General features: G+C 72.9%; 45 protein-coding genes and 1 tRNA gene (1 of these 46 only partly in view). 23 read left to right on the top strand and 23 right to left on the bottom strand.

The window, feature by feature from the left end; translation table 11 throughout:
• Positions 1-49, bottom strand: the start of a protein-coding gene (locus tag B9W62_RS04855; RefSeq protein ID WP_087805503.1) for a cupin domain-containing protein. Its footprint begins 305 nt before the window's first position; only the first 49 of its 354 coding nucleotides appear in the window; the start codon lies at positions 47-49; its stop codon lies beyond the left edge, outside the window.
• Positions 50-207: 158 nt separating this feature from the next.
• Positions 208-1,185, bottom strand: a complete 978-nt coding sequence (locus tag B9W62_RS04850; RefSeq protein WP_087805501.1) for a bile acid:sodium symporter family protein — start codon at positions 1,183-1,185, stop codon at positions 208-210.
• Positions 1,186-1,741: 556 nt separating this feature from the next.
• On the opposite strand from B9W62_RS04850, the gene B9W62_RS04845 reads away from it, so the two are divergent.
• Both B9W62_RS04845 and B9W62_RS04840 read left to right on the top strand, forming a co-directional pair.
• A tRNA-Pro gene (locus B9W62_RS04845) sits at positions 1,742-1,815 on the top strand.
• 265 nt (positions 1,816-2,080) lie between these two features.
• On the top strand, positions 2,081-2,755 hold the full coding sequence (locus B9W62_RS04840; protein WP_087805499.1) for a glutathione S-transferase C-terminal domain-containing protein: 675 nt from the start codon (positions 2,081-2,083) through the stop codon (positions 2,753-2,755).
• A 161-nt stretch (positions 2,756-2,916) separates the two neighbouring features.
• Here B9W62_RS04840 and B9W62_RS04835 read toward each other — a convergent pair whose 3' ends face one another.
• Positions 2,917-3,996, bottom strand: a complete 1,080-nt coding sequence (locus tag B9W62_RS04835; protein WP_087811749.1) for a beta-glucuronidase AbsR1 — start codon at positions 3,994-3,996, stop codon at positions 2,917-2,919.
• A gap of 96 nt (positions 3,997-4,092) precedes the next feature.
• On the opposite strand from B9W62_RS04835, the gene B9W62_RS04830 reads away from it, so the two are divergent.
• The gene (locus tag B9W62_RS04830; protein ID WP_179235351.1) at positions 4,093-5,910 is read left to right on the top strand and encodes a LuxR family transcriptional regulator AbsR2; all 1,818 of its coding nucleotides are present in this window, start codon (positions 4,093-4,095) and stop codon (positions 5,908-5,910) included.
• A 112-nt stretch (positions 5,911-6,022) separates the two neighbouring features.
• Here B9W62_RS04830 and B9W62_RS04825 read toward each other — a convergent pair whose 3' ends face one another.
• Positions 6,023-8,860 (bottom strand): CHAT domain-containing protein, encoded by a 2,838-nt coding sequence (locus tag B9W62_RS04825; protein ID WP_256976749.1) that lies wholly within the window; start codon positions 8,858-8,860, stop codon positions 6,023-6,025.
• 194 nt (positions 8,861-9,054) lie between these two features.
• Between B9W62_RS04825 and B9W62_RS04820 the strand changes: the two genes are divergently transcribed.
• The 3 genes from B9W62_RS04820 to B9W62_RS04810 are packed head-to-tail and all read left to right on the top strand — an operon-like array spanning position 9,055 to position 11,632.
• A complete protein-coding gene (locus B9W62_RS04820; RefSeq protein ID WP_087805493.1) occupies positions 9,055-10,488 on the top strand; it encodes a S8/S53 family peptidase in 1,434 nt (477 codons plus the stop codon).
• Positions 10,489-10,535: 47 nt separating this feature from the next.
• Positions 10,536-11,135, top strand: a complete 600-nt coding sequence (locus tag B9W62_RS04815) for an RNA polymerase sigma factor (protein ID WP_179235350.1) — start codon at positions 10,536-10,538, stop codon at positions 11,133-11,135.
• Positions 11,132-11,632 (top strand): hypothetical protein, encoded by a 501-nt coding sequence (locus B9W62_RS04810; RefSeq protein ID WP_087805491.1) that lies wholly within the window; start codon positions 11,132-11,134, stop codon positions 11,630-11,632. Before B9W62_RS04815 ends, B9W62_RS04810 begins: the two co-directional genes overlap by 4 nt.
• Positions 11,633-11,666: 34 nt before the next feature.
• On the opposite strand, the gene B9W62_RS04805 is transcribed toward B9W62_RS04810, so the two are convergent.
• The gene (locus tag B9W62_RS04805) at positions 11,667-12,890 is read right to left on the bottom strand and encodes a cytochrome P450 (RefSeq protein ID WP_087805489.1); all 1,224 of its coding nucleotides are present in this window, start codon (positions 12,888-12,890) and stop codon (positions 11,667-11,669) included.
• An 81-nt stretch (positions 12,891-12,971) separates the two neighbouring features.
• Entirely contained in the window at positions 12,972-13,769 is a 798-nt protein-coding gene (locus tag B9W62_RS04800; RefSeq protein WP_087805487.1) for an N-formylglutamate amidohydrolase, read from the bottom strand.
• An 80-nt stretch (positions 13,770-13,849) separates the two neighbouring features.
• On the opposite strand from B9W62_RS04800, the gene B9W62_RS04795 reads away from it, so the two are divergent.
• A complete protein-coding gene (locus B9W62_RS04795) occupies positions 13,850-14,191 on the top strand; it encodes a DUF5713 family protein (protein WP_087805485.1) in 342 nt (113 codons plus the stop codon).
• A 67-nt stretch (positions 14,192-14,258) separates the two neighbouring features.
• Here B9W62_RS04795 and B9W62_RS04790 read toward each other — a convergent pair whose 3' ends face one another.
• From B9W62_RS04790 to B9W62_RS04775, 4 genes are all read right to left on the bottom strand, one after another.
• Positions 14,259-16,478: an NADP-dependent isocitrate dehydrogenase gene (locus B9W62_RS04790; protein WP_087805483.1), complete on the bottom strand. Its 2,220-nt coding sequence runs from the start codon at positions 16,476-16,478 to the stop codon at positions 14,259-14,261.
• 102 nt (positions 16,479-16,580) lie between these two features.
• Positions 16,581-17,642, bottom strand: coding sequence for a mechanosensitive ion channel family protein (locus B9W62_RS04785; RefSeq protein WP_087811747.1), 1,062 nt, complete (start codon positions 17,640-17,642; stop codon positions 16,581-16,583).
• 172 nt (positions 17,643-17,814) lie between these two features.
• Entirely contained in the window at positions 17,815-19,329 is a 1,515-nt protein-coding gene (locus tag B9W62_RS04780) for an amino acid permease (protein WP_087805481.1), read from the bottom strand.
• Positions 19,330-19,359: 30 nt separating this feature from the next.
• Positions 19,360-20,370, bottom strand: coding sequence for a hypothetical protein (locus tag B9W62_RS04775; protein WP_087805479.1), 1,011 nt, complete (start codon positions 20,368-20,370; stop codon positions 19,360-19,362).
• A gap of 272 nt (positions 20,371-20,642) precedes the next feature.
• On the opposite strand from B9W62_RS04775, the gene B9W62_RS04770 reads away from it, so the two are divergent.
• The 3 genes from B9W62_RS04770 to B9W62_RS04760 are packed head-to-tail and all read left to right on the top strand — an operon-like array spanning position 20,643 to position 24,720.
• Positions 20,643-22,082 (top strand): FGGY family carbohydrate kinase, encoded by a 1,440-nt coding sequence (locus B9W62_RS04770; protein WP_087805477.1) that lies wholly within the window; start codon positions 20,643-20,645, stop codon positions 22,080-22,082.
• Positions 22,079-23,482 carry an FAD-dependent oxidoreductase gene (locus B9W62_RS04765; RefSeq protein WP_087805475.1) on the top strand — a complete coding sequence of 468 codons (1,404 nt, stop codon included), beginning with the start codon at positions 22,079-22,081 and terminating at the stop codon, positions 23,480-23,482. Before B9W62_RS04770 ends, B9W62_RS04765 begins: the two co-directional genes overlap by 4 nt.
• Positions 23,479-24,720: an NAD(P)/FAD-dependent oxidoreductase gene (locus B9W62_RS04760; RefSeq protein ID WP_087805473.1), complete on the top strand. Its 1,242-nt coding sequence runs from the start codon at positions 23,479-23,481 to the stop codon at positions 24,718-24,720. The genes B9W62_RS04765 and B9W62_RS04760 overlap by 4 nt, the downstream gene beginning before the upstream one ends.
• Positions 24,721-24,741: 21 nt before the next feature.
• On the opposite strand, the gene B9W62_RS04755 is transcribed toward B9W62_RS04760, so the two are convergent.
• Entirely contained in the window at positions 24,742-25,641 is a 900-nt protein-coding gene (locus B9W62_RS04755; protein WP_087805471.1) for a lysylphosphatidylglycerol synthase transmembrane domain-containing protein, read from the bottom strand.
• A gap of 195 nt (positions 25,642-25,836) precedes the next feature.
• On the opposite strand from B9W62_RS04755, the gene B9W62_RS04750 reads away from it, so the two are divergent.
• From B9W62_RS04750 to B9W62_RS04740, 3 genes are all read left to right on the top strand, one after another.
• Positions 25,837-27,711: an ABC transporter ATP-binding protein gene (locus B9W62_RS04750; protein ID WP_087805469.1), complete on the top strand. Its 1,875-nt coding sequence runs from the start codon at positions 25,837-25,839 to the stop codon at positions 27,709-27,711.
• A 1,470-nt stretch (positions 27,712-29,181) separates the two neighbouring features.
• The gene (locus B9W62_RS41180) at positions 29,182-29,385 is read left to right on the top strand and encodes a hypothetical protein (protein ID WP_373433663.1); all 204 of its coding nucleotides are present in this window, start codon (positions 29,182-29,184) and stop codon (positions 29,383-29,385) included.
• A gap of 104 nt (positions 29,386-29,489) precedes the next feature.
• Complete coding sequence (locus B9W62_RS04740) at positions 29,490-29,888, top strand: hypothetical protein (protein WP_087811746.1); 399 nt, start codon at positions 29,490-29,492, stop codon at positions 29,886-29,888.
• A 231-nt stretch (positions 29,889-30,119) separates the two neighbouring features.
• Here B9W62_RS04740 and B9W62_RS04735 read toward each other — a convergent pair whose 3' ends face one another.
• Positions 30,120-30,689, bottom strand: a complete 570-nt coding sequence (locus B9W62_RS04735; protein ID WP_087805468.1) for a hypothetical protein — start codon at positions 30,687-30,689, stop codon at positions 30,120-30,122.
• A 366-nt stretch (positions 30,690-31,055) separates the two neighbouring features.
• On the opposite strand from B9W62_RS04735, the gene B9W62_RS04730 reads away from it, so the two are divergent.
• Entirely contained in the window at positions 31,056-31,607 is a 552-nt protein-coding gene (locus B9W62_RS04730) for a YciI family protein (RefSeq protein WP_087805466.1), read from the top strand.
• A 296-nt stretch (positions 31,608-31,903) separates the two neighbouring features.
• Positions 31,904-33,235, top strand: a complete 1,332-nt coding sequence (locus tag B9W62_RS04725) for a lanthionine synthetase LanC family protein (RefSeq protein ID WP_256976184.1) — start codon at positions 31,904-31,906, stop codon at positions 33,233-33,235.
• 186 nt (positions 33,236-33,421) lie between these two features.
• Here the strand turns inward: B9W62_RS04725 and B9W62_RS04720 are convergent, their stop codons facing one another.
• The 5 genes from B9W62_RS04720 to B9W62_RS04700 form a co-directional block, all read right to left on the bottom strand.
• Positions 33,422-35,203 carry an ATP-binding SpoIIE family protein phosphatase gene (locus tag B9W62_RS04720; RefSeq protein ID WP_087805463.1) on the bottom strand — a complete coding sequence of 594 codons (1,782 nt, stop codon included), beginning with the start codon at positions 35,201-35,203 and terminating at the stop codon, positions 33,422-33,424.
• A gap of 191 nt (positions 35,204-35,394) precedes the next feature.
• Entirely contained in the window at positions 35,395-36,408 is a 1,014-nt protein-coding gene (locus tag B9W62_RS04715) for a LacI family DNA-binding transcriptional regulator (RefSeq protein WP_087805461.1), read from the bottom strand.
• Positions 36,409-36,515: 107 nt separating this feature from the next.
• A complete protein-coding gene (locus B9W62_RS04710; RefSeq protein ID WP_179235348.1) occupies positions 36,516-40,805 on the bottom strand; it encodes a discoidin domain-containing protein in 4,290 nt (1,429 codons plus the stop codon).
• Between the two features lie 258 nt (positions 40,806-41,063).
• Positions 41,064-42,074: a LacI family DNA-binding transcriptional regulator gene (locus B9W62_RS04705; RefSeq protein ID WP_087805458.1), complete on the bottom strand. Its 1,011-nt coding sequence runs from the start codon at positions 42,072-42,074 to the stop codon at positions 41,064-41,066.
• Positions 42,075-42,112: 38 nt separating this feature from the next.
• The gene (locus B9W62_RS04700; protein WP_179235347.1) at positions 42,113-43,057 is read right to left on the bottom strand and encodes an endonuclease/exonuclease/phosphatase family protein; all 945 of its coding nucleotides are present in this window, start codon (positions 43,055-43,057) and stop codon (positions 42,113-42,115) included.
• A gap of 260 nt (positions 43,058-43,317) precedes the next feature.
• Between B9W62_RS04700 and B9W62_RS04695 the strand changes: the two genes are divergently transcribed.
• The 4 genes from B9W62_RS04695 (at position 43,318) to B9W62_RS04685 (ending at position 47,929) form a co-directional block, all read left to right on the top strand.
• Positions 43,318-45,042, top strand: a complete 1,725-nt coding sequence (locus B9W62_RS04695) for a carbohydrate-binding module family 20 domain-containing protein (protein ID WP_087805456.1) — start codon at positions 43,318-43,320, stop codon at positions 45,040-45,042.
• Between the two features lie 181 nt (positions 45,043-45,223).
• On the top strand, positions 45,224-46,339 hold the full coding sequence (locus tag B9W62_RS39480; protein WP_107424189.1) for a C40 family peptidase: 1,116 nt from the start codon (positions 45,224-45,226) through the stop codon (positions 46,337-46,339).
• A gap of 4 nt (positions 46,340-46,343) precedes the next feature.
• Positions 46,344-47,282 (top strand): hypothetical protein, encoded by a 939-nt coding sequence (locus B9W62_RS04690; RefSeq protein WP_107424188.1) that lies wholly within the window; start codon positions 46,344-46,346, stop codon positions 47,280-47,282.
• 53 nt (positions 47,283-47,335) lie between these two features.
• Positions 47,336-47,929: a GNAT family N-acetyltransferase gene (locus B9W62_RS04685; RefSeq protein ID WP_087805455.1), complete on the top strand. Its 594-nt coding sequence runs from the start codon at positions 47,336-47,338 to the stop codon at positions 47,927-47,929.
• Positions 47,930-48,111: 182 nt separating this feature from the next.
• On the opposite strand, the gene B9W62_RS04680 is transcribed toward B9W62_RS04685, so the two are convergent.
• On the bottom strand, positions 48,112-49,287 hold the full coding sequence (locus B9W62_RS04680) for a Cmx/CmrA family chloramphenicol efflux MFS transporter (RefSeq protein WP_087805453.1): 1,176 nt from the start codon (positions 49,285-49,287) through the stop codon (positions 48,112-48,114).
• A gap of 289 nt (positions 49,288-49,576) precedes the next feature.
• Between B9W62_RS04680 and B9W62_RS04675 the strand changes: the two genes are divergently transcribed.
• The gene (locus tag B9W62_RS04675; protein ID WP_179235346.1) at positions 49,577-50,755 is read left to right on the top strand and encodes a winged helix DNA-binding domain-containing protein; all 1,179 of its coding nucleotides are present in this window, start codon (positions 49,577-49,579) and stop codon (positions 50,753-50,755) included.
• A gap of 16 nt (positions 50,756-50,771) precedes the next feature.
• Here the strand turns inward: B9W62_RS04675 and B9W62_RS04670 are convergent, their stop codons facing one another.
• Positions 50,772-51,215: a VOC family protein gene (locus tag B9W62_RS04670; protein WP_087805451.1), complete on the bottom strand. Its 444-nt coding sequence runs from the start codon at positions 51,213-51,215 to the stop codon at positions 50,772-50,774.
• A 69-nt stretch (positions 51,216-51,284) separates the two neighbouring features.
• A complete protein-coding gene (locus tag B9W62_RS04665; protein WP_087805449.1) occupies positions 51,285-52,517 on the bottom strand; it encodes a glycoside hydrolase family protein in 1,233 nt (410 codons plus the stop codon).
• 256 nt (positions 52,518-52,773) lie between these two features.
• Between B9W62_RS04665 and B9W62_RS04660 the strand changes: the two genes are divergently transcribed.
• Both B9W62_RS04660 and B9W62_RS04655 read left to right on the top strand, forming a co-directional pair.
• Entirely contained in the window at positions 52,774-54,459 is a 1,686-nt protein-coding gene (locus tag B9W62_RS04660) for a glycosyl hydrolase family 28-related protein (protein ID WP_087805447.1), read from the top strand.
• Between the two features lie 144 nt (positions 54,460-54,603).
• Positions 54,604-54,876: a DUF4190 domain-containing protein gene (locus B9W62_RS04655; RefSeq protein ID WP_087805445.1), complete on the top strand. Its 273-nt coding sequence runs from the start codon at positions 54,604-54,606 to the stop codon at positions 54,874-54,876.
• Positions 54,877-54,973: 97 nt separating this feature from the next.
• On the opposite strand, the gene B9W62_RS04650 is transcribed toward B9W62_RS04655, so the two are convergent.
• Positions 54,974-55,399 carry a DUF6003 family protein gene (locus B9W62_RS04650; RefSeq protein ID WP_087805443.1) on the bottom strand — a complete coding sequence of 142 codons (426 nt, stop codon included), beginning with the start codon at positions 55,397-55,399 and terminating at the stop codon, positions 54,974-54,976.
• A 267-nt stretch (positions 55,400-55,666) separates the two neighbouring features.
• Here B9W62_RS04650 and B9W62_RS04645 point away from each other — a divergent pair, with 267 nt between their 5' ends.
• Entirely contained in the window at positions 55,667-56,206 is a 540-nt protein-coding gene (locus B9W62_RS04645) for an EF-hand domain-containing protein (protein WP_087805441.1), read from the top strand.
• Between the two features lie 25 nt (positions 56,207-56,231).
• Here the strand turns inward: B9W62_RS04645 and B9W62_RS04640 are convergent, their stop codons facing one another.
• Both B9W62_RS04640 and B9W62_RS04635 read right to left on the bottom strand, forming a co-directional pair.
• On the bottom strand, positions 56,232-56,660 hold the full coding sequence (locus B9W62_RS04640; protein WP_087805439.1) for a VOC family protein: 429 nt from the start codon (positions 56,658-56,660) through the stop codon (positions 56,232-56,234).
• A 100-nt stretch (positions 56,661-56,760) separates the two neighbouring features.
• On the bottom strand, positions 56,761-57,150 hold the full coding sequence (locus B9W62_RS04635; protein WP_179235345.1) for an ATP-binding protein: 390 nt from the start codon (positions 57,148-57,150) through the stop codon (positions 56,761-56,763).
• Positions 57,151-57,671: the final 521 nt, after the last annotated feature.

The raw sequence follows: 57,671 nt of genomic DNA, 5'->3' as shown, positions 1-57,671 counted from the left end.
CGGGTTCGAGCTGGGCGTCGGGGACGTGGACAACGAAGCTGTGGGTCATGGCGCGACGGTAACCGTGTCCTGCGGGCCGTCGGGGAAGACAGAGTGTGGGGCATCCCGCCCGGCGGGCGGACACTTCGTCGCGACCGGCCGTCACGCAGCCGCGGCCGGACAGCGACCCTCGGCGAAACGGCGCTCACCCGCTCGGCCGGCCGCAGGTCACCGTCCCCGGCGCGACAGCCACGCCGCCACCACCGCGCCGGACACGTTGTGCCACACGGAGAAGACCGCCGCGGGCAGTGCCGCCAGGGGGCTGAAGTGGGCGGTGGCCAGCGACGCGGCGAGGCCGGAGTTCTGCATGCCGACCTCGAAGGCCATGGCACGGCTGCCGGGCTCGCCCAGCCGGCCGAGGCGCCCCGCGCCGTAACCGAGGGCCAGACCGAGCCCGTTGTGCAGGACGACGGCGACGAACACCAGCCCCGCCGCCGACTTGATGGCGTCCGCGCTGCCCGCCACGACGACCGCCACGATCACGGAGATCGTCACCGCGGACAGCCAGGGCAGCGCGGGCAGCGCCCGCTGCACGTACCGCCCCGCGAGCAGCCGTACGACGACGCCCGCGAGCACCGGCAGCAGCACCGTCTTGAGGATGTCGGTGACCATGGACCCGGCGTCCACCGGGAGGTACTCGCCGGCCAGCAGCAGCGTCAGCGGCGGGGTGACCAGCGGGGCGACCAGCGTGGAGACCGTCGCGACGGACACGGACAGGGCGACGTCGCCGCGCGCCAGGTAGGTCACCACGTTGGAGGCCGTGCCGCTGGGCGCGCAGCCCACCAGGATGACGCCGGCGGCGAGCTGCGGAGGCAGGTCCAGCAGGTGGGCGATCGCCCAGCCGAGGCCCGGCATGATGACGTAGTGCGCGCCGAGCCCGAGCGCCACCGCCCAGGGGCGCTTCACGACTCCGCGGAAGTCCTCCGGCGTCATCGTGATGCCCATGCAGAACATCACGACGCCCAGCAGGTACGGCACCGCCTCGCTCCACCCGGTGAAACTCCCGGGGAGCAGCAGGCCGAGGGCGCCGGCCAGGAGGACGAGGACCGGGAAGACGGTCACGGCACGCCGCGCGGAGCGGTCGCCGGTGACGTCGTCGCCGAGCTGTTCGTCGCGTTCGTTGTTCGCAGTTCTTTCGGTTCGCACCGTGCGAGGTAACGCCTGGTGGGCGGGGTGACGCAAAGGCGTCTCGCGATGTGATCATCCCATCCGGTCCGCCGTCGCCGGCAGCAACTCCACCGTGCGGCCCGTCTCGGTGAACGTCCGCGTCACAGGGGCTCCGTCACCTCGCCGTCGGCCCACTCCACCGCGTCCCCCTCGAGGACGTCACGTGGTCGTCGCAGTTGTGCGAGTGCAACGGCGTCCCGGAGTCCACGGGGTACCGCTCACGCCGCGGGCGACGACGCGGGTCTCGCCGCCCGCCGGAGACCGTCGGCATCGACCAGGTGCCGCGGCGCCCGCACATCGTCCACCAGATCCCCGTGGAACGCGCCGCCGGCGGGGTACCGGTGGCACCGAAGGTGTGGCGCGACCTCACCGAGCGGGCGGCCGGGAACGGGATCACATCGCCCGGCACCGTGGAGCGCGCCCCCTGCACGTCGCCGGCCGCCCCGGAGGGGAGGGGCCGGCCGGCGACTCCGCCGCGCCTCACCGATGGGGTACGCTTGACCTGCACGATCACGGAATGCGCGGGATCGCGCACCGGGACGTGGCGCAGCTTGGTAGCGCACTTGACTGGGGGTCAAGGGGTCGCAGGTTCAAATCCTGTCGTCCCGACTGGAGACAGTCGCAGATCAGGTCCGGTTTCGGAGATGTCCGGAACCGGACCTTCTTCTTGTCGCATGGTCGTGAGTCTCTCGGCGCGGTCGCCGGTGTTGGCGTGGCGGCCGGGGCCCCGATCGCCTCGACCGGCCGACTGGCCGGCGCGCGCGGCCGCCGCGGCTCTGCCCGGCAGGCGGACACCCTCTTGACGCGTCCTGGGCGCCGTCCGACACTTCCCCAGTAATCCTAGTGATTAGGTAGGGAAACCTCCGGGAGAACCATGACCGTCACACCGCTCGTCCCTGCCCCCGCCTTCCGCGGCCGGATCGGCCGCGACCCGAGCAGTGGTCACTACGCCGTGCCGCGCCGCTACCGCCTCCACCTCTCGCCCGGCCACGACGACTGTCTGGGCATCGCCGTCGTCCACCGCCTCCTCGGTCTGGACGAGATCTGTCCGGTGACCCTCCTCGCCCCGCACCCCGACTGTCCCGACGGCGGATACGCCGCCCTGCGGCCGCTGTACGAGGCGAGCGCCCACCACTACCGGGGGCCGGCCGTCGCGCCGGTGCTCAGCGACGGCTGGTCGGGCCGGATCGTGAGCACACACGCGCGTGACATCATGCGCGACCTCGCCCGGTCCTTCACCCCCGCCGCCGGTCCGGTGCTGTATCCCCGCGGCGCGGAGGCGGAGATCGCCGATGTCGAGGAGTTGTGCGGCCTCGCCGCCGAGCCCGCGGCGCTGCCCGGCGTGCTGGAGCTGCTGGAGCGGCGCCTGACCACCCACTCCCACGTCGTCGGCGACCGGCTCACCGCCGCCGACGTCGAGGTGTGGGCCGCCGTCGTCCGCCACGACACCCGCCGGCTCGCGGACGGCCACCCCGCTCTGTCTGCCCATGTCCGGCGCCTGACCGCCCACCCGGCCTTCGGCCGCCACCTCGCGGGCCGCCCCGCCTGACGGGACGAGTCATGCAGAAGTCGCCGTGCCCGCCGCCCCCCAGCGGCGGACACGGCGTGTGCCGCGGCGCGCGTCGCCCTCCCCCGAAGGCGGCGCGCGCCGCGGCCGGCCCCCGGCGCCGGTCCGTGGCCACGGCGCCCGGGTGCTCGTGAGCCGCGCGGTCACCAGTACATGACCGCCGTCTCGCCCGCACCCCACGAGGAGTACAGGCGCACCCGGACGACATAGCGGCGGCCCTTGACGAAACGGGCCCTGATCGTGGCGTTGCGGGGGTCTCCCCCGTCGTCCTGTCCGGCGAAGTAGCGGGGCACGCCGTCCCGCTCCTCGAAGACGACGACGACGGCGTCGCTGTCACCGAAGGTGCCCACGGTGTACTCGCGGGTCTCCGGCGGGTCCACGCGGAAGTCGGCCTGCTCGCCGGGCCCGAGACCCAGGGGCACCGAGCGGAACGGCACCAGCGGACCCGGCCGGCCGGTGGGCGGGTACCAGCGCAGGGCGAACTCCTTGTCGGCGGCGGAGAGCGTACCGGGCGGGTGCAGGCCGGAGCGGTAGTGCTCGGGTTCCAGTATCAGCCCCGACGGGAAGGGGTACTCCATGATCGACTGCGGGTCCCAGACCGGGCCGTTGGCCTCGTCGTCGTCGAGCTTGCGCAGGATGTTCTGGAAGGTCCGCTCCCGGCTCCAGTGGTTGGGCGGGCCCGCCAGCTCGGCGTAGACGGCCTCGTCGTCCCAGAGGATGCCCGCGAACGGGCTCTGGTGCTCGTGCAGCATGCCGAGCGCGTGCCCGATCTGGTGCAGGGCCGTCGCTCGCTCACCCGGCGCGGTCAGGTCCCAGCCGAAGTTCATCGTACGGTCGTTGAGACCCACCCGCAGCGCGTCCTTGCCCACCGCCGACCAGGACCCGTCGCCGGGCTGGAAGCCGATGCGCAGCTCCGCCTCCGAGCGGTCGCGGACCTCCACGAGGTCGAGGCCCATGCCGAGGTCGCACCACTCCCGGAAGCAGTCGCGGACCACGTCCCGCTGCTCCTCGGTCCCCACCCACGACCCCCGCCGGGGCCGTCCGGTGCCCGGCATCGGGACCACGGAAGCATCGGTGTCGCCCCCGAGGAAGCAGTAGTGCAGCACGGTCCCGTTGACCCACATCCGCTGCCCGCCGACGAGCGCGGCGACGCGCTCGGCGGCCAGCCCCGGTGCGAGCACGGGGGCAGGCTGCTGCGCGAGCGAGCAGTAGCGTGCGGTCATGGTCATCAGGGTGCCGTCCGGCCCGCCCCGGGCGCCTGAGTCAGGGGGTACTCAAGTCACCCTGTATCAGGGGTGAGTACGCCGACTCATGTTGCCGTGACGACTTCTCTGCGGGACGCGACGAGGCCGGCGGCCCCCTGGCCGTTCACCGGCCGGGCGGACGAACTGGAGCTGGTGCGCAGATCCGTGGCGGCCGGACGGAGCGGCCTCGTGGTGACGGGCCCGGCGGGTGCGGGCAAGACCAGGCTGGTGACGGAGGCCGTGCGCGGCACCGACTGCGCCCGCGCCGCCGGGACGCCCGAGACCCGGGACATCCCCTTCGCCGCCTTCGCCCACCTGCTGCCCGAGGGGGTCACCCTGCACCGCGCCGTACACCTCCTGTCCGGCGTACGGCTGCTGCTGGTCGACGACGCGCACCTGCTCGACGGCGCCTCCGCCGCCCTCGTGCACCAGCTCGCCGTGCACGGCCGCACCCGTCTCCTGGTCGTCGTCACCGACGGCGCCCCCGTACCGGGCGCGGTGTCCCGGTTGTGGTCCGGCGAACTGCTGCCGCGCCTGGCCCTGGAACCGCTGCCCCGCGAGGAGACCGCCGAACTGCTCGCGGCCGGCGCCGGCACCGCCCTGGAGCCGCTCACCGTCGACCGGCTGCACCGTCTGGGCCGGGGGGACCTGCGGCTGCTGCGCGAACTGCTGACCGCCGTGCGCGAGGACGGCCGGCTCGTGCCGGTGCCGGACACCGACCAGCGGGCGTGGCGGGGACCGGTGCCGATCACCCCGGCGGTCCGCGAGCACGCCGCCCCCGTTCTCGACCGCACCCGCGCCGAGGAGCGGGAGACGCTCGAACGCCTCGCCTTCGCCGAGCCCCTGCCCCTGCCCCTGTCGCCGGACCTGGACCTGGACCTCCTCGACGTACGCATCCTGGAGAACCTGGAGGCCGAGGGCCTGGTCACCGTCGACGACCACGGCGCCGCCCGTCTCGCGCACCCCCTGCACGGTCCGGTGCTGCGCGCCGCCGCGGGCCGACTGCGGACCCGGCGGCTGGCCGCCCGCACCCCGGTCCGGACCGGTCCCGCCCTGGAGGCGGAGCGGGCCGCGCTCGCCCGGCGCATCGAACAGGCCGACGTACGGGCGCTGGAGACCCCCGTGGGGGAGTGGCTGGTGGCCGAGGGAGCACCGCTGCCGGCGTCGTACGCGGCGCCGCGGGCCCGGTTCGCACGGCTCGGCGGGCGGCTGCGCGAGGCCGCGGCCTGGGCCCGCGAGGGCCTGCGGACCCACCCCGACGACCCGGACTGCCGCACCGAACTCGCGCTGGCCACCGCCCAGTCGGGCGACGGAGCGCGGGGCGGGGCGGAGGCCGCCGCCGTCACCTGGGCCGCCGCCGCCCGCGGCGACCTCGACGAGGCGGTCCGGACGGCGGGCCGGAGCGACCCGTACGACGCCGTCCGGCTCGGCGCGCCCGAGCGGGCCGCGGGCCGCCTGACCGGCGTCTTCGCCGCGCACGCCGACGCCCTCGCGCGCGCGGACGGACCCGCCCTCGACCGGGTCGCCGAGGAGCTGGAGCGGCGCGGATTCCTGCTGTTCGCGGCCGAGGCGAGCGCCCAGGCGGTCCCCGTCCACCGCGACCCGCGGGCCGCCCGCACCGCCCGGACCCGTGCCGCCGCCCTCGCCCGGCGCTGCCAGGGCGCCCGCACCCCCGCGCTGTCCGGTCTGGTGCTCGGCGAACTCACCGCCCGGCAGCGGCAGATCGTCACGCTGGCCGCCGCCGGCCTGAGCAACCGGCAGATCGCGGAACGGCTGACCCTGTCCGTCCGCACCGTCGGCAATCACCTGTACGGCGCCTACACGCGCCTCGGCGCGGGCGACCGCGGGGCGTTGCCCTGGCTCGTGGAGCTGCCCGAACGCCAACCCGCCTGACCCGCGGGCCGAACGGCAACCCGCTGACCCGCGGGCCGAACGGCGACCCGCTGACCCGCGGGCCGAACGGCAACCCACCTGACCCGCGGGGCCGTACGGCCGGGGGCGGGGCTCAGGCCGCCCCGAAGGCGGAGAAGGCCCACCCCGTCGCCTGGTGCACCGCGTCGCCGGGCAGCGCGGCCCGCGCGTCGCGCAGCGCCTCCGCCAGGGACAGGCCCGCGTCCAGCCCCTTGTGCAGCGCGAGCATCAGCGGCACCACGGCGGCGTCGTTGACCGGCGCGGTGCACGCCACCACCCCGGCCGTGCCCAACGGCAGCAGCGCGGTGACCAGGCCCAGCAACTCGTCGGCGCCGACCGACGCGAAGCGCGCGGTCTCGCAGCAGGGCAGGATGATCCGGTACGGGCTGCGGTCGAGCCGCTCGAAGTCGTGCACGATGAGCGGCCCGTCCGCCATCCGCAGCGACGAGAACAAGGGGCTGTCCGCACGGAAGGTCCCGTGCGCCGCGATGTGTGCCAGGGCGGCCCCGTCCAGCTCCCGCAGGACCCGTGGCACCCGCGCGTCGTCGCCCTCCAGCACGACGGTCGCGCCACGCGCGGCGGCGCCGGCCCCCGCCACGTCCACCGGCCCGGGCCGACCGCCGCCGGTCCGCCCCTCACCGTCGCGCTCCCGCCGCGCGGACTCCCCGCCGCCTTCGTCGGCGGCCGGGGGAACCCGCGTCGCGCCGCCGCCCGCCCCGGCCGGACCTTCATGCTCCCCGCGGTCCACTTCGTCGTGCGCCGGCAGGTGACGCGTGCCCGTCGGTGTACCGGGCGGTGGTGTCCCCGGGCCCGCCCCTCCCGGGGTGCGTCGGCCGGTGTACCGGTCGGAAAGCTCGGGGATTTCGGCGCCGCCGCTCGCCAGTCCGGGGCCGCGGACCAGGACCTGGCGGCCGCCCGGCGGGGGAGCGGTGTCCCTGGCGCGCAGCCAGCTGCTCGCCGACGGCGACACACTCAGCACACGGTCCCGCAGGGCGGGCAGCAGGGCCCACGGCACCCGGTGCAGCCGCCCCGGCGGGACCACGACGACCGGACCCGATCCGAGGTGGGCCGCGGCGGGCCCCAGCAGCAACCGCTGGAGCCGCGCGCCCGCCGCCTCCACCAGCGGCAGCCGCGCCTCGGCACCCGGATGGGCCAGCCGCCGCAACCCGGCCTGCACGTGCTCCGCCTCCACCTCCGCCTCGGCCAGCAGCCCGGCCTCGAACCGCCGCACCCGTCCCTGCCCGCACAGCAGCACGTGCACGCGCCCGTCGAGCACCGCCAGCTCCACCAGCCGCACCTCGTCGCCCAGCCGCCGCAGCAGCCGCCCCGCGTCGAACCGGTCGCCGTCGCCGGGCGCCTCGCCCCGCATGTGCAGGGTGCGGGAGCGGATCTCCCGCTCCAGGCGCCGCTGTTCGCGCTCCAGGGCGGGAGCGGGCCGGCCACCGTCCGTACGGGCCTCCTCCGCGCGGGCGGCGAGTTCCCGGAACGCCGTCATGGCGGTCAGCAGCACCGGATCGGCCGGCGGTCGGGTCGGCGGCGCCGACAGCACCGTCGCCCGCCAGCGCTCGCTCCAGCCCAGCAGCCGCCGCGGCCCGCCCGAGACCAGCGACGCCCGCTGCGCCAGCGCCGCCAGCTCCGCACCCTGCGCGGTGGCCCGGGCCCGCAGCTCCGAGGCGCCCAGCGTCATCCGGTGGTCGTCGAGGACGTCGAGACCGCGCCGGCAGGCCTCGAGGACGCCCCGCGCCGACCCCGCCGCCCGCGCCCGCAGCGCCTGCGCCGCCCAGCCCGTCATCCGCGCCAGCGGCGGTCCGCCGTGCCGGCTGCGCGCGGCCACCGCCAGATGCCGTTCCGCGTCCGCCTTCCAGCCCAGGTCCAGCGCGATCCGGCCCGCGAGGAGCGAGGCCTCCGGCGCGGCGGGTGCGCCGAAGGCCGCCAGCCGCTCCGCCACCGCCGCCGCGTCCGCGACCAGCCGGCCCGACCCGTGTCCGGTGGCGACCCGCGCCTCGATCAGCACCAGCCGGGCGTGCGTCTCGTACCAGGTGCGCCGCTGCCCGGCGAACAGCCGCACCGCGACCGCCGCGCGCGCGAGCGAGGTCTGCGGCTCGCCCGCCAGCCGGGCCGCCCGCGCGGCCACCAGCAGCAACTCCGCCTTGCGGGTGGACTGACCGCCGATGCCGTCCAGTGCCGCGACCGCCGCGTCCGCCTCCGTCAGCGCCTCGGTGGCCAGCCCCGCCGCCATCAGCACCTCGCAGCGCCGGATGGTCAGCATGAACGTCGGCGTGCCCAGCTTCGCGTACCGCTCCGCCGCCTCGTCGAGCAGCCGCAGCGCCGCCGGCACGTCACCCGACCGGAACGCCGCGAGGCCCCTGCTCTCCACCGCGTCGGCCTTGTCGTGCTCCTGGCCCGTGGTGTCCCACAGCGCCTCCGCCGCGGTGAAGTCGGCGTCCGCCCGCTCCACCGAGCCCAGCGCCAGGTGCACGGTCGCCCGCAGCGTCAGCGCCCGCGCCGTCCAGATCACGTCGTCCACCTGACGCAGCACCGGGATCGCCCGCCGTACGTCCTCCAGCGCCTCGCCGTGCCGGCCCAGCACCCACCACACGTACGCCCGCCGGTACAGCACCCGCGCGCGCGTGTGACCGCTCCCGCGCGCCACGCCCCGCTCGAACGCGGCCAGCCCCGCGCGGGTACGTCCGGCGTGCACCAGCGCGACCCCGAGCGTGGCCAGGACGTCCGCCTCCCGCTCGGCCGACTCCGCGCGGGCGGCGAGGTCGCGGGCCCGCCGCAGATGGGCCAGGGCCCGCCGGGTGTCCCCGAAGTCCCGCTGCCAGATGCCGATCACCTGATGGGCGACCGAGGCGTGCAGCGGCGAGGGGTCGGCGCCGAGCAACTCCTCCGCCCGCGTCAGCGCTTCACCCGGGGCGGCGAACACCATCGGCAGCAGTTCGAGAACCGAGTCGTTGCGCGCTGTCACCCCACGGATGGTAGTGCTCCGGAACCACGCCACACAGGTTCGAGTCTGTATCAATCGGCCGCCCCGGGACTCTGATTGACGACCGCCGCCATCATCGTGGTCACGACCGCGGCCCCTACCGTCGGCACCGCCCGCCGCCTCAGTGGAGGACAAGCATGGCACCACAGCGATTCCGTGAGCAGTTCGACCAGATCCAGCGCTCGATGCCGGACGTCCCGCTGGTGATGGGCCCGGACGACTCCGCCGAATTCTTCTACGAGAAGGGCGTCGTCCTCGCCCGCGACGGCGAGGAGGCGCGCCTCGTCGAGGACACCGTGCGCGACCACTTCACCACCATGGCGGGACTGACCCCCGACCACGTGCGCCGGGTGAGCCCCGAGACCAACCGCACCGGCATCACCCGTATCCGGGTCGCCGACCCCGGCGAGGGCGACGGCGGCGGCGACCCCACCGTCGCCCACGCCCTGCGCTCCCTCCGGACGACGGAGGGCCGGGCCGGCCGCCGGCTGATCAGCCGCAACCACGTCGTCTCCATCGCCGTCAACGCCTGCCCCGGCGACGAGCCCGTCCCCGTGCCGCTGAGCGAGCCGCCCAACCCGGCCGCCGACGGGACGCCGTACGACGCCGCGACCGCCGTCGGCGTCCTCGTCATCGACACCGGCCTCATGCACGACTACCGGTCCTATCCGCTGCTGGCCCACACCGTGGGTGACGCCCAGATCAAGGAGTGCGGCGACGACGGCGTCCTGTGCCAGTACGTCGGGCACGGCACGTTCATCGCCGGGCTGGTCGCCGCCGTCGCGCCCAACACCGAGGTGACCGTCCGCAACACCCTCAACGACGCGGGCGCGATCCTGGAGTCCGAGCTGGGCGAGAAGCTCTTCGAGGCCGTCGACCGCGACGGCTGGCCCGAGGTCCTCAGCCTCTCCGCCGGCACCTCCAACGGCCGTACCGACGGCCTGCTCGGCGTGCACGCCTTCATGGAGGAACTCCGCGACCAGCGCACCCTGCTGGTGGCCGCCGCGGGCAACAACGCCAGCGCCACGCCCTTCTGGCCCGCCGCCTACGCCACCCTGCCCGGCTGGGAGGACTCGGTGCTGTCGATCGGGGCGCTGCGCGCCGACGGCGAGTTCGGCGCCTGCTTCAGCAACCACGGCGGCTGGGTGCGGGCCTACGCCCCCGGCGAGCGCCTCACCAGCGCCCTCACCGGCTTCAGGACGCCCGTGCCGTACGTGTACCAGCACTCCACCTACGACGCCTGCCGGTTCGGTTTCGGCTACGCCTGCACCTGCCAGTACCCCCCGCACAACGGGGTGCTGAGCGAGCCGGGCGAGGCACCCGCAAAGCCGGACCAGGTGATGTTCGAGGGGCACGCGCAGTGGAGCGGCACCTCCTTCGCCACCCCCGTGGTCGCGGGGATGGTCGCCTCCCACATGACGGCGCACAAGGAGACCGACCCGCGCGTGGCCGGCCGGCAACTGCTCGCGGCCGGCACCGAGTACGCGGAGGTGCGCGGGGCGCACGTGCTCGCGCTGCTGCCGCCCACCTGGCACCCGGTCGCCGTCGACGCGTCGGAAGGCGGGTCGTGAACGTCCTGCCGGCGGTCGGAACCATCCACTCCACGGCGTACGATGGCATGTCGTACACGAGGGGTGGGACCGTGGACCGTGCAGATGTCGGGGCGCTCGTCCAGTCGGCGGCCGACGGGGACGCGGCGGCCTGGAAGTCACTGGTGGACGGACTCGGCCCGCTGGTCTGGTCCGTGGCCAGGTCGCACGGGCTGTCCGACGCCGACGCGCACGAGGTGTACCAGACCGCCTGGTTCCGCTTCGCCCAGCACCTGGGGCGGATCCGGGAACCGGAGAAGACCGGCTCCTGGCTGGCGAGCACGGCACGGCACGAGTGCCTCAAGCTGCTCAAGGCGTCCAAGCGGTGGACGCCGACCGACGATCCGCAGCTGCTCGACCGGCCGAGCGAGGACCGCACGCCGGAGGAGTCGGTGCTCGACTCCGAGGAGGCCGCCGCGCAGACCGAGCGCGTACGGCTGCTGTGGCAGGAGTTCGAGGAACTGGGCGAGCGGTGCCGCCAGTTGCTGCGGGTGCTGATCTCCTCGCCACCGCCCAGTTATCAGGAGGTGTCCGCCGCGCTGGGTATCGCGGTGGGCAGCATCGGGCCGATGCGCCAGCGCTGTCTGCGCCGGCTGCGGGCCCGGCTGGAGGCACGGGGGACGAAATGAGCGATCTGAACGACGACCGCGACGACCGCGACGAACGCGACGAGTACGACGATCCCGACGGGGAGCTCTACGACGGTCTCCTGGAGGAGGAGCTGCGGCAGGCCGCCGCGATCCTGGACCCGGTCCCGGCCGAGCTGCGGCGCGTCGCCGTCGACGCCTTCGCCCTGCGCGACCTGGACGTCCGCGTCGCCGAGCTGACCTTCGACTCGCTGGTGGACGGCATCCCCGTCAGGGGAGAGGCGGACCCGCCGCGGATGCTCACCTTCCAGTCGGACGGCGTGACCGTCGACGTCGAGGTGACCGCCGAGGGTCTGATCGGCCAGCTGCTGCCGCCGGGCCCGGCCGGCATCGAGGTGCTGAGCGGCCCGCGGGAGCACGCCCGGCTGACGGCCGACGACATGGGCCGGTTCACCGGCGAGGCCCCGCCCGCCGGTCCGTTCGCGCTGCGGCTGCGGACCGGCCGGGAGGTGGTCGTGACGGAGTGGCTGCGGGCCTGACGCGTGCCGTCCGCCAGGCGCGGGATGTGCGGGGCTACCAGGCGCAGGGCAGCGTGCGCGGACCCCTGATCATGGTCTTGCGGCGCCAGGCCACCTGGTCGGCGGGGACCGCGAGCCGCAGCCCCGGCAGCCGCTCCAGGAGCGTGTCGACCAGCAGCTCGGTCTGCATCCGGGCGAGCACGGCACCCGTGCAGAAGTGGTGCCCGTTGCCGTACGCCAGGTGCGGGTTGGGGTCGCGGTCCAGGTCGATGCGGTCCGGGTCGGGGAAGACGTCCGGATCGCGGTTGGCGGCCAGGTAGGAGACGTACACCGGCTCACCGGCGGCGATGCGCGTACCGTGCACCTCGACGTCCGCCAGGGCGATGCGGGCGAGGCCCACCGAGGTGCGGTGCGAGATCCAGCGCAGCAGCTCGTCCAGCGCCGTGCCGCGCGCCTCGGGCCGCTCGCGCATCCGCGCCATCAGCTCGGGACGGGTGAGCAGCAGGTACAGCATCTGGCCGACGTTGTGCGTGACGGCCTCGCCGCCGATCTGAAGCGGCCCCGCGAGACCGACGGCCTCCGTCTCGCCGACCTCGCCGCGGCCCACGGCGGCGCCGAGCATCGCGTACACGTCGCCGCCCTCGCTGCCGGCCCTGGCCCGGACGGTCTCGGTGATCCACCCGTACAGGCTCTGCTTGGCCCGCTCGGCGGCCTCGGCGCCGCCGGAGGTGGAGATGATCTGCCGGGTCCAGGAGTGCACGCGCTCCCGGTCGGCGGCCGGCACGCCCATCACCTCGCTGACCACGGCGATCGGGAACGGCTCCAGGACCCGCTCGACCAGGTCGGCCGGCGGCCCCTCGGCGAGGAGCCCGTCCACGAGACCGTCCAGGATCTCCTGCGCCCGGGGCCGCAGCCGCTTGGCCGCGCCCACCGTGAACGCGCCCGCGACCGCGCGCCGCAGCCGGTTGTGGTCGGGCTGGTCGGCGAAGGCGAGCGAGCCGGGCCGCGGCTTGAAGTGCGGCGCGAGACGGGTGATCTGACGCTTCGTCACCTCGGCCCGTCCGAACCGCGGATCGTTGGTGATCGCCTTCACGTCGTCGTACCGCGTCGCCAGCCAGGCCCAGCCCTCGCCGTGCGGGAGCCGGACGCGGGTCAGCGGTCCCTCGCGCATCAGCTCGGCGAGGACCGGGTCGAACTCGGGGCCGTCCAGGTCGAGGGCGGGCCAGTCCCGCACCGGGGGCGGCGACTGGCCGGTGAGCGTGGTGGTCTCCTGCGTCATCCCTCCACCCTCGCCGCGCACCCGCCCGGCTGTCGCGCGGGAGTGCTCCAGCCGGTGGTGGGCGGCCCGGCCGGCCGGCGCTCAGCCCGAGACGGCGTCGACGAGCGCCGCGAGCGACTCCGCGAGGCGCGACAGGCCCGGCCCGGCCGGGCCGCCCGGCTCCGTCATGTACGTGTCCCGGCGGATCTCCACCATCAGCGCGCCGACCTCGGCCCGCGTCCCGTAGAAGTCCAGCGGCACGTACGTCCCGCCGAACGGGCTGTCCAGCCCGGTCCCGCCGCACGGGGCGAACGCCTCCCGGGCGGCGGCGAGCAGCTCGGACGGCGTGTGGAAGGCGTCGGTGCCCAGGCAGACGGGCGGGCGCGGGCCCTCGCCGTGCAGTTCGTAGGGGAGCGGCCGGGTCGGGTAGGAGTGCACGTCGACGATCACGGCCCGTCCGGTGGCCGCGAGCCGGTCGGCCACCGCCTCGGTCATGGCCCGCGCGTACGGCCGGAAGTACCGCTCGATCAGCGGCTCGGGGTCCGTGCCGTCCGGGCGCAGCACCTCGCGGTGCGAGGTCCGCGTGTAGACGGCGCCCATCCCGACGGCCGTCATCTCCTCCCGTTCGTCCGGGAACCGCTCCGGGTCGACCACCAGCCGCGACGCCCGGTTCACGAACCGCCAGGGGGTGAGACCGGCCAGCTCGGCGGCCCGCCCGGCGATCTCCGCGGTGTGCGAGTCGGTCATATGGTCCAGCTCGCGCTCCAGCTCGGCGTCGGACAGGACGATGCCGCTCCGCACGTCGGCCGGGATCTCCCGGGAGGAGTGCGGGACGTGCAGGAGCACGGGGGAGTGCGGGGCACCCGGCAGCAGCTCGAAGGCGGGCGGGGCGTCGGTCATGGGGCGGCTCCGGGGGCGATGTCAGTGGCGTGCGACAGGATCACGGGGACGGTACCGGGCAGCGAGGACAGGGGGGCATCATGCCGATCACCAACCAGCGGGTGGCCGCACACCGGTTTCTGGCGGGACTGTACGGGGACGACTACTTCCCGGACCGGGTGGTGGACCGGGGCCGCGAGATCCTGCTCCGGCTGTGCGCCCGCGTGGAGGCGGAGCGGCCGGGGGACCTGACGGCGCTCTACGCGCTGACCCACGCGGCCACCGAGGAGTTCAACGAGCTGGAGGCGGCCTTCGAGGAGGCGGGCAGCGAGATCGAGACCACAGCCCGGGAGGAGATCGGCGAGGCGTTCTGGTTCGTATCCCAGGCCTACGGCTTCGCGGACGCGGACCCGGAGGAGCTGATCGCGCCGCGGGAGTGGTGAAGCGGCGGCACCCCGCCTCCGAGGGGACGGAGACGGGGTGCCGGGGTGCCTGCGGGCCCGGGGAGGATCAGGCGAAGGACGCCAGGGCCTCGTTCCAGGTGGCCGACGGGCGCATGACCTCGGCGGCCTTGGCCGGGTCGGGCTGGTAGTAGCCGCCGATCTCGGCGGGCTTGCCCTGGACGGCGTTCAGCTCCTCGACGATCTTCTGCTCGCTCGCGGTGAGCGACTCGGCGAGCGGGGCGAAGGCCTTGGCCAGGTCCGCGTCGTCGGTCTGCTTCGCCAGCTCCTGCGCCCAGTACAGGGACAGGTAGAAGTGGCTGCCGCGGTTGTCGATGCCGCCGACGCGGCGTGTCGGGGACTTGTCCTCGTTGAGGAAGGTCGCCGTCGCGCGGTCGAGGGTGTCGGCGAGGACCTTGGCCTTGGTGTTGCCGGTGGCCTCGGCGTACTGCTCCAGGGACGGCACCAGGGCGAAGAACTCGCCCAGCGAGTCCCAGCGCAGGTAGTCCTCCTTGACCAGCTGCTGCACGTGCTTCGGGGCCGAGCCGCCGGCACCGGTCTCGAAGAGGCCGCCGCCCGCCATCAGCGGGACGACCGACAGCATCTTGGCGCTGGTGCCCAGCTCCAGGATCGGGAACAGGTCGGTCAGGTAGTCGCGCAGCACGTTGCCGGTGACCGAGATGGTGTTCTCGCCGCGGCGGATGCGCTCCACCGACAGCTTGGTCGCCTCGACCGGGTTGAGGATCCGGATGTCCAGGCCCTCGGTGTCGTGCTCCGGCAGGTACGCCTTCACCTTGGCGATCAGGTTGGCGTCGTGCGCGCGGCCCTCGTCCAGCCAGAAGACGGCCGGGTCGCCGGTGGCGCGGGCGCGGGTGACGGCCAGCTTCACCCAGTCGCGGATCGGCGCGTCCTTGGTCTGGCAGGCGCGGAAGATGTCACCGGCGGAGACCGTCTGCTCCAGCACCGCGTTGCCCGTGGCGTCGACCAGGCGGACGGTGCCCGTGGTGGGGATCTCGAAGGTCTTGTCGTGGCTGCCGTACTCCTCGGCCTTCTGCGCCATGAGGCCGACGTTCGGGACCGAACCCATGGTGGAGGGGTCGTAGGCGCCGTTGGCGCGGCAGTCCTCGATGACGGCCTGGTACACCCCGGCGTAGGAGGAGTCCGGGATCACGGCGAGGGCGTCGTGCTCGCCGCCGTCCGCGCCCCACATGTGGCCGGAGGTGCGGATCATCGCCGGCATGGAGGCGTCGATGATGACGTCCGAGGGCACGTGCAGGTTGGTGATGCCCTTGTCGGAGTCGACCATGGCCAGCTCCGGGCCCTCGGCCAGCTCCGCGTCGAAGGACGCCTTGATCTCGGCGCCCTCGGGCAGGGACTCCAGCCCCTTGTAGATGCCGCCCAGGCCGTCGTTCGGGGTGAGACCGGCCTTGGCGAGCGTCTCGCCGTACTGGGCGAAGGTCTTCGGGAAGAAGGCGCGCACCACGTGGCCGAAGATGATCGGGTCGGAGACCTTCATCATCGTGGCCTTCAGGTGCACCGAGTACAGGATGCCCTCGGCCTTGGCGCGGGCGACCTGCGCGGTGAGGAACTCGCGCAGCGCGGCGACGCGCAGCACGGAGGCGTCGACGACCTCGTCCTTCTTCACCGGCACCGACTCGCGCAGCACCGTGGTGGTGCCGTCGTCGCCGACCAGCTCGATCCGCAGGGTGCCGTCCTCGGCGATCACCGTGGACTTCTCGGTGGAACGGAAGTCGTTCTCGCCCATGGTCGCCACGTTGGTCTTGGACTCGCCGGTCCAGGCGCCCATGCGGTGCGGGTGGGTCTTGGCGTAGTTCTTCACCGACGCCGGGGCACGGCGGTCGGAGTTGCCCTCGCGCAGCACCGGGTTGACCGCGGAGCCCTTGACCTTGTCGTAGCGGGCGCGGACGTCGCGCTCCTCGTCGGTCTTCGGGTCGTCCGGGTAGGCCGGCAGCGCGTAGCCCTGGCCCTGAAGCTCGGCAATGGCGGCCTTGAGCTGCGGGATGGACGCCGAGATGTTCGGCAGCTTGATGATGTTGGCGGCGGGCGTCTTCGCCAGCTCGCCCAGCTCCGCGAGGGCGTCCGGGATGCGCTGGTCCTCGGTCAGGTACTCCGGGAACAGGGCGATGATGCGGCCGGCCAGCGAGATGTCGCGGGTCTCGACCGCGACACCCGCCTGCGAGGCGTACGCCCGGACCACCGGCAGGAACGAATACGTCGCCAGGGCCGGGGCCTCGTCAGTGTGTGTATAGATGATGGTCGAGTCAGTCACCGGGTGCTCCGCTCCACGTCTGCAACATTGCTCGACATCAAGATATCTCGTGACCGTCCCCGGCTCGACAGGGGTCGCACCCGGATTCCGGCCACGTCGCGCTCAGGGGAGCGGGACGGTGTCCTCGCCCAGCCGCTGCTGCGGGAGGACCACGGCCCCCTGCTGGAGCGCGACCGTCCGGGCGGGCGACGGGATCCGGATGCCCTCCGCGCGGTAGCGCCGGTGCAGCCGCTTGATGAACTCGTGCTTGATCCGGTACTGGTCGCTGAACTCGCCCACGCCCAGGATCACCGTGAAACCGATCCGCGAGTCGCCGAAGGTGTGGAAGCGGATGGCCGGCTCGTGGTCCGGCACCGCGCCGCTGACCTCCCGCATCACCTCGGCGATCACCTCGGTCGTCACCCGCTCCACGTGGTCCAGGTCACTGTCGTAGGACACCCCGACCTGGACCAGGACCGTGAGCTGCTGCTCGGGCCGCATGAAGTTGGTCATGTTCGACTTCGCGAGCTGTCCGTTCGGGATCACCACCAGGTTGTTGGACAGCTCGCGCACGGTGGTCTGGCGCCAGTTGATGTCCTCGACATAGCCCTCCTCGCCGCTGCTGAGCTGGATGTAGTCGCCCGGCTGCACGGTCTTGGAGGCGAGGATGTGGATGCCCGCGAAGAGGTTGGCCAGCGTGTCCTGGAGGGCCAGCGCCACCGCGAGGCCGCCCACGCCCAGGGCGGTCAGCATCGGTGCGATGGAGACGCCCAGCGTTTGCAGCATCACCAGGAAGCCGATGGCCAGCACCAGGATCCGGGTGATGTTGACGAAGATCGTGGCCGACCCGGCGACGCCGGAGCGCGAGGTCGTCACCGTCCGCACCAGACCGGCGACCACCCGGGCCGCCGTCACCGTCGCCACGAAGATCAGCAGCACCGTCAGCACCTGGTTGACACCGTGCTGCACCGCCCGGGTCAGCGGCAGCGCCGCCGCCGCCCCGGCCACCCCGGCCGCGACCGCCGCCCACGGCGCCATCGTGCGCAGCGCGGCCACGATCACGTCGTCGCCGCCCCAGCGGGTGCGCCCGGCATGGCCCGCCAGCCAGCGCAGCAGCATGCGCAGCAGGAACGCGCCCAGCAGACCCGCGCCCAGCGCGATGCCGGCGGGCAGCAGATGGTCCATGGTCAGGTCCTCGGTCACCGGCCGCCTCCAACGGAACGCCTACGGGATGTCTATGGGATGTCGGGGATGCGCGACCCGGCCGAACCGCAAGGCAGTTCGACCGGCGCGAGGGCTCATCCTGCCGTATCCCGGGCGGTGTTCCGTACCGCGCCGGAGCGCGGAACGGGGCGTTTCAGACGATGCCCTCGGCGAGTTCCGCCTGCTCACGGTCGTCGCCGTAGGCCGCGGTCGTCGGTGTGCCGTACGAACGGCGGGCGACGAACCACCACACCGTGGCCAATACCAGTACGACGACCAGGGCGACGACGGCGTAGTTCATCGTGTCGGCCGTCACCGGCGACGACTGGGGGAGGCAGAACAGCACGGTGACCAACGCCACCCACACCACCGCGACCCACCCGACCGGCCTGCTCCACCGGCCCAGGTTCCAGGGACCCGGCGTGAACCGGTCGCCGGCCCGCAGCCGCAGCAGCACCGGGATGGCGTACGCCGGAGTGATGCCGATGACGTTGATGGCGGTCACCGCGCCGTACGCCGTCGCCGAGTACAGGGACGGCAGCGCCAGCAGACAGGCCACCGCCACCGACAGCCACACCGCGGCGACCGGGGTCTGGGTGCGGGCGGAGACCTTGCGCCACAGCGACGAGCCGGGCAGGGCGCCGTCCCGGCTGAACGCGAACACCATCCGGCTGGCGGCGGCCACCTCGGCGTTGCCGCAGAACAACTGCGCCACGATCACCACGAGCAGCAGCGCGCTCGCGCCGTCCGTGCCCAGGCCGTCCAGGAGGATCTGCGCGGGCGGCACCCCGGTCGCGGTGTCGCGCGTCGCGTCGTAGTCCTGGATGGCGAAGGTCAGTCCGGCCAGCAGCACGAAGCCCGCCAGCCACGACACCCAGATGGCCCGCACGATGCCGCGCGCCGCCGACACCGACGCGTTCGAGGTCTCCTCGGACAGGTGGGCCGAGGCGTCGTAGCCGGAGAAGGTGTACTGCGCGAGCAGCAGGCCGATCGCGGCCACGTACAGCGGGTTCTCCCAGCCGGTGTCGTTGACGAACTCGGTGAAGACGAAGGACGGCGACTGGTGGTGGTCGGGCACGATCACCAGCGCGCCGACGATCAGCGCGACACCGGCCAGGTGCCACCACACGCTGATGGAGTTGAGCACGCTGACCAGCCGGACGCCGAACAGGTTGAGCGTGGCGTGCAGCAGCAGGATCACGACGAAGATCAGCATCGTCTTCTCCGGTGTCGGCTCGAAGCCCCACTGGAGGTTGAGGAACGCGCCCGTGAACAGCGCCGCCCCGTAGTCGATCCCGGCGATCGCGCCGAGCAGCCCCAGCAGGTTCAGCCAGCCCGTGTACCAGCCCCAGCGGCGGCCGCCGAGCCGGTCGGCCATGTAGTACAGCGCGCCGGACGTCGGGTAGGCGCTGGTGACCTCGGCCAGCGCCATCCCGACGCACAGCACGAACAGGCCGACGCCCGCCCAGCCCCAGAGCATCACGGCGGGGCCGCCGGTGCCCAGGCCGAAGCCGTACAGGGTCATGCAGCCGGAGAGGATCGAGATCACCGAGAAGCTGATGGCGAAGTTGCCGAAGCCGCCCATGCGGCGGGCCAGCACCGGCCGGTAGCCGAGTTCGCGCAGGCGCTGTTCCTCGTCGGTGGCGGACGGTTCCAAGGAGCGGGACATGGCGGACCTCCGGGACGGAAGGGTGGGGGGTCAGGGGCGCCGTCGGCCGCGGCCACGGCCGCGGGCGGCCGAACGGCTGCGCGCGCGGGCCTGGAGGAACACCTCCACGGCCCGTACGGCCGAACCGTCGCCCGGGGCCCGGCAGGCCCAGGGCAGCGGCGTCCAGTAGGGGCCGAGCGCGTCGAACACCTGGTTCGCCTCCCGGAACCGGAGGGCGCCCCACAGCGCGTGGGCCAGGTGGTTCAGGTCGGGCAGGGACCGCTCGTCCCGCGGGCAGAGCGTGAACCAGGAGTCGAACGCCTGCCCCGCCTCGCGGGCGGCGTCCTCCGCCACCCAGTGCAGATCAAGCGCCGCCTCCCGCGCCCCCGAACGGCGGTAGCGCTCCACCCGGACGTACAGCGGCAGCACGTGCAGCGCCGAACCGGGCGGCGCCGAACCGGCCGCCCAGTGCGCGAACCCGGCCGCCCGGGCCAGGCGTTCGGAACCGCCGTGCGGATACAGGCACTGGAGCATGCGGTGGTGGGCCTCCCGGTTGTACGGGTCGCGCTTGCCGGCCTCGGCGAGCAGCCCCCACGGCCCCGGCGGCAGCATCGGCTCCGGCGGCGCCATCCGGTGCTCCTCCCAGCGCTGCCCCTCGTCCAGCCGGGCCAGCGCCAGCAGACACACCCACGGCACCGGGTCGTGGGGCGCCGCCCGCGTCGCCGCGTCGCAGGCGTGCCAGGCCTGCGGCCACAGCTCGCGGGTGCGGGGATGGTCCTCGCGGTACGCCCGAAGCGCCCGCTCCACGACCACCCGGGCGTGCATTACCGCGGCCGCCACACTGTGCGGCTCCTCCGCGAGCCAGGCCCGCACCACGTCCGTACCGGCCGCCGATGCGGCCAGTACCTGGGTGCGGCGCGTCCACTGCGACCAGGAGCCGGTCTGCTCCAGCAGGATGCGCATCGACATCCAGCGCCCGGCCCGTACCTCCTGGAGGGCGGAGCGCAGCGCGGTGTCGTGGCCGGCGGGGTCGTAGGCGGGCTGTTGCCCGTCCCTGGCCATCACACGCCCGCTGCGAGGAGCGGAACGGACCGTAGGGCGGCATGGCGTGACAAACAGCCCTCCCCGGGGGCGGCGGTGCGGTGGTCGAGCGGTCGGCGCACACTATAGAGGCGGAGGTTCCGCCTCTGTCCGCTTTCGCGGCACCGGCGCAAAACCATTGCCACCAGGGTGAACTGACGGTTCGTCAGTCACTCTTGACGCGGTGTGTCCGCGGGGGCAGGCTGGCGCGCAGTGATCGCCGAGACCGTCGGCGCGGGAGCCGGGAGGTGTGGATGCCGGACGCGGTACTCGCCGTCGACCAGGGCACGTCCGGCACCAAGGCGCTGGTGATCTGCCCCGAACGCGGCGTGCTCGGTACCGGCTTCGCCGAGGTCCGGCCCCGGTACCTGCCCGGCGGCCGGGTGGAGGTGGACCCGCAGGAGCTGTACGGCTCGGTGGTCGACGCCGGACACCGGGCGCTCGCCGACGCGGACGAGCCGGTCACCGCGCTCGGCCTGGCCAACCAGGGCGAGACGGTGCTCGCCTGGGACCCGGACACCGGCCGTCCGCTCACCGACGCACTCGTCTGGCAGGACCGCCGGGCGGAACCCCTCTGCGGCGAACTGGACCCGCATGGCGACGAGTTGCGTCACCTGACCGGTCTGCCCCTCGACCCGTACTTCGCCGCGCCGAAAATGGCCTGGATACGACGGCACCTCACCCGCGCCGGCCACGTCACCACCTCCGACAGCTGGCTGGTCCACCGCCTCACCGGCGCCCACGTCACGGACGCGGCGACCGCCTCCCGCACCCAGCTCCTCGACCTCGACCGCGCCGAGTGGTCGCCCCGCGCCCTGGAGTTGTACGGCCTCGGCGGCGAACGGCTCCCGGAGATCGTGGACAACGCCGCCCACGTCGGCACGACCAAGGCCTTCGGCCCCGAACTGCCGCTCACCGGCCTCGCCGTCGACCAGCAGGCCGCGCTGCTCGCCCAGCGCGTCACCGAGCCGGGCACCGCCAAGTGCACCTACGGCACCGGCGCGTTCCTCCTCGCCCACACCGGCGGCACCCCGCGCCGGGGCACCTCCGGTCTCGCCGCCTGCGTCGCCTGGCGGCTCGGCGGACGCACCGACCACTGCCTGGACGGCCAGGTGTACACGGCCGCCTCCGCCGTCCGCTGGCTCACCGACCTCGGCGTCATCACCGGAGCCGCCGACCTCGACCCGGTGGGCGCCGCGGTCCCGGACGCCGGCGGCGTCACCTTCGTCCCGGCGCTGGCCGGTCTCGCCGCCCCCTGGTGGCGCGGCGACCTGCGCGGCTCGCTCACCGGCCTCGGCCTGGACACCGGCCCCGGACACCTGGTGCGCGCCCTGTGCGAGGGCCTCGCCGCCCAGGTCGCCGAACTCGCCGACGCCGCGGCGGCCGACCTCGGCGACCCGCTGACCGTACTGCGCGTCGACGGCGGCCTCACCCGCTCCGCGCTCCTCATGCAGACCCAGGCCGACCTGCTGCAACACCCGGTCGAGGTGTCCCCCCTGCCGGACGCCACCGCCCTCGGCGTCGGCACCCTGGCCCGGCTCGGCGCCGACCCGTCCCTCGCCCTGGCCGACGCGCTCCCCGATGCGGGGCCCACCACGGTGTACGAGCCCCGCATCACCGCCGGCGAGGCCGCCGAGCGCCGCACCCGCTTCCGCACGGCGGTCGCCGCGCTGCTCGCCGGAGGTCCGGCGTGACCGTCACCGTGCGAGGGACCCTGCCCGTCGAGCCGTACGACGTGGCGATCGTCGGGGCCGGGGTCGTCGGGTGTGCGATCGCCCGGCGGCTCGCGCACCACCCGGAGCTGCGCGTCGCCCTCGTCGAGGCGCAGGACGACGTCGGACAGGGCACGTCGAAGGCGAACACCGCCATCCTGCACACCGGTTTCGACGCCGTGCCCGGCTCCCTGGAGGCCCGGCTCGTACGGGAGGGCGCCCGCGCACTCGCCGCCTACGCCGTCGAGTCGGGCATCCCCCTCGAACGCGTCGGCGCCCTGCTCGTCGCCTGGGACGAGGAGCAGCTCACGGCGCTGCCCCGCCTCGCCGAGAAGGCCGCGCGCAACGAGTGCCACGACACCCGCCTCCTCGGCCCCGCCGAGCTGTACGCCCGCGAACCCCACCTCGGACCCGGTGCGCTCGGCGCCCTGCACGTACCCGGCGAGAGCATCATCTGCCCGTGGACGACCACCCTCGCCTACGCCACCCAGGCGGTCGCCGGCGGCGTCGACCTGCACCTCGACTCGCCCGTCGTGCACGCCGGTCACGCGGACGGCGTCCACCGGCTCAGCACCCCGCGCGGCACGCTGCGCGCCCGACGGCTCGTCAACGCCGCCGGACTGCACGCCGACACCCTCGACCGCAGCCTCGGCCACGACGACTTCACGGTCACCCCGCGCCGGGGCCAGCTCCTGGTCCACGACACGTTCGCCCGCGCCCTCGTCCGCCACATCCTCCTGCCCGTCCCCACCGCCCTCGGCAAGGGCGTCCTGGTCGCCCCCACCGTCTACGGCAACGTGCTGCTCGGCCCCACCGCCGAGGACCTGGACGACAAGCGCGACACCGGCTCCACCGCCGAGGGACTGCGCCGCCTGCGCGAACAGGGCCGCCGCATCCTGCCCGCACTGCTGGAGGAGGAGGTCACCGCCGTCTACGCGGGCCTGCGCGCCGCCACCGAGCACGACGACTACCGGATCGCCGCCCACCCCGACCAGGGTTACGTCACCGTCGGCGGCATCCGCTCCACCGGCCTCACCGCCTCCCTCGCCCTCGCCGAGCACGTCACCGGCCTGCTCGTCGGCACCGGCCTCGACCCGGGCCCCCGGCGCCCGCTCGAACCGGTCCGCATGCCCCAGCTCGGCGAGGGTGCCCCCCGCCCCCACCAGCGGCCCGACCTCGTCGCCGCCGACCCGGAGTACGGCACCCTGGTCTGCCACTGCGAACGCGTCTCCCGCGGCGAGATCCGCGACGCCCTCGCCGGACCGGTCCCGCCCCGGTCCCTGGACGGGCTGCGCCGCCGCACCCGGGCCCGGGCGGGCCGCTGCCAGGGCTTCTACTGCGGGGCGGCGGTACGCGCGTTGTTCGAGGAGGCACAGCGGTGACCGGCCGACACGTCGACGTCCTGGTGGTGGGCGCCGGTCCCGCCGGACTCGCCGCCGCCTCGCTGCTCGCGACGGCGGGCGCCCGCGTCGAGGTCCTGGAGCGCGAGCAGACGCCCGGCGGAGTGCCCAGGCACTGCGCCCACCGGGGCTTCGGCAACCGGCCGCACGCGCTGACCGGCCCCGCCTACGCCCGCCTCCTCGCCGGCGCGGCCGTCCACGCCGGAGCCGACCTGCGCACCGGCGTCACCGCCCTCGACTGGGCGGGCCCGCGCGCCCTGACCACCGTCGGACCCCAGGGCACCGGGACACTCGAGGCCCGCGCGGTCGTCCTGGCCACCGGCGCCCGCGAACGCCCCCGCGCCGCCCGCCTCGTCCCCGGCACCCGGCCGGCCGGCGTCTACACCACCGGCGAACTCCAGCAGGCGGTCCACCTGTACGGGCAGCACATCGGCAGCCGTGCGGTGATCGTCGGCGCCGAGGACGTCTCGCACGCTGCCGCCGACACCGTACGGGCGGCCGGAGCCGAGGTCGTCGCGCTGGTCACCGAGCTGCCCCGGGCCCCCGCCGCCCCCGCGCGGACACTGCACGCGCGCCTGCGGCACCGTACCCCGGTCCTCACCGGCACCACGGTCACCGAACTCCTCGGCCGCGGGCGCCTGTCGGGCGTGCGGGTACGCCACCGCGACGGCCGTACCGCCACGCTGCCCTGCGACACCGTCGTGTTCACCGGCGACTTCGTCCCCGAGCACGAACTCGCCCGGCGCGGCGGACTCGCCCTGGACCCCTCGACCCGCGGTCCCGCCGTGGACGGCGCCCTGCGCACCTCACGGCCCGGCGTCTTCGCGATCGGCAGCGTCCTGCACGCCGTCGAGAGCGCGGCCACGGCGGCCCGCGAGGGCGCGCACGCCGCGATCGCCGTACGCGACTGGCTCACCCACGGCACGGGAGCGGGCCCGACGGACCCGGACTGGCCCGGCGGCGTCCCCCTGGTCGCCGAGCCGCCCCTGCTGCGCATCGCCCCGAACCGGGTCACCCCGGACGGCCGACTCCCGTACCTGCTGCGGACCGCGGTCCCGCTGCCCCGCCCCGTCCTGCACGTCACCCAGGACGGCCGCCCGCTGCACCGCGAGCGCTGCCGCGCCGGCACCGCCGTGCCGCACCGCCCGCTGAACCTGTCGGCACGCTGGACGCACCTGGTCGATCCCGACGGCGGACCGGTGCACGTCACCGTCGCCTGACGGTCCGGTCCGCGAGCCCCCTCAGATCACCCGCGCCCGCACCAGCGCCGCCAGCGTCAGCGCCCCGGGCAGCAGCGGCAGCCACACCGTCAGCAGCCGGAACGCCAGCACCACGGCCGTGGCCACCGCCGCCGGCCCGCCCGCCGCCACCAGCGCCACGACCAGCGCCGCCTCCACCGAGCCGATGCCGCCCGGCGTGGGCACCAGCGCCACCGCCACCGTCGCCGCCAGGTACGCCACCGCCATGTGCCCGACCGGCAGCGTCAGTCCCAGCGACCGGCCCACCAGCACCAGCGCCGAGGTCTGCAACGCGGGGAAGGCCAGCGCACCGCCCCACAGCGCCAGCGCCCGAGCCGGCCGGGCGTGCACCGACCGGGCCTCGCCCAGTGCCGTCCGCAGGAACGAGACCAGCGCGCCGCGCAGCCGGGGCAGCAGCGCCAGCAGCCCCGCCGCCACCACCGGGACCGCGCCCGCGACCACCAGCAGCGGCCCCACCGCCCCCTCGGGCAGCAGCGGGCCGAGCCGCAGCGCGCCCGGGAACGCGACCAGCAGGGCGCCCAGCAGGGCGAGTCGGCCCACGCTCTCCGCCAGCAGGTACAGCGCCAGCGCGGCCGAGGAACGGGCCAGCGGCAGCCCGCACACCGTCATGAACCGCAGGTTCACCGCGCTCGCGCCCAGCCCCGTCGGCAGCAGGTGGTTGGCCGCGCCGGCCGCGAACTGGGTGGCCAGCAGCCGCCGGCTCGGCAGCCGCTCCACCACCGCGCCCTGCCGGGTGCAGGCAGCGGCGACCCAGGTCAGACAGGTCGCGCCGGCCGCGGCCAGCAGCCAGGGCCAGCGCGCCGTGGCGAGATGGCCGAAGCCGTCCGCCAGCACGGACCGGTGCCGGACCGCGACCACTCCCACCAGGAGCAGCGGAAGCACACACAGGGCCCGGCGGACCGGTACGCGGTGCAGGAGTTGCTTCTCGGGGACTCGAAGCGCTGTCGTCACAGCACAAGACATTCCCCCAGACGCGCCAACTACGAGTGGCCGACGCGCGGACACGGTCTTACGGACCGCGGGCCGTGCCGCCTTGACCTCAAGGTTGGTCGAGGTTCTACCGTCACCCGCATGAGTATGGAGACCACGGCGTGGACGCAGCTGTACAGCGTCATGCACGCCAAAGACGAACGCCGCCCCTTCGCCCGTGCCACGCTGCGCCGCATCGGCGCGTTCGCCCGCCCGCACCGCCGCCGCATCGTCCGCTTCCTGCTGCTCGGGGTGGCGACCGCCCTGCTCGCCGTCGCCACCCCCGTCCTGGCCGGAAAGGTCGTCGACGCGATCGTGTCGAACGGCGACGAGGGCACGGTCGTGCGCCTCGCCCTGCTCATCGCGCTCATCGCGGTCGCCGAGGCGGTGCTCGGCATCCTCTCCCGCAGGCTCTCGGCGACGCTCGGGGAGGGACTCATCCTCGATCTGCGGACGGCCGTGTTCGATCATGTGCAGCGCATGCCGGTCGCGTTCTTCACACGTACTCGTACGGGAGCGCTCGTCTCCCGTCTCAACAACGACGTCATCGGCGCCCAGCGCGCCTTCAGCAACACCCTGTCCGGCGTCGTCAGCAACGTGGTCACCCTGCTGCTCACCCTGGCCGTCATGCTGACCCTGTCCTGGCAGATCACCCTGCTCGCCCTGGCGCTGCTCCCGGTGTTCGTCCTCCCGGCGCGGCGGATGGGCCGCCGCATGGCCCGGATGCAGCGCGAGGCCGCCGCCCTCAACGCGTCCATGGGCACCCGCATGACCGAGCGCTTCTCGGCGCCGGGCGCCACCCTGATCAAGCTGTTCGGCCGCCCGGAGGAGGAGTCCGAGGAGTTCGCCGAGCGGGCCCGCCGCGTCGCCGACATCGGCGTGCGCACCGCCACCGCCCAGGCCGCCTTCATCACCGCGCTCACGTTGGTCTCCGCGCTCGCCCTCGCCCTCGTCTACGGCCTCGGCGGCTTCTTCGCCCTGCGCGGCACCCTGGACCCGGGCGCCGTCGTCGCGCTGGCCCTGCTGCTGACCCGCCTGTACGCGCCGCTCACCGCGCTCGCCGGGGCCCGCGTCGAGGTCATGAGCGCCCTCGTCAGCTTCGAGCGGGTCTTCGAGGTCCTCGACCTGGCCCCGCTCATCGACGAGAAGCCCGACGCCCGCCCGGCCCCCGCCGGCCCGGTCTCCGTCGAGTTCGACGACGTCCGCTTCGGCTACCCGTCCGCCGACAAGGTCTCCCTCGCCTCCCTCGAAGAGGTCGCCACGCTGGACACCCGCGGCGGCGAAGAGGTCCTGCACGGCCTCTCCTTCCGCGCGGAACCGGGCCAGACCATCGCGCTGGTCGGCTCGTCCGGCGCCGGCAAGTCCACCATCGCCCAACTGCTGCCGCGCCTGTACGACACCGACGGCGGCACGGTCCGCGTCGGCGGCGTCGACGTGCGCGACCTGAGCGCGCGGTCGCTGCGCGACACCGTCGGCATGGTCACCCAGGACGGCCACCTCTTCCACGACACCGTCCGGGCCAACCTGCTCCTCGCCCGGCCGGACGCCACCGAGGACGACCTCTGGGAGGCGCTGCGCCGCGCCCGCCTGGCCGACCTCGTACGGTCCCTGCCGGACGGGCTCGACACCGTGGTCGGTGAGCGCGGCTACCGGCTCTCCGGCGGCGAACGCCAGCGCATGACCATCGCCCGGCTGCTGCTGGCCCGCCAGCGCGTCGTCATCCTCGACGAGGCCACCGCCCACCTCGACAACACCTCCGAGGCAGCCGTCCAAGAGGCCCTCACCGAAGCCCTCCAGGGCAGGACGGCCGTGGTCATCGCGCACCGGCTGTCCACGATCCGGGCGGCCGACCGCATCCTGGTGGTCGAGGCCGGCCGCATCGTGGAAAGCGGCACCCACGAGCAACTCCTCGCCGCCGACGGCCGCTACGCCGAACTGCACCGCACCCAGTTCGAGCGCCCGGCCCTGGACAAGGCCGCCTGAAGGGTGTTGCACAGGGCTGCGTCTGGGCGGTGGGTGGCATGGTCCGCCACTTACCGGCCGGCAGGGGCCGGCGTGGGCGTTCGCGGTGCGAGCGCCGCCGCGGTCGTAGCCGGGCGGCCCGGTTGAGGAAGCGAGGTGACAGGATGACGCGATGTCCGACTCCGTGCACGAACGTTGGCTGCGCGGCATCGCCTTCAATCCGGCAGCGCCCTCCGACGTGCTGGTACGCCTGGTGGATCCAGCGGCCGGTGACGCCGGTCCGCTGATGTGCGAGGGCCGTGACCTGCCCGACGCCGTCGTCGACGCTGCCCTGCGCCATCCGTCCGGAGTCATCCGCCGCGCGCTCGCCCGCAACCGGTACGTCGACCCGGCGCGGCTCGCCCCCTTGGCGTCGGACCCGTCGGGGATCGTCCGCGCGTGGCTCGCCTCCGGCCCCCGTCACCACCCCCAACGGGTCCGACCGCTGCCGGACGACATCCTCGTGACCCTCCTGATGGCCCAGGACGGGGGCGAGGACGGCAGGGTCACCGCGAAGGAGATCATCGGGGAGCTTGATTCGTCCCGGCAGATCCCGCTGTCCTTCTTCCGCTCCATCACCGGCCACGAGCACCCCGAACTCCGGACAGTGGCCACGTGGAGGTGGCAGTCGCTCACGCCGGCGCAGCGGGCGGCGCTGCTCGACGATCCGGACCCCGGGGTCCGGGAAGCGGCGCAGGACAGGAACTGGGCGCTGGACCCGGAACGGGTGGAGGCCAGACTGCCGTCCTTCGGCTCGCGCAACGGATTCGTGTTCGGCACGTGTGCTCTGTCCCCCGCGCTCGTCGAGCAGTGTTTCGCGGACGGCACGGTGCTCCTCATGGCCCGGAACCCGCACACCCCGGCCTACGCCCTCGCCCGGCTCGCCCGCCACCCCGACGCGGAGGTCCGCGCGTCGGTTGCCGCCCGGCCCGACGTGGGACCGGACCTGGTGGCCGAGTTGAGGTCGGACCCGGTCGAGTACGTGCGGACGTGCGCGCGCCTGCACCCCTTCTCCCGTACCTGGGCGGAGTACAGGGCGATCGACCAGGTCATGGGGCACGGTCCTGACTGCACCTGTCCGATCGGCGAGCCGTTCACCGAGTCGAATGCCGACCCGGCCCTCGGGCCGTCACCCGACTGGTTCGCATCCTGTGCGGTGTCCGAGGAAGCGGTGCTCCGCCGGGTTGCGGCAAGTTGGCCGGGACTGCCGGCGGAACTCGCCGAGACGCTCGCGCGGGACGACGACGAGGAGGTGAGGATCCGGCTGGCCTGCCACCACCCACTGGCTCCGCCGCACCTCCTCCTGGATGTCTTCGTCACCCGCCCGGCCCACCGTCCGGCCCTGCTGGACCTGCCCGCTTTCCCCCGTACCGGCCGGGCTCACCTCATCGACCACCCGGATTCCGAGGTACGGGCCCTGGCCGCAGCCGATCCTGCCTTGCCCGACCCCCGGTGGCGGACCCCGACGCGTCGGTGCGCCAGGCGGCGGCCACTAACCCGAGCCTGTCGCCGGAAGCCCTGGAGCCCCTCCTCGCCGACCCCCGTACCGCCGAGGGCGCCGCGTCCAACCCGGCACTGCCCGTTCCGCGCATGCACGCACTCCTCGACCACTGCCTGAACGGCACCGCCACCGTGCCAACGGCCGTCCGACGCTGAGAGACGACCCCCACGCAGCGATCACAGGCATGGCAAAAGCACGGACCGGCCCGCGAGTTCCGGTGTCGGTCGATCGTCACCCTGCGTCGGTGCTCTCCGGCATGATGACCGCCATGGACACCGAGACACTGGTAGACATTTGGCAGCGGCTTCTCGCCGATCCTGACAAGTCATGGGTGCTCTTCGAGCACGGCACTTGCGTCGTGCTGACCGCTCCGGATGGAGATCTGGCTGACCAGGCCACCGAGATCCTGAGGAAGTTCGGCCCGGCGCGTGCCGGATCTTCGGCAGGAGACTTCGGGGTGATCAACCTTGAGGACGTCGAAGGATGGGCCGTCACCGGTCATCACAACGACGTCCTTACCTATGTCGGCCCTGACGAGCCTCGGGACCAGTCGGAGATCGCTGTCGGGCTGTTCGGGCGATCGAAGCGTCACCGGGACGGCACCGAACTGCACGTCGTCCACGTTGAGGACAAGCGAGCTTCAGCGAACCTGGGGTAAGTACCTGCGCGTCAGCGGCGGTGACCGCCAGGGGCGTATCGGCTCCACTTCCTCCGGCTCCGGTGACCAGTCGGGTGGCCGGCTTCTCGGTGTGCCAGGCGTCGAGGTCGGCCTGCCGGCAGTGTTCGACAGTGCGGCCTCGGTCGGCAAGCCAGGGGGGAGCCAGATCAGGAGTTGCCCCTGGATGTCAGTGGTTCTGCCATGCGGTGTGTCAGTAGGGGTGGTCGCTTCTCACGTGCGGGCCATTTCTTCCCGTAGCTCTTCCATGCGGTCCATCAGGACACCGAGCAGCCGCCGCCGGGCGTTCTCCGCCTCCTCGTAGTGACCGTCTGCCCGCTGCTCGAGTGTCTGCCGCCGGGCGCCGTTCGCCTGGAGGGCGTGGCCGATCCATGAAACCGTCGCTCCCACGAATCTGACGAGGTCCCGCAGCGCTTCCGTCTCGGGAGACGGCTCCCGCCCACCGGCCACCTCCGCGCTGCTTCGGGAGTGCTCGAACCGCAGTCCGTACACCTCGCATCGGTCTGCGACCTCCCGCATGGTCTTCACTGCCTCAACCACGGGCCCGTTGATGTCGACGGGCTCGCCGCGATGCATCGCTTGCCGGCCGTCGTCGAGGATCAGCAGGACGTCGCGGGTGGCGCGGCGCAGGTCCATCATCCGTTCGAACTCGACTTCGCTGCGGGCGCGTTGCTCTTGGCGCCGGACGTGCCGGCCGGTGAGTGCCGGTGCGATGAGGGTGGCTGCCGCGCCGAGGAAGGCTCCGCCCAGAGCGCCGATGAGACCATAGATCGCTTCTGACACGGAGGTATCATCGCGCGTTGCCGGACGACGTGTCCGGCGTTCCTCGGTCAAACGCCCGCCCGCGACCGACACTTCTCGTCGACCGGCTCAGGGCCGACAGCCCGCCCCCTCCGGGGGACGGGTTTTCGGTCCGAGACGGTCCAATAGGCTGCGCCGGCCCATCGGACTCACCCGAGCACCTGCCGGGCGGTGACACACTCGTCTCTGACTCACGCCCTGGCCGCGGCGTTGGCCGATGACCTGTGGTTCGTCGAGGGCGGGGAAGACGAGCACGACTCTGCACGGGCCCTGCTGGAGCAGGCCGCCGAACAGCCCCCGCGGTGAAACCCGCTGGACCGGGTCACCGACTTGAAGAGATCGTTGGGCATGGAGTTCCTCTGCTACCACCGTGACCGGCCCGCCTCCCTGTCGCAACGCTACGAGCTGCTGGAAGAGCATTGGTCCTCCATGGACCAGTACGCGAAGGAGATGATCGCCCGGGGCCCGACTCTCGCCGACGACGGCGACACACCCACCGGAAGCGTGCACATCGTCGACCTGCCCGACCCCGCCGCTGCACGCACATTCGCCTTCGACGAGCCGAACTACCAGGCCGGCGTCTACCGGGACGTGCTGCTACGACGGTGGCGCAACACGCTGGGGCGCACCATGTGGGACTTCCCCGGCGGCCGGACCGGCGGCAACCGGTACCTGGTGATCGGCCTCGGCACGGGACAGGCCGCCGACCTCGCGGTGCCGTCCGACCGGAACGAGTTGATCGCCTACGGGCCGCTGCTGTCCGACAACGGCGCCACCTGGCTGGGCACTGCGGCGCTGGTCCGAGCGCCGGACCCGGACACGGCACGCGCCATCCTGACCCCGGACCGGTACGCGGACATCGAGGTGCACAACTGGCAGTTCGGAGGGCGCCCGTCATAGGCGAGGATGTCCGCCGACATCACCGCCGACGCCGGCAGATCGCTCAGCATCCTCGTGTTCCACCCGAACTCACCGATGCATCAGCCTGACGCACACGGTGGGACCCGTGGGCCGAGGTGCGCGGAAAGACCGTCGAGCGGGCGGTGATCGGCACCCGTCGCGCGACGGCTTCGGACCAGGGCGGCTGCGTGACCTGAAGGCGTCCGCGGAGGCCGGTACCCGCGACCGCCGGAACCGACAGAACGGCGACACCCCGCCGAACGGGCTGCTCAACCGGGGGGTTGTAGCGTGAGCGGATGAGGAGCGACGTATATCGGGACGTGGGCGAGGCCGCCTGGTCGTGGGTGCTGGACCACGTGCGCGAGGCCGAGGGCCCTTGGCTCGTGCAGACGGTGGGGGAGGGCGGTCCGGAAACCGTGGCGCCGCCACAGGACCGCGATTCGCTGTACGCGGGGATCGCCGGCTTGGCCCCCGTGCTGGCCGAGATCGCGCAGTACCGGGAGCTGAGCGCGCGGGAAGCGGCACTGGCGGCCGGCATCGTGACCAGGCTGTCGGCACAGGCCGGGCAGCGAACCGAACCCTCGCTGTACGACGGCCTCGCAGGCGATGCGACGGCGCTCAGACTGCTCGCCCCGGGCGAGGAAGCGGTGGCACTGCGGCGGCTGGCCGCCCTGGCGACCGGCGACGGATGGAAGACCACCCTCGATGTCGAACCGGGCTCCGACGCGCCCCTCACCGACGTCATCATGGGGACCGCGGGCGTCGTGATGACGGCGGTCTGGGCGAAGAGCGAGTTCGCGGAGGCGATCGCGACGACGGGAGGCGAGGCGCTGCTGCGGGCGGCGGACCGTACGGAAGCGGGCCTCGACTGGGGCATGACGCCGGGGAGACCGTCGAGGGCACCGAACTACTCGCACGGAACCGCCGGCATCGCGGCCGCGCTGGCGGTCGCGGGCAGCGCCCTGGACCGTCGGGACTTCATCGAGGCAGCGGTGCAAGGCGCCCGGCACGTCCTCTCGGTGGGGTCCTTGGAGGACGCCGGTTTCGTCGTCCCGCACACGATCCCGCCGTCGAAACGGGAGGTGGAACCGGTGACGTACACGTGGTGCCACGGCCCGGCGGGCACCTCGCATCTGTTCACCGCACTGGCGCACGCAGGGGTCGCCGAGGTGGCGGGCCATGACGTCGACGAACTGCGGCACCGCTGTATGACCTCGATCCTTACCTCGGGCCTGCCGCAACGCCTCCGTCCCGGCTTCTGGGACAACGACGGCCGCTGCTGCGGAACGGCGGGCGTCGGAGACGTCCTGCTGGACGCCGCCCAGGACTGCCGGGTGCCGCAGCGGAGGCAGACCCTGCTGCGGGCCGCGCACCGGATGGGCGATGCGCTGGTCGACCGGGTCATCAGGGATGACGCGGGCGCCCGTTGGCGCTTTCTGGAACACCGCGAGGATCCGCCGCTGCTGCCGCCCCGGACGACGTGGATGCAGGGCGCGGCAGGCATCGCGGCCTACCTCCTGCGCCTCGCCCGGTACGACGAGAGCGGCCCCGACGCCCCGGTCGTGGACCGCCCGGACCAGTGGTGGGCCGTGCCGGCCCACCTGCGGAGTACTCGCACGGACTCATGAGCGAGCGGTGGCCCCGTTCGAGACTCCTCGGTGCCGTCCGGCTCGCGTGACATGCCCCGGACCGGCGGCTGGGATCCGGACCCCATCGAGCCGAGCCGGGGGTCTGGTCGGCCAGTCGGCCACAGGGCACCGCAGGCCGCGGCCGGCCCGATCCGGACGACACCCCCAGCGCGGGCGGCGCGGCCGTTACGGCGGGCCGGGTGCCCCGGTCCGCAGGGGGAGGTCCTGCTCGGCCCAGACGACCTTCCCGCCGGGCGTGCGGCACGAGCCCCAGCGCCGGCACATCATGTTGATCAGCTGGAGACCGCGCCCGCTCTCGTCGCTCACGTCCGCGTGCTGGATCTGCGGCAGGTCGGGACCGGAGTCGGAGACCTCCACGGACAGCCGCTCGTGGCGCAGCAACCGCAGCTCGCCGGGGGCGTTCCCGTACCGCAGGGCGTTGCCGACCAGCTCGCTGACCACCAGCTCCGTGGTGTCGACCAGCTCCTGGAGCCCCCACCGCTCCAACTGCTCCCGCACCGCGGTGCGGGCCTGTCCCGCGGCCTTGCCGTCCGGCGGCAGCGCCCGTACGTACACGTCGCAGTCCGGGCCGAGCGGCCGGGCGAAGGCGGCCAGCACGATCGCGTCGTCCGACCGGTCGTCGCCGACCCGCTCGGCGACCGTCCGGCAGGCGGCGGCGTCCACGGGCAGGCCGTCGCCGAGCGCCTCGCGCAGCCGCTCCAGCTGGGTGCCCAGGTCCGCCGTGCGCGACCGGATCAGCCCGTCCGTGTACAGCGTCAGCCGGCTCCGCTCGGGCACCGGCCGCTCCACCGGGTCGTACGGGATCACCCCCGTCCCCAGCGGCGCTCCCGCGGGCACCTCCAGGAACGAGACGGTGCCGTCCGGGCCGGTCAGCAGCGGTGGCGGGTGCCCGGCGCTGGCGATGCGGAAGGTGCCGCCGTACGGGTCGTAGACCGCGCACAGACAGGTGGCGACCTGGTCCTCCTCCAGATCTCGGGCGGCCAGGTCGAGCCGGGCCAGCAGCCGCTCGGGCGCGATGTCCAGCGCCATCAGGGTGCGGGCCACCGTGCGCAGCCGCCCCATGGTCGCGGCGGCGGCCAGACCGCGCCCCATCACGTCGCCCACCATCAGCGCGGTACGGCCGCTGGGCAGCGCGACCACGTCGAACCAGTCGCCGCCCACGGCGGCCGGATCGGCGGCCGGGTCGTAGCACGAGGACACGTCCAGGCCCGGGGTGCTCGGGCTGGAGCGGGGGAGCAGTGCCCGTTGCAGGGTGACCACGTGGTCGCGTTCGCGGCCGTAGAGCCGGGCGTTGTCGATGTACACGGCGGCCTTGGACGCCAGCTCCATGGCCAGCGCCACGTCGGTCCGGTTGAACGGCGCGCGATGGCCGGCCCGGACGAAGTCGGCCAGCCCCAGCAGCACCCCGCGGGCGATCAGCGGCACCGCCAGATAGGAGTGGACACCCGCCCGGCGCATGATGTCCGACGACTCGCGCGAGGGGGCGATCACCGCGAAGTCCGCGCGCGTCATCCGGGACACCAGCACCGGCCGGCGGGTGGTGAGACACCGCTGCCCCAGCCGGTCGGCGGTGTGCACGGACAACTCGCCCACGGGATCCGGCGCGAGGTTCAGCCCCTCGACCTCGGAGACCGCCATGGCCCGCAGTCGCGGCGCCTCCCCGCCCGTGGCCCGGTCGCCGTCCTGGAACCGCAGCACGGAGTCGAGCAGGTCCACGGCGGCGCCGTCGGCCAGCTCGGGCACGGTGAAGCCGGCCAGCTCCTCCGCCGTCCGCCGCACGTCGAGCGTGGTGCCGATGCTCAGGTCCGCCGCGTTCAGCCAGGACAGCCGTCGTCGCGCGCCCAGCGCCTCCGACATCGACCGCAGCGCGCCCCGCGCCGCCCGGTGTCCGCTCACGAGGGGATTCGGGGGGCGGCGCAGCCCGCCCAGCCACGACCGTTCCCGCACGTGTCGCCTCCTCCCAAGGGCTCCTGTCCTGATTCTGCCCTGCCGGGGAACGACCGGCGACGGCGGGTGGAAGGCGCCCCATCGCCGATGTGTTGCGGGGTGCCCGTCACCCAGCCACCGCGAACAGGAGAACGCAGTATCCGGCGCCCATTTCGCAATTACTTGACAGCTGAGCGCAGATACGCGGTCTTCTACCGGACGGAAACCTGTGCGGTGGAGCCGCGCACGACGAGTTCCGGTTCGAAGAGCAGCTCCCTGTGGGGGACTTCGGTGCCCTGGATCTGTGCGCAGAGGAGGTCGACGGCGGCGCGTCCCATGGCCTCGATGGGTTGGCGGACGGTGGTGAGGGGTGGTTCGGTGCAGGTCATGAAGGCGGAGTCGTCGTAGCCGACGACGGAGACGTCGTGGGGTACCCGGTGTCCGCGGCGGCGGGCGGCGCGGACGGCGCCGAGGGCGAGGGGGTCGCTGGCGCAGATGATGCCGGTGACGCCGCGTTCCAGGAGGCGGTTGGCGGCTGCCTGGCCGCCCTCCAGGGAGAACATGGCCCGTTCCACGTGGGCGTCGGGCAGGGCGCCGTTCGCCGCCTCGGCGGCCTGCTGCGCGGCGGCCAGCTTCCGGCGGGAGGGGATGTGGTCGGACGGGCCGAGGACCAGGCCGATGCGCTCGTGGCCCAGCGACGCCAGGTGCCGCCAGGACTGCCCCACCGCGACGGCGTCGTCGCAGGCGACACAGGGGAAGCCGAGATCGGGGATGGAGGCGTTGACGAGTACCACGGGGATGTTGCGTTCGGCGAGGAGCCGGTAGTGGTCGTGCGGGGCGTCCGCCTGCGCGAACAGACCGCCGCCGGCGAAGACGACCCCCGAGACCTGCTGCTGAAGCAGCAGCTCGACGTAGTCGGCCTCCGAGACGCCGCCCTTGGTCTGGGTGCACAGCACCGGCGTCAGGCCCTGCTGGGCGAGTGCGCCGCCGATGACCTCGGCGAACGCGGGGAAGATCGGATTCTGGAGCTCGGGCAGGACCAGGCCGACCAGCCGGGCGCGCTCGCCCCGCAGCTGGGTGGGCCGCTCGTAGCCCAGGACGTCCAGCGCGCTCAGCACGGACTGCCGGGTCGTCTCCGAGACCCCCGGTTTGCCGTTGAGCACCCGGCTGACCGTGGCCTCGCTGACCCCAACCTTCTTCGCCACCTGAGCAAGTCGTCGTGTCACAAACGCAAGACTAGCGCAAGTCTCGCAAGAGACTTGCGCCAGTCAGTGGCCTGTCCGACAGAGCTGTCCGACAAAAGCTGCTGTCGGCCCCCGTTGCGGGCCGGGTCCTACGGGTTGCGGACGATCTTGAAGGTGGACGTCGTGTTGCGGATGTCCACGGCGTTGTCGCTGAGCCTCAGTCCGTTGAAGGTGACCTCGCCGACCGCCGGCCCCTGCCCCGCCTCGGGCATCTCGTTGGCCCACAGGCCGAAGCCGGACTTGGCGTCGAACGCGTCACCGCTCTTGTGCGCGCCCGTGACGGAGACGTCGGTGAAGACCGTGTCCTTGATCGGGTACTGCGGCTGGCCTCCCACGTAGTTCGTCTGGAACATGATGCCGCTGTAGGTCGGATCGACGATGTCGACGTTGTTGACCCGGATCCCCTGGAACACCTTGGACGCCGAGAACACCCAGATGCCGGGGAAGGTCTGCCCGCCCCAGAAGTGCCCGCCGGCCCGGACGATCGACACGTTCTCGAAGGTCGTCGGATCGGTGCCGAAGCCGTTCATCGGGTAGCCGAAGTCCAGCGAGCTGATCGTGATGCCCGAGTAGACCAGGGTGTCCGCGATGTGGATGTTCCGGAAGGTGTTGTTGTAGCCGCCGTAGACGGCGAGACCCGCGGCACGCCAGGTCAGCGTCGTCGTGAGGTTCTCGTACAGGTTGTTCTTCATGTCCGCGCCGCCCGCGTCGATCGCCGAGAAGAGCGCGAAGCTGTCGTCACCGGTCGCCCGGGCGTCGTTGTTGGACACCAGGTTGTCGGTCGAGCCGTTGGTCATGTTGATGCCGTCGGCGAACATGTTGCGGATCCGGGAGTTCTTGATCGTCATCCGGTCGGTGTTGGCGCCCCAGTACAGGCACACCATGTGCTCGTTCCAGATGTTGTCGATCACGATGTCCGAGGTATTGGAGAAGTCGAACACCTTGCCCGGCCCGTCGATACGGGACGTGTAGTTGCCGAAGTAGGCGAAGTTCGCGAACGTCGAGCCCTTCGCGCTCGCCTCGGCACGGAACCCGATGTCGGTGTTGTCCTGCGTCGTCGGCGCGTGGAACTGGGTGAACCAGGGACCGGCGCCGACCACCCGCACCGCCTTGCCGTACACCTGGAACTTGCTCGACGTCTGGTAGTCGCCGGGCGGCAGGTACACCCCGACCAGCTTGCCCGAGGTGTCCATGCGGACCTTGTCGAGCGCGTTCTGCACGTCCTGGTGCGTGAACCCGGCCGGCACGGCGTACGCCGCCGGGTCGGGGTTGGGCACCGCGGCGACCTGCTCCAGGTTGACGAAGTCGATCGCGTAGTCGGTGGTGTTGGCCGCGTCCTTCTGCAACCGGATCCGGCTGCCGGCCGGGACGGTCTCGCCCAGCACGAGGTGCGCCTCGTCGTAGATGTGCCGCGGGGCACCCGCACCGGGGGAGTTGCCCGGCGAGGCCTCGGCACCGTACAGCCAGGCGTACTTCGACGTCAGCGGCAGCGCCTTCTTCATGACACCGTCCACGTACACGTTGAGCGTGGCGTCGATGCCGCCGCCGCCCGGCGCGTCCGGGATCGAGAAGCGGGTCACCAGGGTGTTGGTGTCCGCCTTCGTGGTGAACTCGACGTACTCGCCGGTCTTGTCCAGGTGGACGGCCCTGCGGCCGGATGCCTCGCCCGCGATGTCGCCGATGGTCCGGTTGGGCCCGACCACGGTGGCACCGCCGCCGACCGAACCGTCCTCCGCCTCGTACATGTCGTACGGCATGTTCGCGCCGCGTCCGACGAACAGCGGCTGCGTGGAGGTGTTGTTCTCCCGCTTGACCGGCAGTTCGTTCGCGTCGTCGGCGACCGTGACCTTCAGGGAGTACGAGCCGTTGGCCGCCTGCCAGGTGCCGAGGCTCACGGCCGGGGCCGTCGAGCCGGCGGCGATGACACCGGAGTGCGCGCCGGTGAGGGTCTTGACCGTGCTGCCCTTGGCGTCGACCAGCGCGAGCGTCACCGCGTGGCTGCCGCCCGCCGAGTCCTGGGTGCCCTGGTTCTTCAGCGCGACCTTGAAGGTCACGTCGTCACCGGCGGCCGGACTGGACGGCGAGGTGGTGACAGCGGCGGCGACCAGGTCGGAGCTCTGCACCGGCTTGACGACCAGCGGATCGGGCCGCGTGTAGGTGTTGTTGGTCTCGTTCTGCTCGATGATCTCGTTCGCCTCGTCGGCGACCGCGCTCAGCTCGTACGAACCGGCCTCGCGTGCCCCGACGGACGCGCCGACCGTGCTCTGCTCACCCGCCTTCAGGGCGGGGACGTCGGCGGTGGCGACCTTGGTGTCACCCAGCCGGAGGGCGACCTTGCCGGCCGGTGCGTCCGCGGCGCCGCTGTTGCGGACGGTGGCGGACACGGTGATCTCGTCCGACTCGACGGGGGAGTCGGGCGACGTGGTCAGGCCGGTCACCTCGAGGTCCGGGTTGGGCGCCGGAACGCCGACCACCTGGAACTCGGCGACCTGCCCGGCCGTCGCCCCGGTGTTGGAGGTGAACTTCAGCTGGACGTCCGCGGCGCGTTCGCCGACGGGAATCGTCACGCTGTTGCCGCCGCTCGCGGGGTCGAAGACGTAGTCCTTCGCGTCCACCAGGGAGGTCAGGCCGGACCCGTCCTGGGCGCGGCCGAGCACCTGGATGTTCTGGGTGCGCTTGGACCAGCCCGCGTCCGGGTTGAGCTTGAGGACGACGCTGTCGACGTCCGCGTTCGCGCCCAGCTTCAGGGTCAGCGTGTTCGGGTAGCTGCCCGCAGCCCCCTCCCAGTAGGTCGAGGTGCTGTTGTCGTTGGCGTTCTCGGCGACGTAGGTGTGGATGTGGGACGAGGCACTGATCGGCTTGCCGACGGCCAGGTTCGAGCCGTCCTTGGTGCCGTTGCGGATCACGGAGTTGCTGTCGCCCGACACGTTGCCGGCCGCGTCCTTGGCCCGCACGAAATAGGTCACGTTCGCCGACGCCGGCTGCGTGTCGGTGTAGGTGGTGACGTCACCGGCGACGCTCTTGCGGAGCTTGTCGTTGGCGTAGACGTCGTACCCGGTGACGCCCTTGTCGTCGGTGGAGGCGGTCCACGTCAGCCTGACCTGCCCGGCGGCCGGTTCGGTGAGGGCGAGGTTCGAGGGCGCGGTGGGCGCCTGGGTGTCGCCCGTGCCGGCGCGGCGGGTGACCGCGTTGCTGTTGCCCGACTGGTTGCCGGCCGCGTCCTTGGCGCGCACGTAGTAGGTGACCGTCGTGTCGGCGGGCCTGGTGTCGGTGTACGTGGTGACGTCACCGGCGACCGAGGTGAGCAGCTCGCCGTCGGCGTAGATGTCGTACCCGGTGACGGCCGTGTCGTCCGAGGACTCGTTCCAGGTCAGCCTGATCTGCCCGGTGGCCGGTTCGGTGAACGCGAGGTTCGCGGGGGCGGTCGGGGCCTGGGTGTCACCCGTCTGAGGTCCGTAGACCTCGAGTTCGGAGACCTGGGCGGCGGGCTGACCGGTGTTGGCCGTCACCAGGACCCGCACGTAGCGTGTGGTGGCCGCGTCGAAGGTGATCGTGGCCGACTGACCGCCGGCCGCGTCGAAGGTGTACGCCTTGGCTGCGGTCAGGTCGGTGAAGTCCGAGCCGTTCTCACTGGCCTGGACCTTCAGCGTCTGGCTGCGGTTCGGCCAGCCGTCGGGCAGCCGCAGCACGACGCGGTTCACCCGGCGCGAGGAGCCGAGGTCGGCCTGGAGCCACTGCGGCAGGGCGTTGTTGGCGCTCTCCCAGTAGGTGGCCTTGTTGCCGTCGTTGCCGTTGCCGGGGGTGTACGCGCCCGTGGAACTGCTCGCCGTCAGCCGCCGGCCGGCGGCCAGGTTCACGGACGACTCCCCGGCCGCGTGCACCTCGAGCTCGGAGAGCTGGGCCGCCTGCCACCCGGTGTTCGCCGTGATGTTCACCCGCACGAACCGGGTCTGGGTGGCAGGGAAGGACACGGTGACCGTGTTGCCCGAACCGGGATCGAAGGCGTAGGCGGCGGACGTCTTGAGCGTGCTGAAGCTCGTGCCGTCGGCGCTGCCCTGGACGGAGAGCGTCTGCTCGCGGCTCTCCCAGCCGGCGGGCAGCCTCAGGACGACCTCGTCGATCCGCTCGGTGGCACCGAGGTCGGTCTGCACCCACTGGGGCAGGCTGCCGCCGCCGCTCTGCCAGTAGGTGCCCTGGTTGCCGTCGGTGATGTTGGCGGCGCCGTACTCGCCGTGCGAGCTGCTCGCCGCCGCGGCGTCCCCCACGGCGATGTTGGGTCCACCGGCTGCCGTGGCCGACAGCAGCGGTCCTCCCAACGCCAGGAGACTGGTCGCGACCACGGTGCACAAGGCACGTGATCTCCAGTTCCGGTTTCTCATCTGTCCCCACATCAGGTAGACACTCAAAGTTCGCTGACATTTACGTAGAGCGCTCGCAGAGTTGCAGAGAAATGTTGAGTCGTCTACAGGGTGAGCAGCGGAAAGTCGGCGCACGGCAGCGCCGGGTGAGGTCGATGAGAATCCGGCAGTCGCCGGGGCATGCCTCGGATCAGCGACTTTCACCGGCTACGTCGCGTAGCCGCAAGTCGCTGTCATTTCCCGCAAGGAACTTGCGGCCGAGGAAGGGTGAGAGTGCCGCTAGCCGGCGGCCGGCTGTGCGGTGGAGCCGCGGACGACGAGTTCCGGTTCGAAGAGCAGCTCGCCGTGGGGGACTTCGGTGCCCTGGATCTGTGCGCAGAGGAGGTCGACGGCGGCGCGTCCCATGGCCTCGATGGGTTGGCGGACGGTGGTGAGGGGTGGTTCGGTGCAGGTCATGAAGGCGGAGTCGTCGTAACCGACGACGGAGACGTCGTGGGGTACTCGGCGTCCGCGGCGGCGGGCGGCGCGGACGGCGCCGAGGGCGAGAGGGTCGCTGGCGCAGATGATGCCGGTGACGCCGCGTTCCAGGAGGCGGTTGGCGGCTGCCTGGCCGCCCTCCAGGGAGAACATGGCCCGCTCGACGAACTCCTCGGGCAGTTCCGCGCCGGCGGCCCGGGCCGCCTCGCGGGCGGCGGCCAGCTTCCGGCGGGAGGGGATGTGGTCGGACGGGCCGAGGACCAGGCCGATCCGCTCGTGGCCCAGCGACGCCAGGTGCCGCCAGGACTGCTCGACGGCGACGGCGTCGTCGCAGGCGATGCACGGGAAGTCCAGGTTCTCGATCGACGCGTTGATCAGCACCACGGGGATGTTGCGTTCGGCGAGGAGCCGGTAGTGGTCGTGCGGGGCGTCCGCCTGCGCGAACAGACCGCCCGCGAACACCACGCCGGAGACCTGCTGCTGAAGCAGCAGTTCGACGTAGTCGGCCTCCGAGACGCCGCCCTTGGTCTGGGTGCACAGCACCGGCGTCAGTCCCTGCTGGGCGAGTGCGCCGCCGATGACCTCGGCGAACGCGGGGAAGATCGGATTCTGAAGCTCGGGCAGGACCAGCCCGACCAGCCGGGCGCGCTCGCCCCGCAGCTGGGTGGGCCGCTCGTAGCCCAGGACGTCCAGCGCGCTCAGCACGGACTGCCGGGTCGCCTCCGAGACCCCGGGCTTGCCGTTGAGCACCCGGCTGACCGTGGCCTCGCTGACCCCAACCTTCTTCGCCACCTGAGCAAGTCGTCGTGTCACGCACGAAAGGCTAACGCAAACACCGCAAGCCGTTTGCTTCAATGCCAGATGACCCGGGCGACGACGGGAAGGTGGTCGCTGCCGGTGGCGGGCAGGGTCCGGATGGCGCCGACGGTCCCGGCGCGGGCCATCACCTGGTCGATCCGGGCGAGCGGGAATCCGGCCGGGAAGCTGAAGGCGACGCCCCGCTCGGCCACGTTCAGCGAGTCGGTCAGGGGGGCCAGTGCCCGGTCGTCGACCGTGCCGTTCAGGTCGCCCAGCAGGACCACCCTGCGCTGCTCCTCCTCGGCGAGGGCGTCCCCCAGCAGACCGGCGCTCTCGTCCCGCCGGGACGCCGTGAGGCCGCCCGCCCCCACCCGGATCGACGGCAGGTGCGCGACATGCACGGCGACGGGACCGCGCGGCGTGTGCGCCACGGCCCGCAGTCCGCGCTCCCACACCTCGTCGATGTCCCGCGGCTTGATGTCGAGGGGACGGGAGCCGCTGAGCGGATACCTCGACCAGAGCCCGACGGTGCCCACGACCGTGCGGTACGGATAGTCCGGGGCGAGAGTCTTCGCGTAGACGTCCAGCGCCGGCGGCACCAGCTCCTCCAGCGCGACCAGATCGGGCTCGGCACGGGCCAGGGCGCGCGCCGTGCCCTCGGGATCGGTGTTCTCGTCGCTGACGTTGTGCTGCACCACGACCAGGTCCCCGGAGCCGGGCTCCGGCGCGGGCAGGAGCAGCCCGCCGAAGAGGTGGGTCCAGGCGGCCACCGGCAGCACCAGGGCCAGCAGCGCGAGCGCCGAGCGGCGCACCAGGGCCAGGGCGAACAGCACCACGACGACCACACCGAGCCACGGCAGGAAGGACTCCAGCAGACTCCCCAGCCCGCCTACGCGGTTGGGTACGCCTGCGTGGAACGACAGCAGGAGCGCGGTGACCACCGCCACCCCGGCAAGCACCCGTCCACGCCCCCGCGTCCAGGCGGCCCAGTCGGTCATCGCGCACCATCTCCTCGTCCTCGACGGAAAATTGCAGAAATCTCATACAGCGACGCGGAGTTGCCCGTGGGCGGCGGTGTCGTGAAGGGATTCGACGGGACGTGTCCAGAGGGTTGACCGTGGTTGAACCCCGCCCTTACGGTCACGACCGCAACCTCTTGCAGTCGTCTTGCTGCAACGCGTTGCAAGCGTGTGCCGACTCCCCGGACACCCCCCGGCACCGCACTCCGGGACACCCGCATCCTCACACGGGAGGCTCCATGCACGGGAAAACCAGCACAGCGCGAAGAGTCACCGCCACGGCGCTCGCCCTCACCGCCGGAGTGGCCGGCAGCCTCCTCGCCGGCGCGGCACCGGCCCAGGCGTCTCCACCCGGAGACAAGGACGTCACCGCGGTGATGTTCGAGTGGAAGTTCACCTCCGTCGCCCGGGCCTGCACCGACACCCTCGGACCGGCCGGCTACGGCTTCGTCCAGGTCTCGCCGCCCCAGGAGCACATCCAGGGCGGGCAGTGGTGGACCTCGTACCAGCCGGTCAGCTACAAGATCGCGGGCCGGCTCGGTGACCGCGCCCAGTTCAAGAGCATGGTCGACACCTGCCACGCGGCCGGTGTGAAGGTCGTCGCCGACTCGGTCGTCAACCACATGTCGGCCGGCAGCGGCACGGGCACCGGTGGCTCCTCGTACACCAAGTACGACTATCCCGGCCTCTACTCGTCCAGCGACCTCGACAACTGCACCTCGCAGATCAACAACTACGGCGACCGCTTCAACGTCCAGGAGTGCGAGCTGGTCGGCCTCGCGGACCTGGACACCGGCGAGGACTACGTACGGGGCAGGATCGCCGGTTACCTCAACGACCTGCTCTCCCTCGGCGTCGACGGCTTCCGCATCGACGCCGCCAAGCACATGGCCGCCGCCGACCTCGCCGACATCAAGTCCCGGCTGAGCAACCCCGACGTGTACTGGAAGCACGAGGCGATCTACGGCGCGGGCGAGGCCGTGTCCCCGACGGAGTACCTCGGCAGCGGCGACGTGCAGGAGTTCCGCTACGCCCGCGACCTCAAGCGGGTCTTCACCAACGAGAACCTCGCGTACCTGAAGAACTTCGGCGAGGCCTGGGGCCACCTGCCCTCGGACAAGGCCGCCGTGTTCGTCACCAACCACGACACCGAGCGCAACGGCGAGACCCTCACCTACAAGGACGGCGCCACCTACACCCTCGCGCACGTCTTCATGCTGGCCTGGCCGTACGGCAGCCCCGACGTCCACTCCGGCTACGAGTTCACCGACCACGACGCGGGCCCGCCGAACGGCGGTCAGGTGAACGCCTGCTACAGCGACGGCTGGAAGTGCCAGCACGCCTGGCGCGAGATCTCCTCCATGGTCGCGTTCCGCAACAGCGCCCGCGGCCAGGCCGTGACCGACTGGTGGGACGACGGCGGCGACCGGATTGCCTTCGGCCGCGGCTCGAAGGCGTACGTCGCCATCAACCACGAGGGCACCGCGCTGACCCGTACGTTCCAGACGTCGCTGCCCGCGGGGGACTACTGCGACGTCCAGTCGGGCAAGGGTGTGACGGTCGACGGGGCAGGCCGGTTCACCGCGACCCTGGGGGCCGGCACGGCCGTTGCCCTGCACGTGGGCGCCCGTTCCTGTGACGGCGGAGGCGATCCCGGCGGCCCCGACCCGGTGTCCTCGGGGGCCTCCTTCGCGGTCAACGCGACTACCAGCTGGGGCCAGAACATCTACGTGACCGGCGACCGGCCCGAACTGGGCAACTGGAACCCGGCCGGCGCCCTCGCACTGGACCCGGCCGCCTACCCGGTGTGGAAGCGCGACGTCGAACTCCCCGAGGGCACGACCTTCGCGTACAAGTACCTCCGCAAGGACGCCGCGGGCACCGTGACCTGGGAGAGCGGCGCCAATCGCACCGCGACGGTGAACACCGCGAAAATCACGCTCGACGACACCTGGCGCAACTGAGCACCGCACGATGAACAGTTGCGTGTGAGCAAGCTGACACGGGCGGGGAGACCGAGGTGGGCCGTTCGGGGGAAGGTAGTGTGTTCAAGGCTCGAACGGCCCACCGCGTGACCCGCGGTGACGACCGCGGCGGCGGCCGTCCGTCTGAGCCGCCCGCACGCGACCTCTGAAAGTGGAGCTCATGAACGTGTCGACCGGCGGCAGACGGTTACTGAGCCGGAGCGCCACAGCAGCCCTCGTCTGCGCGATCCTCCTGTCGCCGGGCCCCGGTTGGGCGGCCCCGGGCGACCCCGGCCCCCAGGACGACAGGTCGATCGAGGACATCCGCGCCGAACTGGACGGCCTCTACCGCGAGGCGGAGGTGGCCACCGAGGCGTACAACGCCGCCAACGAGAAGGCGGCCAAACAGGAGAAGCGCCTGACGACCCTGCGCAAGGACCTGACCCGTGCCGAGAAGCGGGTGAAGGACCTGCGCGACCTCGCCGGTGCGGCCGCCCGCACCCAGTACCGCGGGGGCGATCTCGCCGCCACCGGCATTCAGTTGCTGCTCGGCGACCACCCGGAGCAGGCACTCGACGAGGCGTCCCAGGCCCGCCAGGCCATGCGCGGACTGGTCAACGTCTCCGAGACCCAGAAGACCGCCCGCGAGGAGCTGAGCGAGCAGACCGAGGCCGCCACGAAGGAGCTGCGCGAGCTGAAGAGCAGCCGTGCGGACAAGGCCGCGGCGAAGCAGAAGATCGAGAAGAAGATCGCCACGGCCGAGGGGATCGAGGCGGGCCTCGAAGAGGAACAGACCCGCAGGCTGGCCGCGTTGGAGCGGCAGCGGGCCCGCGAGGCCGAGGCCAGGTGGACGGACTCCGGCGGCTCGTCCGGCGGCTCGTCCGGTGGCCCGGCGGGGAAGGGGAAGGGCGGCGGGGGAGCGCCGGGCGGCGGGACGCAGGCCGGCGGTGCGGCCGGGAAGGCCGTCGGCTTCGCCATGGCGCAGATCGGCAAACCGTACGTGTGGGGCGCCGTGGGCCCGTCCTCGTACGACTGCTCCGGGCTCACCTCCGCGGCCTGGGCGGCGGCCGGGCGCCCCATTCCCCGCACCTCGCAGGCGCAGTGGGGCGGCCTGACCCGCGTCAGCCTGTCCTCGGCCCGTCCCGGGGACCTGATCATCTACTACAGCGACGCCACCCACGTGGGCATGTACATCGGAGGCGGACAGATCGTCCACGCACCCCGGCCCGGCCGCAACATCACGACCGCGCCGGCCGCCTCCATGCCCGTCCTCGGCGTCGTACGTCCCGGAGCCTGAGCGGATGAACCACTCGCTGACCCCCCGCGACAAGGGGAACCTGCCCGTCCTCGGCGCCCCGCCGCTGATCCGCCTCGACGCCTACGTGGCCGAGGACGGGTCGACGGTGGTCAACGGCCACCTGCTGGACATGGGCGGCACCCGGCCGCCCAACGAGGCCATCCTCGACGCCGTCGCCATGTTCGCCCGCACCCTGGGGGCACCGGTCGCGGCCACCGTCATCGACCGCACCGCGCAGCAGGTGGCGCGGCTGCGGGTGCTCCCCGACGGCTCCAGCCGGACCATCGGCGAGGAGGAGGACCTGCCGCCCGGGCGCGAGCGCACCGCCGCCGAGGAGGAGGCGTTCCCGCCGCTCGCCCGCGTCGAGCGGATCATCCAGCACGCGCAGCGCGAGGAACTGCACGCCGCGTTCGTCCTCGCCAGCGCGCTGCGGGAACACCTGACGCTGCGCCGGGGCGCCGAGGACGAACTGTCCCTGGAGGCACGGGCGATCGAGGCGTACCTCGCGTACCTGCGCGGCGACTACATGCTCTCCACCGTCCTCGCGCTGACCGTCGCCCGCATCCGCTGCCGCACCGACCTGAACCGGGCCGCCCCCGACGTCGCCCGCGCCACCGCGGCCTGGCAGCGGCTGTGGGACGAGGGCCAGGTGGCCACCCGCGGACAGGAACTGCTGCGCATGTGGGAGCGGTTGTCCGCGGCGGGCCTGCTCCAGGAGGCGTCCCACCACGCCATGGCCCAGGCCGTGCGGAGCAGGCTCGCCCAAGGCGGCCGTTCCGTACCGCGGGGCTCCGCGCCCGCGGCGGCGGCCCTGACCGCCGGTCCCGGCCCCGGCCAGGTCCCGGCACCCGTCGCCCCCGAGGACAAGCCCCTCAAGCCCACCCGGCGCGGTCTGCGGCGCTTCACCCGCCGGGCCGGCCGGCCCCCGGGGCAGTCCTCCTGAGGGCCCGCCGCGGCCCTCTTCAAGTGGCCGTTCGGGTGGGCCAGGATGCAGGCATGACAGAGGGATCTCTTTCCAGGCTTCCGCGAGAGAACATCGAACTGCCGGACGGTGCCGTGCTGCGACGGCGCTCCCTGGTCTCCGACGACGCGTTCATCCACGCGGTCTCCGCCGACGTCGAGCACCTGGGGGAGTGGCTTCGCTGGGCGCAGCGTCCGCCGACCCGGGAGGAGACCGCGGGTTTCCGCGCCGAACAGGACGCGGACTGGGACGCCGGCCGGTCGTTCGTCTACGTACTGACCCCGGCGGACCGTTTCGACATGGTGCTCGGCGGGGGCGCGATGTTCCCCAACGGTGAGGACGGCGTCCTGGAGATCGGCTACTGGATCTGCTCCCCGGCCACCGGCCGCGGTCTCGCCACCCGGGCCGCGGCGGCGCTGACCGAGGAAGGACTCGCGCTCCCCGGCGTCAAGGCCATGGAGATCCACTGCGATCAGGCCAATGTCCGAAGCGCCGGGATCCCGCCCCGGCTCGGATACCGGCTGCTCCGCGTGGAACCGGACGAGCCGCAGACCGCGGCGGAGGCCGGACGGAGCATGGTCTGGCGCCACGACGGCGCCGGACCACGCCCCCTGCTTCAGGCGCCCTGACTGTTGCTGTCGCCGGTGGTCTCCTTCTTGTCCAGCGGACGGATCTCGATCTTCTGCGCCATGCCGCGTCCTTCCGTTGCAACCGGTGTCACGGTGAGGGTGGTGCGTGGTGCGTGGTGCGTGTCGCGAGGTACGTGATGCTGGATGTGCTCATGCCAGAATTCGGCAGGGTGCCGCACTTGTCAACGGCCCGAATCCGCAGGGAGGTTGCTCACCGCGCGGCGGAAGGGGAGCGCGACGAGCAGCGCGACGGCGACCAGGAACCCGCTCGCCCAGAGCGGGCCGAGGTCGCCGGTCGTGGTGCCGAGGGTGCTCGCGGCGACCAGTGGCCCGACGACGGCGCCCACGTTCAGGGCGGCGGTCGCATACGAGCCGGCCATGGTGGGCGCCCCCGCCGCCTCGTAGAGGACCCGGGCGATCAGCGTGCTGCCCAGCGCGAACGACAGCGCGCCCTGCACGAACACCACGGTCAGAAGTGCGGCCGGCCGGTCGGCCAGCACCGCCAGGGCGGGCCAGCCGGCGAGCAGCAGCGGGCCCCCGACCGCGAGGACGGCGGCGGGGCGCCGGTCGGACAGCCGTCCGGCGACGGTGACGCCCACGAAGGAACCGGCGCCGAAGAGCACCAGGGCGACGGAGACCCACAGTTCGCCCAGCCCGGCGGTGCCGGTCACCACGGGGGCGAGGAAGGTGAAGCCGGCGAACGTCGCCGCGTTCACCAGCGCGCCGAGCAGCATGACGAGGAGCAACCGCGGAGTTCTGAGCTGTGCGAGCTCGACGGACAGGGAGGGCCCGCCAGCCGCCGTCGCCCGCGCCCGGCCCGCCGGGATTCCCGCCAGTACGCCGAGCGCAGCGGGCAGGCAGAGCAGGGCGACGGCCCAGAACGTGGCGCGCCAGCCGAGCAGGGTGCCGAGCAGCGCCCCGCCGGGGACACCGGCGACCGTGGCCACCGTCGTACCGGACAGCAGCACGGCCAGCGCACGTCCTTTGCGGTCGGCCGGGACCAGGGCGGCCGCGGCCGTCAGGGCGACCGCGAGGAACCCGGCGTTCGCCAGCGCGGCCACGACCCGGGTGGCCACCAGGACCGGGAAGCTCGTGGTGAGGGCTCCCACGGCGTGCGCCGCCGCGAAGGCGAGGACGAACGCGAGGAGGCTGGAGCGCCTGGGCCACGTGCGGGCGAGTGCGGCCACGAGGGGGGCGCCGACGACCATGCCGGTCGCGAACGCCGAGGTGAGCGTGCCCGCGGTCCCGACGCCGACGTCGAGGTCCGAGGCGATGTCCGGCAGGAGTCCGGCGAGCATGAATTCCGAGGTGCCCATGGCGCAGACGGCCACGGCAAGCAGGTACAGCGGAAGAGGCATCGAGTGGCTCCGAGGCGAGGAGAGACACGAGAGAGGTCATCTCGTCACCACGGCCGGCCCTCCGGCGCGCACCCGTGCGACCGCGGAACGCGGAACGGCGCGGGGCTGGGAACTCAGGGATGCAGGGGGCCGACGGGGTGACCGAAAGCCCCCACCCTGTCCGACTCGGGACTCGACATGCGTCGTACGGTACCCGACCGCACTGATCCACCACGACCCGCTCCGCCCGTACGCTTTCCCTCTGGCCGGCCCGCGGGTACGGACCCCATGACACGGAGGAGCGACGGGCATGCGGCGTATCGATGCGGCGGAACGACGGGCGCGGCTCGGCGTGCGGCACCGGCTGGCGGTCGCCGCCCGCGCGAAGAACCCGGTCGAGGTGGCCGGTGACCTCGTCGTGCTGCACAGCACCGACCCGTCCTCCGTCTACGTCGCCACCTGGGCACGGACGAACGACGGCTCGGTGCGGGACGTGGAACACGCCCTGTACGAGGACCGCACCCTCATCCGGCTGCTCGGCATGCGCCGCACCGTCTTCGTGACCACCCTCGACACGGCCCCGGTGATGCAGGCCGCCTGCTCGCAGGCCGTGGCCGCGCGCGAACGCCGCAAGCTCCTCGGCTTCCTGGCCGAGTCCGGGGTCGCGGACGACCAGGAGGGGGTGCGCGCCTGGCTGGCCGAGACCGAGGACATCGCCGTGCGCGCGCTCGCCGCACGCGGTGAGGCGACCGCCGCCGAACTCGCCGGTGACGACCCGCGCCTGAGCACGACGGTCACCCTCTCGGCCGGCAAGAGCTACGAGGGCACCCAGAAGGTCGCCAGCAGGCTGCTGCTCCTGCTCGCCGCCGAGGGACGCGTGGTACGCGGCCGGCCGCGCGGCTCCTGGACCTCGCACCAGTACCGCTGGGCACCCCTGACCGACTGGTCCCCCGGCGGCCTCGCCGAATGGGACACCCACGAGGCGGAGGAGGAACTGGCCCGGCGCTGGCTGCGTGCCTACGGCCCGGCCACGGCGGACGACCTGCGCTGGTGGACGGGGTGGACGAAGACCCAGGTCAAGCGGGTACTGACGGCACTGGAGCCGGTCGAGGTCGATCTCGGCGGCACGACGGGCCTGCTCCTGGCGGAGACGGAGAAGCCGGAGCCGTGGGCCGCGCTGCTCCCCGCGCTCGACTCCACCCCCATGGGCTGGCACGAGCGCGACTGGTTCCTCGGCGACCACGGTCCGCGCCTCTTCGACCGGGCCGGGAACATCGGCCCCTCGCTGTGGTGGGACGGCCGCATCGTCGGCGGCTGGGCCCAGGACGGCGGTGGCGAGATCGTGTGCCGCTTCCTGGAGGACGTCGGCTCGGACGCCGAGGCGGCGGTCCGCGCGGAGGCGGAGCGCCTCGCCGTGCCCCTCGGCGACGTGCGGCTGACCGCCCGCACGCGCGGCCGCACATGGCTGGAGGACGAACTGGCGGGCTGAGGCCCGGTTTCGGGCCTCAGCCGAGCTCTTCGGCGAGTCCGACGACGATGTTCTCGGGACCCCGCACGTAGCAGAGCCGGTAGACGTCCTCGTACCGCACGATCTCGCCGACGAGTCCGGCGAGGCCGCGGTCCCGCAGCCGGGCGACGACGTCGTCGACGTCGTCGACGGCGAACATGATGCGGCGCAGGCCCAGGGTGTTCGCCGGCGCGTCGTACGGCTCCGGGACGATGGCCCTCGGGCGGTGGAACCTCGCCAGCTCCACGCGGCCCCGACCGCCCGGAACCCGCAGCATCGCCACGTCCTGCCGGACGTCGTCCAGACCGATGACACGCTCCGCCCCGCGCCAGTCCAGGGGCCCCTTGCCCTCCAGTTCCAGACCGAGTTCGACGAAGAACGCGATGACGGACTCGAGGTCCTCGACGACGAGGAGGACGTTGTCCAACCGCTGGATCGCCATGCCGGGCCTCCTTCAGGGGCACGGTCACCGTAGCCCAGGGGTGCGGCCACCGCAGCCGGCGTGGCGCCCTCACACCGTCGACAGGTCGATCGCGCGGTCGACCTCGCGCGGCCGCAGGACCCGCAGGATGCCCTCCAGCAGGTAGTAGTCCGCGTAGGGGAGGGAGATCTCGACCCCGTCCTCGGCGGGCCGGTTGCGGGTGCAGCGGGCGACCACTGCCTGGGCCCGGTCGGAGTCCGTCGTGAGGCAGGTCCGCGCCAGGGCGGTGAGGATGCGCAGTGCCGTGTCGCGATACCCCTGCCGCCCCGTGACGGCGGCGAGGTCGAGCAGGCCGCAGGCCATGATCGCCCCGGCCGAGGCGTCCTTGACGTCGTACGGCTGCTGCGGCGCACGGTAGTCCCACACCGGCACGTGGTCCTCGGTCAGCGCGGCGGTCGCGAAGTCGGCGAGCCTGCGCGCGGTGTGGAGGAAGGCCGGGTCGCCGGTACGGCGGTGGATCGTCGTGAACCCGTACACCCCCCACGCCTGGCCGCGCGACCAGCACGAGGCGGGGCTGTAGCCCTGTACGGTGCCTGGGCCCACCGGGGCTCCGCTGTCAGGGTCGAAGTCGTAGACGTGGGGCGTCGATCCGTCGCCGCGGGGGAAGTACCGCTGGGTGGTCCTGGCGTGCTCCGTCGCCGCGGAGAGGTACTTCTCGTCGCCGGTCTCCCGGCTCGCGAAGGCCAGCAGATCGAGGTTCATCATCGTGTCGATGATCACCCGCCCCGCGTTGTCGGGGCTGGAGAGCCGCCCCCACGCCCGGATGAAGCGGCCGCGCGGGTTGTACCGCTGGAGGAGGGAGTCCGCGGCGCGCAGCGCTCCGTCCCGCCATTCGGCCTCGCCCGTCAGGCGCCACGCGGTGACCCACGAGGGGGAGAAGAGGAACCCGAGGTCGTGGGTGGAGGTGTCGTACTGGCGGGGAGCGAGGCCGCGCGCCGAAGCCAGCGCCAGGGTCCGGAAGGTCTCGTCCTCGCTGTGGAGGTGGGCCATCCAGAGTGTCCCGGGCCAGAACCCGCCCACCCAGTCGCCGTTCTGCGAGTAGGTCCATCGCTCGAACCTCGTTCCGACGGGGTAGCCGGCCACCTCCGGGGCGACGGCACGGACCTTCGCCACGGCGTAGTCGGCCGCGCTCCGCAGGGTGCGGACGACGGCCGACGGCGCGGGCTCCGGGGTGCCGGCGGCCGCCGCGGACCGCGGTGACAGCGCCTGCGCGGCCGCGGCGCCGGTGGCCGTGGCCAGCACTGCTCGACGGGAAACACTCATGAGCGCTCGTCCTCCAACCAGGTGGGTGGACCAGGGAGTTGTCCGAGCGTGACACACGGTCCGGGGCGTGTACACCCGTGAGTGTCGTTCCTGTATGTGAACACGTGGGGGCTTCGGCGGTTGTCCCTTCGGTCTTCCCTGCATGCGATGACCGTGGCATGCTCTCGTCATCCTGCGGGGCACCCTGAGATCTGTTCACGTGTGTGAACAACCGAGGGCAAGTAAGCCGGAGAGAAGTGATCGGAGAGGGGCGGGTATGACTCACCCGACGAGACGGGGACTGCTCGGAGGCGCCGCGCTCGCGGCGGTCGGTGCCATGGCGGGAGCCCCCGCGGCCTCCGCCGCGCCGCGGGCGTCCCTCGGGGTCGTGCCGCCCGGTTGGCGGGAGTTCACCCGGACCCCGTACACCCACCCGCAGATCCCGTTCGTCGGCCGGGCCGGCTGCCGCGGCGGCGCCGCGCGCCTCCCCCGGCGCCCCGTGGTGGCCGATGTGCGCCGGTTCGGTGCGGTCGCGGACGGCACGACGGACTGCGCCCCCGCGATCAACCGGGCCGTCGCCGCGGCCGGACGGGCCGGCGGTGGCACGGTGATCCTTCCCCCCGGCGTCCTGAGGATCGACGGCCTGATCCGGGTCGGCCACTCGAACGTCGTCCTGCGCGGTGCCGGAAGCGGCCGGACGACGCTGCGTGCCACGCGGAGCCTCACCGACCTCATCGGCCCCTACGGATCCCGCTACGGTGGCGACAAGTCCTCCTGGTCCTGGGCGGGAGGCCTGATCTGGCTGGCGCCCGAGGCCCGCTGGGACTCCCTCGTCGGCGCCATCAGGGCGAAGGAGTGGCCGTTCGAGGGCTGGACGGGAAACCGGCGTGAGGAGTGGCGCACGCTCACGACGCTCGCCCCCGCCCGCCGCGGCTCCTGGTCGGTGCGTGCGGCCGACCCCTCCCGGCTCCGGGCCGGCGACCTGGTACTGCTGCGCCTCGGCGACGACGCGGACCACACGCTCCTGGAGCACATGGCCGGGGACGGCGCGGGCGCGAAGTCCTACACCTGGGACGACAAGACGAAACTGACGTCGTACGTGCCCTACGAGTGGCCGGTCCGCGTCACCGGCGTGCGGGGCACCCAGGTGTCCCTGGAGCGCCCCTTGCCGCTCGACCTGCGCCCCGAGTGGGACCCGCGACTCACCACGCACGTGCCCGAGTTGACCGGAGCCGGGGTCGAGGGGCTGACCCTGGAGGCGCCGGAGCTGCCCCAGCGTCCGCACCTGCTGGACCTCGGCTACAACGGCGTCGTCCTCCAGTGCGCCTACGACTGCCACGTCGCCGACGTGACGGTGCGCCACGTGGACAACGGCTTCGGCCTGGTCGCCGCCTCGGCCTGCACCCTGCGCGGCACCAGGGTGACCGGGCGCGGCGCCCACCACCCGTACTTCTGCCGCGAGGGCTCCCACGACAACCTGATCGAGGACTTCACCGTCGAGGAGCGCACCGTGCCCGCCCCGGCCGGCACCCAGCTGCACGGCATCAACGTGGAGGGTCTCTCCTCGTACAACGTCTGGTCGCGCGGCACGATGCGGGCGGGGACCTTCGACAGCCATCGGGGCATGCCGTTCGCGAACGTGCGCACCGACATCACGGTGAACAACACCGGCCGGCACGGCGGCGACGCCGGCGCGGGTCCGCTCTTCGGGGCGCGCTTCACGCACTGGAACATCCGGGTGACGAACGGCCGCGCCGGACTGATGAAGATCGACGGCCTCGCCCCCTGGTCCGCGACCGTCGGCATCAACGAGGTGCGCGAGTTCGACCAGGTCGACACCCCCGACTTCACGGGCGACCTGCACTCCCGTCTGGAGCTGTACGGCACGACCGACGTGGTGCGCCCCCGCAACCTCTACGAGGCCCAGCGCGCGGCGGCCCCCGGGAGGTTTCCCAACGGGTGACCCGTGGGCCGCCCGGACGAGGACGACGGGCAGCCGGAAGCGGGCAGCGGATCCGACGGGCCGTAGGTGTGAATCCGGTCCCAGGGGCAACTCGGAGGTCAGTGAAGGAGAAAGCCACTGATCCACGACAACTCGGGAGAAAGCATGGCGACTTACAGCAGAACGGGAGCCCGTAAGGGCGGCAGGACCAGCGGTCTGGCGATCGCCGGACTGGTCTGCGGCATCGTCGGACTCTTCATCCTGCCCATCGTCCTGGGCCCGCTCGCGATCGTCTTCGGTGCCGTGGCGCTGCGGCAGACCGGGGCCACGATGGCCAAGTGGGCCGTCGGTCTCGGAATTGCCGACATCTTGCTCATGATCGTGATGTTCGCCGTGGCCGCCGGCAACGGCGGCAGCTTCTCCTGGCACATCGGCTGACGCCGCGCGCTTGGCCGTTCACCCCGGTGCCCGTACCCCTTCCCGGAAGCGGTGCGGGCACCGCGGCGCGACCGCGGCTCGATCCGCCGGACCGGCTTCAGCGCTGTGCGAGCGCCTTCACGGCGGCGAGGTCCTCCCCGGTCAGCTCCGCCACGCGGTGCGCCGGCAGGCCGGCCGACAGCGCCCGGACGAGCAGCGCCTCACGCCCTTCCACCCGGGAGCGGTAGGCCTGCAACTCCTCCTCCAGCCGTGCGGCGTCGGCCGGCGCGGCCTGGTGGCGCACCCGGCTCAGCTCTTCGTCGCCGAGGGGGACCGGAAGCCGTTCGGCCCCCTCGGGGATGGCCGAGGTCTCCTCTGGAGGCAGGAGCCGCAGACCCGGCGACGACGCCGTGACGCCCTGCGCGTCCAGCCACGCGCGCACCGCGGGCGTCTCCAGACAGGCGAGGTCGGGCACCGCCGCGAGGGGCACGCCGAGCGTGGCGGACGTGCCGTTCAGCAGGACGAGGTAGGCGTCTTCGGTCATCCTCGACTCCTCGGGAGAGAAGGGCAATGGGGGTCCTGACGGACACTCCTGTACCCGCTGTCGGCGCACTCACCGGCTCACCCGTGCACCGATGGTGTCCAGGACGACGGCACTTCACACAACGGCCGCCTGATTTCCGCCCGTTCGGGTACTCCCGGCCTCTTTCGCCGCCGATGCGGTGGGCCCCGGACCGATAGTGGACGAGCCGCCGGCGACGAGACCGGCGCGCTCCGAGGTCACACATCCCCCGAAAGTCCGAGGTGCACCATGACTCCCACCAGTGAGGCGACGGACCGTGTCCAGCTGGTCTTCTCCCTCTTCGACGCCGACGGCAACGGCTATCTGGAGCAGGCCGATTTCGACCTGATGAGCGACCGCGTCGTGGCGGCCGTACCCGCGGCGGACGACGCGGTGAAGGAGCGGCTCAGCGCCTCCTTCGGCGGCTACTGGAGCACGCTCCTGCGCGAGTTGGACGCCAACGGCGACGGACGGATCAGCCCCGAGGAGTTCACCTCCGTCGTCCTCAACCCGCAGCGTTTCGACGCCGCGGTGGACGAGTTCGCCGAGGCGCTGGCCGCGATGGGGGACCCGGAGGGTGACGGCCGTGTCGCACGGCCCGAGTTCGTGGCGCTGATGCTCGCCATCGGTTTCGAACGGCGCAACATCGAAACGCTGTTCGACGCCTTCGGCCCGGACGAGGGCGACCGCATCCGGGTGGCCACCTGGGCGGACGGCATCCGGGACTACTACCGGCCCGAGAAGTCCGGCATCCCCGGCGACCACCTGACCGCAGGTGTCTCCGGGTAGCGGAGGGCCGCGTCCCGGCCGTGCCTCAGTCGAGGCAGAACTCGTTGCCCTCGATGTCCAGCATCGGGATGCACGCGTCGTTGCCGTCGTACAGCGTCCGCACGTGCACCGCTCCGAGCGGCGTCAGCCGCGCACACTCGGCCTCGAGTGCGGCCAGCCGCTCCTCGCCCACGAGTCCGGTGGCCACGCGTACATCGAGGTGCACCCGGTTCTTGGCGGCCTTCCCCTCGGGGACGCGCTGGAAGTACAGGCGGGGACCCGCACCGGTGGGGTCCTCGCAGGCGAACCACGCGTCGCGCCGCTCGGGCGGCTGCGCACTCCTGTAGTCGTCCCAGGTGCCGAAGCCCTCCGGCGGCGGCGGTACGACGTACCCCAGCACCTCGCACCAGAAGCGGGCGAGGCGCTCGGGTTCCGCGCAGTCGAAGGTGACCTGGAACTTCTTGATCGCCGGCATCGGCGCACCTTACCAAGGGAGCCGACGGGTCGCTGCCGCAGATGCGTGTGCCAGACCGCGCGGCCTGGGCAAGACCCGAACGACACCCCCTGGGTCTGACCTAGGTCCGACGGCCGCCGGACCCGGACCCGGATCCGGCGGGCGGATGGAAGCAGGCGACAACGGTCTTGCCGTAGGGGCAGGGGTGCGCTTCCCAGCTGTCCGCGAGGGCGTCGACCAGGAGCATGCCCCGCCCGCCGAGGCGTTCGGCGCTCGGCGGGCGCGGGGTCGGCAGCCGGCTCGACGCGTCGTGGACCGCGACGTGCAGGCAACGCGTGTCCCACGTCAACACCAGCTGGGCGTTGCTGTGGGCGTGGACATGGGCGTTGGTGACCAGTTCCGAAACGGTCAGGAGCACCGCGTCGACCGTCTGCGGAGCGGTCTCCGTCCAGCCGAGCGCTCTCAGACGCTCGCGGGACCAGTCCCTCGCGGCCTTCACGTCGCCGCTCATCGGAAGGGACCGCGCCCAACCCACCGCCCTGACCGATGATTCGTCCACCCGCGCGCACCTTCCGTGATTTCGGTCCGAGTCCTGCTCCCGTCACGTGTACCCCCTGGCGAGGTGTCGACGCGAGGCACCGGGGCCGGAGGAGGGCATGGACGCTCCCGAACAGGGCAGACGGAGCCTCGTCGGCGCGAGCCGGGCGGCGCGGGGCGAGGTCGTAGGGGCTCGGCCGGCCGCCAACTGCTGCGACTCCGCCTCCCTGGGCGCCGCCCCCAACGGCAGCGAGGGCAGCGAGTCGGCCCTCGCCGACCTCATCGGCACCGACGCCGCCGCCCTCGCCTGGCCGACGACGTCCACGCCCTGTGCGACGGCATGCTCAGCGAGTGCTGAGGCAAGGAGGGAGAGGGATGACGAGTGTCCAGGGGGTGCCCGCGGCCGCGATCGACGGCGCCGGCACGGAACAGCACGCCCCGGCCACGGACGGACGTGCCGTGGTCACGGAGGAACGTGCCGCTGCCACGGACGGA

It is taken from the genome of Streptomyces sp. CS113, assembly GCF_002188365.1.
GTDB classification, from domain to species: Bacteria; Actinomycetota; Actinomycetes; order Streptomycetales; family Streptomycetaceae; genus Streptomyces; species Streptomyces tendae.
The sequence above is the reverse complement of the archived record's forward strand: the minus strand, read 5'-3'. Positions and strand labels throughout refer to the sequence as shown.

Excerpts from the sequence above, each read along its gene's own strand:
- B9W62_RS04840 (WP_087805499.1), top strand. The coding sequence starts at position 2,081 with ATGACCGTCACACCGCTCGTCCCTGCCCCCGCCTTCCGCGGCCGGATC.
- B9W62_RS04835 (WP_087811749.1), bottom strand. The coding sequence starts at position 3,996 with ATGACCGCACGCTACTGCTCGCTCGCGCAGCAGCCTGCCCCCGTGCTC.
- B9W62_RS04825 (WP_256976749.1), bottom strand. The coding sequence starts at position 8,860 with ATGGTGTTCGCCGCCCCGGGTGAAGCGCTGACGCGGGCGGAGGAGTTG.
- B9W62_RS04820 (WP_087805493.1), top strand. The coding sequence starts at position 9,055 with ATGGCACCACAGCGATTCCGTGAGCAGTTCGACCAGATCCAGCGCTCG.
- B9W62_RS04815 (WP_179235350.1), top strand. The coding sequence starts at position 10,536 with ATGTCGTACACGAGGGGTGGGACCGTGGACCGTGCAGATGTCGGGGCG.
- B9W62_RS04810 (WP_087805491.1), top strand. The coding sequence starts at position 11,132 with ATGAGCGATCTGAACGACGACCGCGACGACCGCGACGAACGCGACGAG.
- B9W62_RS04805 (WP_087805489.1), bottom strand. The coding sequence starts at position 12,890 with ATGACGCAGGAGACCACCACGCTCACCGGCCAGTCGCCGCCCCCGGTG.
- B9W62_RS04800 (WP_087805487.1), bottom strand. The coding sequence starts at position 13,769 with ATGACCGACGCCCCGCCCGCCTTCGAGCTGCTGCCGGGTGCCCCGCAC.
- B9W62_RS04795 (WP_087805485.1), top strand. The coding sequence starts at position 13,850 with ATGCCGATCACCAACCAGCGGGTGGCCGCACACCGGTTTCTGGCGGGA.
- B9W62_RS04785 (WP_087811747.1), bottom strand. The coding sequence starts at position 17,642 with ATGGACCATCTGCTGCCCGCCGGCATCGCGCTGGGCGCGGGTCTGCTG.
- B9W62_RS04780 (WP_087805481.1), bottom strand. The coding sequence starts at position 19,329 with ATGTCCCGCTCCTTGGAACCGTCCGCCACCGACGAGGAACAGCGCCTG.
- B9W62_RS04775 (WP_087805479.1), bottom strand. The coding sequence starts at position 20,370 with ATGGCCAGGGACGGGCAACAGCCCGCCTACGACCCCGCCGGCCACGAC.
- B9W62_RS04770 (WP_087805477.1), top strand. The coding sequence starts at position 20,643 with ATGCCGGACGCGGTACTCGCCGTCGACCAGGGCACGTCCGGCACCAAG.
- B9W62_RS04750 (WP_087805469.1), top strand. The coding sequence starts at position 25,837 with ATGGAGACCACGGCGTGGACGCAGCTGTACAGCGTCATGCACGCCAAA.
- B9W62_RS04740 (WP_087811746.1), top strand. The coding sequence starts at position 29,490 with ATGACCGCCATGGACACCGAGACACTGGTAGACATTTGGCAGCGGCTT.
- B9W62_RS04730 (WP_087805466.1), top strand. The coding sequence starts at position 31,056 with ATGGAGTTCCTCTGCTACCACCGTGACCGGCCCGCCTCCCTGTCGCAA.
- B9W62_RS04725 (WP_256976184.1), top strand. The coding sequence starts at position 31,904 with ATGAGGAGCGACGTATATCGGGACGTGGGCGAGGCCGCCTGGTCGTGG.
- B9W62_RS04710 (WP_179235348.1), bottom strand. The coding sequence starts at position 40,805 with ATGAGAAACCGGAACTGGAGATCACGTGCCTTGTGCACCGTGGTCGCG.
- B9W62_RS04700 (WP_179235347.1), bottom strand. The coding sequence starts at position 43,057 with ATGACCGACTGGGCCGCCTGGACGCGGGGGCGTGGACGGGTGCTTGCC.
- B9W62_RS04695 (WP_087805456.1), top strand. The coding sequence starts at position 43,318 with ATGCACGGGAAAACCAGCACAGCGCGAAGAGTCACCGCCACGGCGCTC.
- B9W62_RS39480 (WP_107424189.1), top strand. The coding sequence starts at position 45,224 with ATGAACGTGTCGACCGGCGGCAGACGGTTACTGAGCCGGAGCGCCACA.
- B9W62_RS04690 (WP_107424188.1), top strand. The coding sequence starts at position 46,344 with ATGAACCACTCGCTGACCCCCCGCGACAAGGGGAACCTGCCCGTCCTC.
- B9W62_RS04685 (WP_087805455.1), top strand. The coding sequence starts at position 47,336 with ATGACAGAGGGATCTCTTTCCAGGCTTCCGCGAGAGAACATCGAACTG.
- B9W62_RS04680 (WP_087805453.1), bottom strand. The coding sequence starts at position 49,287 with ATGCCTCTTCCGCTGTACCTGCTTGCCGTGGCCGTCTGCGCCATGGGC.
- B9W62_RS04675 (WP_179235346.1), top strand. The coding sequence starts at position 49,577 with ATGCGGCGTATCGATGCGGCGGAACGACGGGCGCGGCTCGGCGTGCGG.
- B9W62_RS04670 (WP_087805451.1), bottom strand. The coding sequence starts at position 51,215 with ATGGCGATCCAGCGGTTGGACAACGTCCTCCTCGTCGTCGAGGACCTC.
- B9W62_RS04665 (WP_087805449.1), bottom strand. The coding sequence starts at position 52,517 with ATGAGTGTTTCCCGTCGAGCAGTGCTGGCCACGGCCACCGGCGCCGCG.
- B9W62_RS04660 (WP_087805447.1), top strand. The coding sequence starts at position 52,774 with ATGACTCACCCGACGAGACGGGGACTGCTCGGAGGCGCCGCGCTCGCG.
- B9W62_RS04655 (WP_087805445.1), top strand. The coding sequence starts at position 54,604 with ATGGCGACTTACAGCAGAACGGGAGCCCGTAAGGGCGGCAGGACCAGC.
- B9W62_RS04650 (WP_087805443.1), bottom strand. The coding sequence starts at position 55,399 with ATGACCGAAGACGCCTACCTCGTCCTGCTGAACGGCACGTCCGCCACG.
- B9W62_RS04645 (WP_087805441.1), top strand. The coding sequence starts at position 55,667 with ATGACTCCCACCAGTGAGGCGACGGACCGTGTCCAGCTGGTCTTCTCC.
- B9W62_RS04640 (WP_087805439.1), bottom strand. The coding sequence starts at position 56,660 with ATGCCGGCGATCAAGAAGTTCCAGGTCACCTTCGACTGCGCGGAACCC.
- B9W62_RS04635 (WP_179235345.1), bottom strand. The coding sequence starts at position 57,150 with ATGAGCGGCGACGTGAAGGCCGCGAGGGACTGGTCCCGCGAGCGTCTG.